Origin of the sequence: Peloplasma aerotolerans (assembly GCF_030012175.1) — a bacterium.
GTDB lineage: Bacteria > Bacillota_I > Bacilli_A > Acholeplasmatales > Acholeplasmataceae > Peloplasma > Peloplasma aerotolerans.
The window spans coordinates 1-56,777 of record NZ_JASCXW010000010.1 but is presented as its reverse complement, the minus strand read 5'-3'; the positions used below and the strand labels follow the sequence as shown (position 1 = coordinate 56,777).

42 protein-coding genes and 1 riboswitch are annotated in these 56,777 nt (G+C 32.8%); of the genes, 2 read left to right on the top strand and 40 right to left on the bottom strand.

The genetic code is table 11. The features are described from left to right. Positions 1–35: 35 nt before the first annotated feature. The 4 genes from QJ521_RS04375 to QJ521_RS04360 all read right to left on the bottom strand — a co-directional run bounded on the left by QJ521_RS04375 (position 36) and on the right by QJ521_RS04360 (position 5,112). A complete protein-coding gene (locus tag QJ521_RS04375) occupies positions 36–413 on the bottom strand; it encodes a RidA family protein (protein WP_282839216.1) in 378 nt (125 codons plus the stop codon). After that, the gene (locus QJ521_RS04370; RefSeq protein ID WP_282839215.1) at positions 410–934 is read right to left on the bottom strand and encodes a GNAT family N-acetyltransferase; all 525 of its coding nucleotides are present in this window, start codon (positions 932–934) and stop codon (positions 410–412) included. Before QJ521_RS04370 ends, QJ521_RS04375 begins: the two co-directional genes overlap by 4 nt. Continuing rightward, the gene (gene htpG, locus QJ521_RS04365; protein ID WP_282839214.1) at positions 931–2,805 is read right to left on the bottom strand and encodes a molecular chaperone HtpG; all 1,875 of its coding nucleotides are present in this window, start codon (positions 2,803–2,805) and stop codon (positions 931–933) included. Before htpG ends, QJ521_RS04370 begins: the two co-directional genes overlap by 4 nt. Before the next feature lie 120 nt (positions 2,806–2,925). Further along, positions 2,926–5,112, bottom strand: coding sequence for an adenosylcobalamin-dependent ribonucleoside-diphosphate reductase (locus QJ521_RS04360; RefSeq protein ID WP_282839213.1), 2,187 nt, complete (start codon positions 5,110–5,112; stop codon positions 2,926–2,928). Positions 5,113–5,412: 300 nt separating this feature from the next. Here QJ521_RS04360 and QJ521_RS04355 point away from each other — a divergent pair, with 300 nt between their 5' ends. Beyond that, positions 5,413–7,749 (top strand): helicase C-terminal domain-containing protein, encoded by a 2,337-nt coding sequence (locus tag QJ521_RS04355; protein ID WP_282839212.1) that lies wholly within the window; start codon positions 5,413–5,415, stop codon positions 7,747–7,749. Positions 7,750–7,783: 34 nt separating this feature from the next. Here the strand turns inward: QJ521_RS04355 and QJ521_RS04350 are convergent, their stop codons facing one another. The 10 genes from QJ521_RS04350 to QJ521_RS04305 form a co-directional block, all read right to left on the bottom strand. Then, positions 7,784–8,575, bottom strand: a complete 792-nt coding sequence (locus QJ521_RS04350) for a class I SAM-dependent methyltransferase (protein ID WP_282839211.1) — start codon at positions 8,573–8,575, stop codon at positions 7,784–7,786. A 52-nt stretch (positions 8,576–8,627) separates the two neighbouring features. Next, entirely contained in the window at positions 8,628–9,869 is a 1,242-nt protein-coding gene (locus QJ521_RS04345) for a sensor histidine kinase (protein WP_282839210.1), read from the bottom strand. Continuing rightward, positions 9,862–10,545: a response regulator transcription factor gene (locus QJ521_RS04340; RefSeq protein WP_282839209.1), complete on the bottom strand. Its 684-nt coding sequence runs from the start codon at positions 10,543–10,545 to the stop codon at positions 9,862–9,864. Before QJ521_RS04340 ends, QJ521_RS04345 begins: the two co-directional genes overlap by 8 nt. Positions 10,546–10,628: 83 nt before the next feature. Next, on the bottom strand, positions 10,629–10,862 hold the full coding sequence (locus tag QJ521_RS04335) for a heavy-metal-associated domain-containing protein (RefSeq protein ID WP_282839208.1): 234 nt from the start codon (positions 10,860–10,862) through the stop codon (positions 10,629–10,631). 1 nt (position 10,863) lies between these two features. Next, positions 10,864–11,409 (bottom strand): CueP family metal-binding protein, encoded by a 546-nt coding sequence (locus QJ521_RS04330; protein WP_282839207.1) that lies wholly within the window; start codon positions 11,407–11,409, stop codon positions 10,864–10,866. A 4-nt stretch (positions 11,410–11,413) separates the two neighbouring features. Beyond that, entirely contained in the window at positions 11,414–11,737 is a 324-nt protein-coding gene (locus tag QJ521_RS04325) for an SHOCT domain-containing protein (protein ID WP_282839206.1), read from the bottom strand. Between the two features lie 161 nt (positions 11,738–11,898). Further along, positions 11,899–12,486: a TetR/AcrR family transcriptional regulator gene (locus QJ521_RS04320; protein ID WP_282839205.1), complete on the bottom strand. Its 588-nt coding sequence runs from the start codon at positions 12,484–12,486 to the stop codon at positions 11,899–11,901. Continuing rightward, positions 12,473–15,856, bottom strand: coding sequence for an efflux RND transporter permease subunit (locus tag QJ521_RS04315; RefSeq protein WP_282839204.1), 3,384 nt, complete (start codon positions 15,854–15,856; stop codon positions 12,473–12,475). The genes QJ521_RS04320 and QJ521_RS04315 overlap by 14 nt, the downstream gene beginning before the upstream one ends. A 147-nt stretch (positions 15,857–16,003) precedes the next feature. Continuing rightward, the gene (locus QJ521_RS04310; RefSeq protein WP_282839203.1) at positions 16,004–17,449 is read right to left on the bottom strand and encodes a DEAD/DEAH box helicase; all 1,446 of its coding nucleotides are present in this window, start codon (positions 17,447–17,449) and stop codon (positions 16,004–16,006) included. 263 nt (positions 17,450–17,712) lie between these two features. Continuing rightward, entirely contained in the window at positions 17,713–18,147 is a 435-nt protein-coding gene (locus QJ521_RS04305; protein WP_282839202.1) for a GtrA family protein, read from the bottom strand. Between the two features lie 147 nt (positions 18,148–18,294). Here QJ521_RS04305 and QJ521_RS04300 point away from each other — a divergent pair, with 147 nt between their 5' ends. After that, positions 18,295–18,948 carry a rhomboid family intramembrane serine protease gene (locus QJ521_RS04300; protein ID WP_282839201.1) on the top strand — a complete coding sequence of 218 codons (654 nt, stop codon included), beginning with the start codon at positions 18,295–18,297 and terminating at the stop codon, positions 18,946–18,948. A gap of 42 nt (positions 18,949–18,990) precedes the next feature. On the opposite strand, the gene QJ521_RS04295 is transcribed toward QJ521_RS04300, so the two are convergent. The 26 genes from QJ521_RS04295 to QJ521_RS04170 form a co-directional block, all read right to left on the bottom strand. Then, complete coding sequence (locus QJ521_RS04295) at positions 18,991–20,403, bottom strand: sodium/glutamate symporter (RefSeq protein WP_282839200.1); 1,413 nt, start codon at positions 20,401–20,403, stop codon at positions 18,991–18,993. Positions 20,404–20,471: 68 nt separating this feature from the next. Beyond that, a complete protein-coding gene (locus tag QJ521_RS04290; protein ID WP_282839199.1) occupies positions 20,472–21,638 on the bottom strand; it encodes a GLUG motif-containing protein in 1,167 nt (388 codons plus the stop codon). Positions 21,639–21,694: 56 nt separating this feature from the next. After that, positions 21,695–21,768: riboswitch (cyclic di-GMP riboswitch) on the bottom strand. Positions 21,769–21,838: 70 nt separating this feature from the next. Further along, positions 21,839–22,684, bottom strand: coding sequence for a class I SAM-dependent methyltransferase (locus tag QJ521_RS04285; protein WP_282839198.1), 846 nt, complete (start codon positions 22,682–22,684; stop codon positions 21,839–21,841). Between the two features lie 334 nt (positions 22,685–23,018). Continuing rightward, entirely contained in the window at positions 23,019–23,975 is a 957-nt protein-coding gene (locus tag QJ521_RS04280; RefSeq protein ID WP_282839197.1) for a DUF4097 family beta strand repeat-containing protein, read from the bottom strand. Then, on the bottom strand, positions 23,920–24,294 hold the full coding sequence (locus QJ521_RS04275; RefSeq protein ID WP_282839196.1) for a PadR family transcriptional regulator: 375 nt from the start codon (positions 24,292–24,294) through the stop codon (positions 23,920–23,922). The genes QJ521_RS04280 and QJ521_RS04275 overlap by 56 nt, the downstream gene beginning before the upstream one ends. Before the next feature lie 148 nt (positions 24,295–24,442). Continuing rightward, positions 24,443–28,999 (bottom strand): DUF5011 domain-containing protein, encoded by a 4,557-nt coding sequence (locus tag QJ521_RS04270; protein WP_282839195.1) that lies wholly within the window; start codon positions 28,997–28,999, stop codon positions 24,443–24,445. A 39-nt stretch (positions 29,000–29,038) separates the two neighbouring features. Further along, entirely contained in the window at positions 29,039–29,968 is a 930-nt protein-coding gene (locus QJ521_RS04265) for a carbohydrate ABC transporter permease (RefSeq protein ID WP_282839194.1), read from the bottom strand. Positions 29,969–29,981: 13 nt separating this feature from the next. Beyond that, positions 29,982–31,004: a carbohydrate ABC transporter permease gene (locus tag QJ521_RS04260; protein WP_282839193.1), complete on the bottom strand. Its 1,023-nt coding sequence runs from the start codon at positions 31,002–31,004 to the stop codon at positions 29,982–29,984. After that, positions 31,001–33,286: a DUF5696 domain-containing protein gene (locus tag QJ521_RS04255; protein WP_282839192.1), complete on the bottom strand. Its 2,286-nt coding sequence runs from the start codon at positions 33,284–33,286 to the stop codon at positions 31,001–31,003. The genes QJ521_RS04260 and QJ521_RS04255 overlap by 4 nt, the downstream gene beginning before the upstream one ends. Then, complete coding sequence (locus QJ521_RS04250) at positions 33,279–35,354, bottom strand: YIP1 family protein (protein WP_282839191.1); 2,076 nt, start codon at positions 35,352–35,354, stop codon at positions 33,279–33,281. Before QJ521_RS04250 ends, QJ521_RS04255 begins: the two co-directional genes overlap by 8 nt. After that, positions 35,354–36,205 carry a carbohydrate ABC transporter permease gene (locus tag QJ521_RS04245; protein ID WP_347568078.1) on the bottom strand — a complete coding sequence of 284 codons (852 nt, stop codon included), beginning with the start codon at positions 36,203–36,205 and terminating at the stop codon, positions 35,354–35,356. Before QJ521_RS04245 ends, QJ521_RS04250 begins: the two co-directional genes overlap by 1 nt. 32 nt (positions 36,206–36,237) lie before the next feature. Further along, a complete protein-coding gene (locus QJ521_RS04240) occupies positions 36,238–37,170 on the bottom strand; it encodes a carbohydrate ABC transporter permease (protein ID WP_282839189.1) in 933 nt (310 codons plus the stop codon). After that, positions 37,121–40,045, bottom strand: coding sequence for an extracellular solute-binding protein (locus QJ521_RS04235; protein ID WP_282839188.1), 2,925 nt, complete (start codon positions 40,043–40,045; stop codon positions 37,121–37,123). Before QJ521_RS04235 ends, QJ521_RS04240 begins: the two co-directional genes overlap by 50 nt. Before the next feature lie 21 nt (positions 40,046–40,066). Beyond that, complete coding sequence (locus QJ521_RS04230) at positions 40,067–41,539, bottom strand: ABC transporter substrate-binding protein (protein WP_282839187.1); 1,473 nt, start codon at positions 41,537–41,539, stop codon at positions 40,067–40,069. 20 nt (positions 41,540–41,559) lie between these two features. Further along, positions 41,560–42,570 (bottom strand): glycoside hydrolase family 130 protein, encoded by a 1,011-nt coding sequence (locus tag QJ521_RS04225; RefSeq protein ID WP_282839186.1) that lies wholly within the window; start codon positions 42,568–42,570, stop codon positions 41,560–41,562. Continuing rightward, on the bottom strand, positions 42,567–44,465 hold the full coding sequence (locus QJ521_RS04220) for a glycoside hydrolase 5 family protein (protein ID WP_282839185.1): 1,899 nt from the start codon (positions 44,463–44,465) through the stop codon (positions 42,567–42,569). Before QJ521_RS04220 ends, QJ521_RS04225 begins: the two co-directional genes overlap by 4 nt. Continuing rightward, on the bottom strand, positions 44,446–45,459 hold the full coding sequence (locus QJ521_RS04215) for a glycoside hydrolase family 130 protein (RefSeq protein WP_282839184.1): 1,014 nt from the start codon (positions 45,457–45,459) through the stop codon (positions 44,446–44,448). Before QJ521_RS04215 ends, QJ521_RS04220 begins: the two co-directional genes overlap by 20 nt. Next, complete coding sequence (locus QJ521_RS04210; RefSeq protein WP_282839183.1) at positions 45,452–46,624, bottom strand: glycoside hydrolase family 130 protein; 1,173 nt, start codon at positions 46,622–46,624, stop codon at positions 45,452–45,454. The genes QJ521_RS04215 and QJ521_RS04210 overlap by 8 nt, the downstream gene beginning before the upstream one ends. Further along, positions 46,624–47,781: an AGE family epimerase/isomerase gene (locus QJ521_RS04205; RefSeq protein ID WP_282839182.1), complete on the bottom strand. Its 1,158-nt coding sequence runs from the start codon at positions 47,779–47,781 to the stop codon at positions 46,624–46,626. The genes QJ521_RS04210 and QJ521_RS04205 overlap by 1 nt, the downstream gene beginning before the upstream one ends. A 12-nt stretch (positions 47,782–47,793) precedes the next feature. After that, the gene (locus QJ521_RS04200; protein ID WP_282839181.1) at positions 47,794–48,798 is read right to left on the bottom strand and encodes a LacI family DNA-binding transcriptional regulator; all 1,005 of its coding nucleotides are present in this window, start codon (positions 48,796–48,798) and stop codon (positions 47,794–47,796) included. Between the two features lie 14 nt (positions 48,799–48,812). Further along, positions 48,813–51,227, bottom strand: a complete 2,415-nt coding sequence (locus QJ521_RS04195) for a beta-mannosidase (protein ID WP_282839180.1) — start codon at positions 51,225–51,227, stop codon at positions 48,813–48,815. Positions 51,228–51,231: 4 nt separating this feature from the next. Further along, a complete protein-coding gene (locus tag QJ521_RS04190; RefSeq protein WP_282839179.1) occupies positions 51,232–52,260 on the bottom strand; it encodes an SGNH/GDSL hydrolase family protein in 1,029 nt (342 codons plus the stop codon). 11 nt (positions 52,261–52,271) lie between these two features. Then, a complete protein-coding gene (locus QJ521_RS04185) occupies positions 52,272–53,702 on the bottom strand; it encodes an SGNH/GDSL hydrolase family protein (RefSeq protein ID WP_282839178.1) in 1,431 nt (476 codons plus the stop codon). 211 nt (positions 53,703–53,913) lie between these two features. Then, complete coding sequence (locus tag QJ521_RS04180; protein ID WP_282839177.1) at positions 53,914–54,705, bottom strand: DUF2785 domain-containing protein; 792 nt, start codon at positions 54,703–54,705, stop codon at positions 53,914–53,916. A 23-nt stretch (positions 54,706–54,728) separates the two neighbouring features. Further along, the gene (locus QJ521_RS04175; RefSeq protein WP_282839176.1) at positions 54,729–55,739 is read right to left on the bottom strand and encodes a CorA family divalent cation transporter; all 1,011 of its coding nucleotides are present in this window, start codon (positions 55,737–55,739) and stop codon (positions 54,729–54,731) included. A gap of 20 nt (positions 55,740–55,759) precedes the next feature. After that, entirely contained in the window at positions 55,760–56,761 is a 1,002-nt protein-coding gene (locus tag QJ521_RS04170) for a sensor domain-containing diguanylate cyclase (RefSeq protein ID WP_282839175.1), read from the bottom strand. Between the last annotated feature and the right edge of the window lie 16 nt (positions 56,762–56,777).

Genomic DNA, 56,777 nt, shown 5'->3' with positions numbered 1-56,777 from the left:
ACAGTGCTCATCTTCCGAGCACTGTTAAAAATATTTTAATATTTAATTGCGATAGCATCTATTTCTATTTGAACATCTTTTGGTAATCGACGTACTTCTACCGCAGCTCTAGCTGGTTTATGATCACCAAAGAAACTTGCATAAACTTCATTCATTTTTTGAAAATCTCCTAAGTCAGTCATAAAAACACCACAACGTACGATGTTTTCTTTTTTCAAACCCGCAGCTTCAACAATACCTAAAATATTATCTAAAGATTGTCTTGTTTGCTCTTTAATATCGTTAGATACAAGTTCCATGGTATCTGGTACAAATGGTATTTGTCCAGATACATAAAGTGTTTCATTAACCAATACACCTTGACTGTAAGCACCAACTGCGCGTGGTGCTTTATTTGTTTCTATTTTTTTCATTTGTTCTCCTTCGTTAGATCAATCCAATATCGCAAAATATAACCATCTGTCTTAAAGATTTTATTTTCTAACACGCCATGATTCGCTTCAATCGTTTTTCTTGAAGCTATATTTTCCTCATTGCAGGTGATTAAGACTTTATGTAACCCAAGTTCTTTAGCTTTTTCTAAACCAAGCTTAAGTATAAGTTTTCCATAACTTTGTAGACGTTTTGATGGTTTTATTCCATAACCTATATTCCCATTATACAACAAAAGGTCATCATTAAGTCTATGTCTAATATTAATGAAACCATATATTTCATTAGATTGATCAATAAGCATATACGTAGACGCTGGAACACGAGTTTTTGGATCGATTAAATTAAGTTCATCTAATTCTAATCTTTTTAATAGCTCTTGATATGAGTTTTTCCCATAACTTGATGCTGTAGGGTAGATAAACTCATCCTTCCATTCTTTTAGATAAACATAATAGTTTTCTTCGTCTTCGATTGAAGGTTTTTTTAAATATAAGTTCATGATTTTGAAGATTCAATCATTAGTTTTACGAGGTTATTTGAGAACTCTGTTGGATCCTCTATAGGTAAACCTTCGATTAGCAATGCTTGATGGTAAAGAATTGATGCATAACCATCTATTTTTTTTGCATCTACTTCATATATCTTTTGAAGTGCTTTAAAAAGATCATGATCTGGATTGATTTCTAGTATACGGTCAGCTTTAAGATCTGTCTGGTTAGGCATTTGTTTTAGTATTTTTTCCATTTCCAAGCTTAAACCTTCTCCTGAAACTAGGCAAACTGCTGATTCTTTAAGCCTTGCAGATAACTTAACATCCTTTACTTTTTCCTTTAGAGCTTTCTTAATAGCCTTTAAAATATCTTTGTTTTCTTTTTCTTTTTCCTTTAGATCTTCTTTTTTAGTATCATCGATCAAATCAGATTCACCTTGCTGAACTGATTTAAATGGGACATCTTGATAATTTTGTAGTACTTGAATCATAAATTCATCAATATCTTCAGTAAATAGTAAAACTTCATATCCGTTTTCTTTCATGATATCCATTTGAGGTAATGAAAGAATGCTTTGCTTCGTTTTACCTGTAGCATAATATATAGCTTTTTGTTCTTCGGGTTTTCTTTCTATATAATCTTTAAAAGAAATATAGTCATCACTCTTGTTTGTTTGAAACATAATGAGGTCTTGTAATTTTTCTTTGTTTAAACCATATTGATCATAGATGCCATATTTTAGGGTTGTTTTATATGCTTCATAAAACTCAATGTATTGATCTCGATCATGCAACATCATGTTTTCAAGTTCACTTTTGATTTTCTTTTCCAAATGTGAAGCAATTTTTTTGAGTTGACGATCGTGTTGTAACATCTCTCTTGAGATGTTTAACGATAGATCTGCTGAATCCACTAAACCTTTAACAAATTTAAAATAATCGGGAATGAGTTCTTTATTTTTGTCTTGAATAAACACACCTTTTGTATAAAGTTGAAGGCCTTTTTCGTAATGCTCACTATAAAAGTCAAATGCTGGTTTTTTAGGTATAAATAACAAAGCAGTATATGTTAACATACCTTCAACATTAGTATGAATGACTTTTAATGGATCTTCAAAATCATTAAATTGATGTTTATAAAACTGATTCATATCCTCTGGCTTAATATCTTGCTTTGAACGTTTCCAGATTGGTGTCATTTGATTGAGTGTTTCTTTGACTTGTGTTGATTTTTCCTTTTCTTTCTTTTCAATCATCATATTAATTGGATAACGAACATAATCACTATATTTTTTAACTAAACTTTTAAGTGTGTACTCACTCGTGAACTTTGTGAAATCTTCTTCATTTTCTTCGTCATCATCTCTGAGTTGCAAAATAATAGTTGTTCCTATTTCTTCTCTTTCAATTTCTTCAATCGTGTAACTAGATTCACCTTTTGATGACCAACGATATCCGGTATTTGAGTATGGTGACTTTGTTTCAACAATGACTTTATCTGAAACCATAAAAGCACTGTAAAAGCCAACACCAAATTGTCCAATTATATCGACATCTTTTTGTTCGATTTTTTCAAGAAATGATTTTGAGCCACTTTGTGCAATGGTTCCAAGATTTTCGATCAATTCTTTTTCAGTAAATCCAATACCATTATCTGCAACAACTAAAGTGCGATCTTTCGCATTTGGTGTCAACCAAATTTCATAAGTATCTGTTGGAATTGATGAATCTGTTAGTGATAGGTAATGACGTTTATCAATCGCATCACTCGCATTGGAGATTAATTCTCTTAAAAAAATTTCTTTTTGTGTGTAGATTGAATGTGTCATTAAATGTAATAATTTTTGAGATTCTGTTTTAAATTGTTTTGTTTTTGCCATGTTATCGCCTCCATGAAAATTTTAGTAAAATTTTTGTGAATTGTCAAGTAATCTATTAACACTTGAAAACATAATGGGCTGAAAATATCAGCCCATTTTATCTTTAGTTTTGAATAGGTTTTAAATTGCGCATTTTTCGTAATCGCAGTCATTATTATTACATTGAATGCAACCTTGCTTTTTAACGAGTACATCACCACATAAAGGACATAATTCTTTTTCTATTTTTTCTGGTGTATGTCCATTTTGACTCACTGCAATATGGGTTATATATTCTTTAACTGTATTTGTTTTTTTGTCAGTCCATTTTTCTTCAAGATGAACAGTTGGAGGTGTTGCTGGATTTAGATCTTCTGTGTTTTCATTGATGCCAGCCAAGATACCTATCTTCGCACATCGATCTCTAAATACTGTTGCACCTTTAAATCCCTTTTCCCATGCTGTTTGATAAATACTCATCACATCAGCAACTGATGCACTGTTTGGCAAGTTGAATGTAGAACTAATTGCTGTATCAACATACTTTTGAATCGTAGCTTGAACTTCAGCACGCTCCATAAAATCGATGTTTTGAGAAGTGATTAATGCCCAATCAGGAAGTTCAGCTGGACTAATGCCCATCGCTTTTGCTAATGCAAGTGGTGTCTTTTCCCAAATAGTAATTGTCTTTTCTTCTTCAAACATACTAACAATTCTTCTTGTATAATTAATTTGGAAGAATGGCTCAACACCGCCACTCACACCGAGTATATTGCTAATAGAACCTGTTGGTGCAATACTTAATAATCTACTGTTTCTTAAACCATATTGCTTGATTAGTTCATCTGTATCTTTATCAATACCTGTTTGATAAAATTTAGATTTTGAAACTTTCTCATAATCAAATCTTGGGAATGTCCCTAATTCTTTAGCTCTTAGAGCTGATGCCTTAGCTGCTGTATTCAGCATTCTTCTCATCAACTGATCTAAAAACTCAATAAATTCTTTACTACCATAAGGCAATCTCATACTTAGTGCAACATCAGCTAACCCCATCACTCCAAGTCCAACTTCACGATATAACTTCACGTGTTCTCTTTGTTCTGGTAGCGCATGGCGATCACCTAACATTGTTAGCAGATCATCTAGAGAATAAATCATTTCTGTAACAACAAAATCAAATCGATCCCAATCATAAGTTGCATTTTCAGTAAATGGATTTTTGATAAATGCATTTAAATTAATGCTACCTAAATTACATGAACCGTGCGGCATTAATGGTTGTTCACCACATGGGTTTGTTGCAGTAAATTTAACATCGTCATATTCGCTTAGGAAATGATATCCATTCATATGATCGATAAAGATAACACCCGGATCTCCCATGGTATGCGCAGAGTATCCAACGAGTTTCAATAGGTCTCTAGCTTTGATTTTCTTTTCAATCTTTTCATATGGGGTTTCAAAACGCATTACCCATACTTCATCATTTCTCGCAGCTTCCATAAATTCATCAGTAATTGCAATACTAATATTTGCACCATTGACTTTACTTAAGTCAAGTTTAGTCGTTATAAAATCAATAATATCTGGATGATCAATGTTTAAAACCAACATCAATGCTCCACGTCTATTATCTTGTTGCGTGTTTAAAGTTGTATGTGAATATTTTTCAGCGAACACCATAACACCAGGTGTCGTGTTACTACTGTTGTTTACTTTCGCACCTTTTGGACGAATCTTTGATAAGTTCATCCCTTGTCCACCACCATAGCTATATGTTCTAGCAATTTGGTAATCAACTTTATAAATACTTTCCAAACTATCTTCAGGATCTTGTGTTACATAACAGTTACTACCTGTTATGTTACCATCTCTACCAATTGCGTAAAGATTTCTTCCTCCAAAAATAGCTTCTTTTCTTCTTAATATTTTTTCAAGAGCAGAACGACCGAATGCAATTCGTTTAAGAAATTCTTTTTTTCCTTCTCCTGGAATCAGGTACTTATTTAAAATTAAATCTTGTCTTTCATCATTATCTGCCCATGGATTATCACGATCAGTTTTTTGTTTTTCACGATACTTGATATAAGATTTAGCAGCTTCATAATGCTTCTTCTTCATTAAATACAATTCAACATCATCTTGAATTGTTTCAATGCTAACTTCTTGATTCTTTGAATACGCTTTAGTGATTTCAGTTGCTTGTTTAAGGCAATCTTCATCAGAAAAGACAATACCTACACTTTTATATGCTTTTTGCATTGCATTAGCAATTTTGTTTAAATCAAACGGTTCTTGAGCCCCATTACGTTTTACTACATACATCTTTTTCCACCTCTTTAATTTTCTAATCCCCTTATCGTACCTGATAAAATACCATATTGGTTTAAAAGTATTATAACCTTTATTGGTGCTGATTTCAATAAAAGAGTTTCATATATTTCATTCTTTTTTTGTCACTTCTTAAATAGGGTTAATGAAGCATTTATTTCATTCAAAATAAAATGGCTTAATAAAGGTAAACGCTCAAAATATTGTGTTTATTAATACCTATATTTTTATCACGTTTGTTAAATTAAATTATCAAACTCATAGTGTATAATAGACTTAAACAACGAGGTGTTTATGAAAGTATTTAAGTCTGGCGTTGGCGAACTTGTATCCTTTCTTTATTCAAGTGGAGATTTATCTAGTGAAACTTTTCAAAACGTTTCTTTACTTGATGGAACAAGAGCTCATCAACATTTACAAAGTAAATATAGCTTAACCGATCAGGCTGAAGTCCCAATTCATTTTGAGTGGCATAATGATGATTACATGATTTTGCTATCTGGTCGTATTGATGGCCTTCTTTTAAAAGATGAGATTTTAATAATAGAGGAAATCAAATCAACTAGGCTTCTCATTTTTTCTGATGATTTTAGTTTCAATAACGAACATCTTGCACAACTCAAGATGTATTGCTATATGTATATGAGAAATAACAACTTAACCGATATATCAGCACGAGTTACATATATTCAGTTATCAGATTATCAAACAAGATATTTTGAGTTTATCTTTGATGTTGATTTGTTAGAAACTTTTTTTAATGAATCTATCGCTTTATATATGGAATGGATGTTACGTCTTGAGGCTCATCAAGAAAAGAAAAAATCATCTTTAGAAAGTCTTTATTTTCCATTTGACCAATATAGAAGGGGTCAACGTGAAATGATGAGTGCAGTCTATCAAACGATGATGGAAGACGATATCCTTTACGCAATCGCACCAACAGGTATTGGTAAAACCATGGCTTCATTGTTTTCAACATTAAAGTCACTACATGAGGATAACCAAAAAATATTTTACTTAACTGCAAAAACTGCTGGTAAACAAATCGCTTTGCAAACAATGGATATGCTTCATGAAGCCGGACTTCATACAAAAACATTGGAGATCACATCAAAGGATGCTATATGTTTTTTGGATAAAAGAGAATGTGCTCCTGAAAAATGTCCTTTTGCAAAAGGTTTTTTTGATCGCTTACAAGAAGCTACTAAAGATATTTTCGATAATGAAACTTTGCTAGATAGAAAAACGGTTGAAAGATATGCTAGAAAACATATGGTTTGCCCATTTGAGTTTGGTTTATATGTATCTTATTATGTTGATGTAATTATTTGTGACTACAACTATGTTTTCGATCCTAGAACTCATTTGATTCGATATTTTGATGAAGATCAATATAAACCACTTTTACTCATAGATGAAGCACATAACATGGTTTCAAGATCTAGAGATATGTATTCTTCAACATTATATAAGTCAGATTTTATTAAGCTAAGACGCTTAGCTTCTAAACTAAAACCTAGCATTAAGAATGCTGTTAGAAAAGTATTAGACGCGTTTGATATTTATGAAGAAAAATTGGGTGATACCTTATTTTACTCACATCAAGTGCTTGATGAAGATTTTTTGGATGCTGTAAGAAACTTATTAAGAAAAATAGAAAACAGTTTAAAAGAAAATCCGAAATACCCTAAAAAGACTGATGTATTAGAAGGTTATTTTAACTTATTAGGATTTTCAAGAATATATGAATTTTATAATGATGCTTATTTAACTAATGTTGAAAGACTAGATGATGATATTCAAATCACAATTCAGTGCTTAGATGCAAGTTCTTTTATATTAGACACCTTAAAAAACAAAACCTATGGAGCTGTATTCTTTAGTGCAACCCTATATCCTATCGAGTACTACATGAAACTTCTATCAAAAGGCCAAGGAGAAACTTTAAAAATTCAATCACCTTTTGATTCTAGTCATTTAAGAATCGTTTTAATGAATCAAATCTCAACCAGATATCAAGATAGAAAACAATCTATTCATCAAGTCGTGGATACCATTCAAACCGTTGTTAACTCTAAAAAGGGTAATTATATTGCATTCTTCCCATCTTATCAATATATGAACCAAGTCATTGATCAACTTCCAAATGATTTAAATGCAGACTTAATTATTCAAGAAAAAGAAATGGACCAGGCATTAAGAGTCTTAACTGTAGATCGCTTCAAAAGTATAAACCACTTATCACAACTCGCTTTCTTCGTTATGGGTGGTATGTTTGCTGAAGGCATTGACTATATAGGTGATATGCTTAATGGTGTTATTATTGTCGGTGTTGGCTTACCTATGCTCAATGAAACCAATAATCAACTCAAAAAATACTATCAAGATCAATTCTCACAAGGTTTTGATTATGCCTACACTTATCCAGGGATGAATAAAGTTGTCCAAGCAGTTGGTCGCGTGATTCGAAGCGATGATGACTATGGTGTAGCTATCCTTATAGATGATAGATTCAGTCAAGCTAAATATAAAAAACTCTTTCCAATGGAATGGAAAAAGCAAAGTGTTATCAAAAATATTGTCCAACTTGAAAAAGAACTTACAACTTTTTGGGGTAAGATGAAATAAAAATGAAGATATCAATCTGATACCTTCATTTTTTCTATTTTCTCGCTCTTAATGAATAGGAAAACGGAAGTTTTCCAGCAAAATCTTCATACCGGAATAAACCTTTTTTAACTTCTTTCATATTTCCATTATCCCAACATAATAAATCATATTCATGCAAATATTCAATTCTTAATCCTGCGTCTGCGAGGGCTGTGATAATATCTGAAAATTTATGTGACCAAAAGTAATTGGTCGCTTGTTTTTGTTCTGATGCATAACCACCTATTGTATCACTGACGTCATATGTGTTAGAAAAGTATGGGTATTTAACTTCAAGTACCCTTGATTCAGCAAGTTTTTCTTCATCTAAAGTCATAAATACAGGATGTGCATCATGGATATACAAATACCCTCCAGCTTTTAACAAACCATAAACAACTTTTGCCCATTGCTTAATATCAGGTATCCAGCCTAACACACCTTCACTAGTGAAGACCATGTCATATGTATCATGGTGAATCTTAGGCAAATCAAGCACATCTGATTCGATAAATTCTACTTCTTTGACTTTAAAATCATTTTTTAGCTGATTCGCATATAAAATGTTTTGGTCAGAGAAATCAACTCCAACAACCTTTTTAGCACCTTGACGGGCTAAAAGGATCGTATCATAACCTGTATTACATTGAAGGTGGATGATATTTTGATTTTTAATATTGCCTAACTCCGATAAAATAATTTCACTTAATGTTTGATACGGATCTCCAAGTTTTTTCTTGAATGTCTCATAATGATCTTTTGCGAGCATGTTCCATGCTTTTTTGTTTTCTAATATTTCTTTCATAATTCACCTCATATAGTACTTTACTATATTAGTATAACATTTCTTTAATTAATTAATGGTTGGAAAATGTGATTGTCACTTTTGTTCCTTTGCTTTCCTCACTATCAATTTTGATCATAGCTCCAATTTTTTTAACTATGTTAAATACGATTTGTAACCCAACACCGCTGCCTGTTTGGTGATACTGTTTAGCTTTTGAATCTCGATATGGTCCGTTATAAATATGCTTAAGTGTCTCTTCAGACATTCCTATCCCAAAATCTTCAACAATAAGCTGTGAAGTCTTCTTGTCCAAAGAAATATTAATTTCACCACCAAAATCACTATAATAGAATGCATTAAATACCAGATGTTCTAACAATCTCACGATATCAATAGTTGAAATCTGAATAATAAATGATTCAATATTCTGTTTTACTTTTATACCTTTAGTATTGAATACATCTTCTAGTTTGCTTAATGTAGCTTTAATTGGAATAGCAATATCTTGCTCAACCGAAACTTGTTTCAAGCTCGTCACCATAAGTTGAGGAATAAGCTTTTCGATTACTTTGACTTCATTCAACATATCTTGATTTATGCGAGAGTCAAATTGTATTCTCTTTGATTGAATTCCATCTAAATATGCTTTAATTACAGTTAGTGGTGTCTTGACATCATGGGCTAAGACTTTAACATAATGCTCTTGGATATTTTTGATTTCCTTTTCCGACTCTAAAGCTTCTATATAGCGATCATGAATGTTTTCAATATCACTAAACTTGAAAACTGAATTGCCTTTTCCTATATTATTCATATCATCAACTATAAACTTGTATTGACTATTTATGTATTTATACAAAATAATGATTCCAATCAAAAAAATGATAAGCGAAAAAAGATTGAATGAAACTAATCCAACCGTTAGTTCTTTTCCAACCACTGATTTTTGATAATCCAACACGACTTCACCTAAAATGTTGTCTGATGAATCTTTTATTTGTAAACGATTTAAGTGATTTGGAATCTGTTCACTTTGATATAACACTTGATTGTCCGTATTATAATAAATAACACTAACGCCATGTGTATGATCATAGTGTTCAACATAAGTAATAGATGCATCGATGCTTTCTAAAACAATTAAATGTCCCATCATTTCAATAAAAGAATCTTCTTGACGTTCTATTTGCCTATTATATTGAATGATTGAGAAAACAAAAAATCCAACATTAAAGATAATGAGTAAAGATGAAAAAACAATAATGAAAAATCTTGTCATCTTTTGTTTGAAAAAAGTATTAAAACTAATCATCAGAATCACCTATAAATTGGTACCCAATACCGTAAAAAGTTTTGATAAATTGAGGATTCGAAGGGTTATCGTTTAGTTTTTTCCTAATATTTTTAATATACGCATCAATAACACGATCATATGCATCACTATCTGTAAAACATGCAGTCATCAATTCATTTCTACTAAAAACCTTGTTTGGATGATTAACCAAATAGAATAAAACGTCATATTCATATTTTGTTAAAGATATAAGTTTATTGTTATAATATACCTCTCTCAATAAAGGTTTGATAACCAAACACTTTTGGTTGTAAGATTGTACAGATGGCTTCATCAGTACTTGTCTTTTTGAAATATTTTTAAGTTTCATCATGACTTCGTCAACTGAAAAAGGTTTTGTAATATAGTCATCAGCACCAATTGATAAAACATCAAGCTTGTTATCAATATCGGTTTTTGCTGAGATAACAATAATATAAATATCGCTGGTATTTCTTATATTTTGAATTAACGTTTCACCTTGCATACCCGGTAACATCAAATCTGTAATTACAATGTCAAAAGCCTGATTTGCTAGTAAATCTAAGGCATCTTCTGCATTATAAGTTTGCAAAACTTCATGGCCATCTTGCTTTGCAAACAAAGCTAATAAATCATTTATTTTTTTGTGATCTTCGACGACAAGTATCCGCATAAACATGCACCTGCTTTCATATCCATTATACTTCACAAATCAAAAAGCATGGTCCATTAAGAGCATGCTTTGTTTAATGTTTACTAATCTACTTCCATTAAAATTAGATATTCACTAGGATATCCCATATGATTGACAGCTTCAAAGTAAGTTGTACCATCTTCTTTTTTTCCTTCATAAAATATCTTTGCAATCTTTGTTGAAATATCGATATCAACTTGTTCTGCACCCATTGCTGTCAAAGTTTGAGTAATTCGATTCATACATCCAACACAGGTAATACTCTCTATTCGAATAATCAACTGGTAATTTTTCATGTTACGTCAACCTCATTGTTGTTAAACATGTATCTGAATCTATTGATGTGCTTATTTCATAGGATGATAACATACCTTGGTAATTCACTTCGATGGTTCCTTCAATATTTCTTGGTAACCATATACCCATAAATCCATTATCGTTTGTTGTTATATTCTCATGCAATATAATTAAACCAGATTGTGTTACAACTCTTACTTCAAATGTCTCATTTGCTAATTCACCTCTACATGTCGTCAAATTGTGAGTACCACAAGGATGTGTATTGTTAATATATGGTGCAACCGATAGATAAAATAATGTGTTAGGTACTTGATATGTGTAAACCTGATTTGGTGTAGTTAATGTTAAAGTAGTTGCTGAAATGCTCGCAATAAGAGCTTCTGGATTAATCGTTTGTTTCTCTAAACTTTCAACCATTTTTTGTGTTGATAGATTATTGATTCCATAAGTCTTTAGTAATTTTGACTCTTGATTAGGTGATGCAATAACTATCAATGCAATAACACCAATAACAATTGATAATATTATAATGTACTTTTTCATTTATTTAGTCCTTTAGCCTTTTATATATTGTCTCGTATTCTTGTATGCTAATTTCACCTTTAGATAACCTTTCTTTTAAGAGCTCAAGTGCATTGTCTTTTTTAGAATTTTCTCTGTCTTCAAAAAATGTAATGACCACAAAAGCAATGAAAATCCAAAATAAAACCATACCAATCATTCCAAAAGGCATCATCCATCCGGAATACATGTGACCATAATACTCTCTTTCTGGAAACCAGTCAAAATAATAAAATCCAATAGTAGTCAAAATGACTCCGACAATCAACAATATAGATAATATATATACAAGTGCTTTTATTTTTTTCATATATTTCACCTCAGCTACATTATACTCATTAAATGTGAATACATAATGAATGCTCAACAATTATCTATTAAACTTATTAAAAATGATGTATACTTGTTTCTAGGTTGTTCCCATATAACGATAAAAAATCTCTATTTCAAACGAAACAGAGATTTCTTTTATTAATTGTTTTTAATGAACAATAAAACTTGATGATAGATCAACTCAAATAACTCATCTTCTTCAATATACATTTCTAAATTAACGTATTGATAAAGCAAACCTGATATAACTGCTTGAATCACGTTTTTAACATAAGGTTTTGGTTCTTTATACTCAATGACACCTTCGATTAAGCCTAATTTAATAATACTTTCAAAGCGCTCTTCCATTTTCTTTTGAATGCCATGAATACACACCTCAATATTTTTCCCAAAACCAATAAAAGATCCTTGTTGATGATTCATAATTGCATCCATAATCGATCGTGCATCCTTCATAACAACTAAAATCTTTTTAATCTGCTCAATAAAGGCACCTTTAAAATCCATCTGCTCAATATCACTTGTTAAAATGGATTCATAATGCTTAAGCAAATACATATATGTTTCTGAAATTAATTCTTCCTTACTATTAAAATATTCATAAACCGTACTTTTTCCGATTTCTGCTTCTGACGCAATCTTAGCAAGAGATACGTTTATTAAATTTGAACCATCCTTGATGTGTGATATGACGATGCTCAATATTTTATCTTTAGTTGTTTGCATCTTTTGCCTCCGCTTTGATTCTTCTATAGTTGAATAATGCATAAATCGTTGGTACTACAACTAATGTTAATACAGTAGCATAAATCAGTCCACCGATTGCTGTGATTGCCATAGGTTGTAACAACTCAGAACCTTCACCGAATCCGATTGCCATCGTCGTTAAGGCTAATATCGTTGTTAATGCCGTCATAAAGATTGGTCTTAATCTTGTTTGTCCTGCTTCAACAATAGCATCCATAACTGTTTTACCTTGTTCTCTTAACTTATTAATATAATCAATTAATACAATACCATTATTAACAACAATACCAATCAATATGATTAGACCCATAATAGAAATTAAACTTAAATATGAGTTTGTTATTAACAGTGCCATCATACCACCTGTGAAGGCTAGAGGAATTGTTCCTAAAATAATTAATGGATATAGTAGAGATTGAAATTGAATTGCCATGACCATATAGACTAATAAGATTGCTACAAGAGCTGCTAATGCTAACTCTGATACAGCATCCAAAATTTCTTCATTTTCACCTGCAAATGATACATGGTAGCCTAAACCATGTTGTGTGAAGTTTGAACTACTTAAATATTCATTTACTCTTCGTGTTACTTCTTGACTAACAATTGTCACATTTTGTCCTTCTGCTACTTGTGCAGAGACATTTAAATAACGGTTCGACCCATCAGTGTTAATTGTTGCAAATCCAGTTATTAAATCTATAGAAGTGACATTGTTTTCAGAATTCGCATCATATAATGGTGCAACACTTAATGATGTTAAAGTAGGATCTGCACTCATTGGATTCATTTCAATTGTATTGGTTCCAGTCACTTTTAAATAAGGATTTACAACAAACTGAATTGGGTCACCTTCTGTATATGTTGGTAACATGATGTTAGGTACATATATACCTTGTCCGGTATTTTCTATATATGTATTTATCATGGCTTGTGTTGCTGAATCAAAAAGCTTAATCTCACCCAAGAAGGTTAAATAATCACCAAACAAATCAAATGATATTCCACCACCAAATGTTTCAACAGGTAAATCCAATGTATACTCTATACCTTCAATAGTTACCGTTAATGATTGGGTTTGCCCTAATCCTTCAAGATTGGTATATAAGTATCCAACATTATTCATAACATCTTGGCTGGTTAAACCATATGTCATAGCTTGATCACGATCAACAGTAATTTTTACATTATTTTGTCCTTGAATAACACCATTATCTGCTTTAATCACATGTTCAATATCATTTAAGATATCAGTAAGATCGTTAGCAATTATTTCTAGAGTCTCTAAATTATATCCACTTACCTTGATTCGAATACCTTGAGTCCCACCTAATGCACCTGTGCTATTTTGAGCAGAAACATTAATTTCAAGAATTTGATCTTGATTCATACCTTCAATCTCATCTAAATCGACATTCTGAATTAAAGCTTCAATATATGTATCATAAAATTGTGTGGTTCTAGTTCTGTTATCAACAAGATTGATTGTAAAATTGATTGATGTGTTTGACCCACCACCCATCATACTCATAAATCCAAAACCTCCACTACCACCAATTGTTGTTGACACAGTTTCAATATCATCAATTTGCATCAATTGATTCGTAACATAGTCGGCATAATTTGCTTTTGCTACAAATGTTGTTTGACTTGTTGTTGATATTGAAACATTGATTGTTCCTTCATCGGAAGTCGGCAACATAATAAATCCTTTTGATATAACTAAAAACAAAGAACCTGCTAATAGAACAATAACTGTAAGCAGTGTTAATGCTTTATGTTTAATTGTAAACAAAACCGATGACTTATACCATTTCTTTAACCCTAAAATTGTTTTTCCTTCTTTTTGTACTTTTTGGTCATCAAGCATTCTCGATGCCATACTTGGAACAAGTGTTAATGCAATAATCAAACTTGCACCTAAAGAATACGCAATCGTTAACGCCATACTCATAAAGACATCAGCAACCATACCTTCAATAAATGCAATTGGAAGGAACACAGCAATCGTTGTAAAAGTTGAAGCAGTGATCGCTCCTGCTACTTGTTTTGATCCTTGAATGGCAGCTTCAGATCTTGTCTTACCTTCACCGATCATTCGATATATATTTTCAATAACAACAACTGCATTGTCGACAAGCATCCCAATGCCTAATGCTAAACCTCCCATGGAGACAAGGTTTAATGTTACATTCGTAAAATACATTAACATAAATGCAGCAATCACAGAGATAGGAATTGCTAAACCTACAATTAATGTTGGTTTAACATTTCTTAAAAACACAAATAAGACGATGATGGCTAATACACCACCGATAATAATATTTTGTAAAACTGATCCAACAGCTTGATTGATGTACTCACCTTGGTCCAAAAGGATTGTATAATGTGCATCTCCATCATCTTCATTTATGATTAAATTTAAACGATTTATTATATTTTCTGTGACCTCAGTAATTCCATAATCTGATTGTTTTTGAAATGATACTTGAATGCCTTGTATACCGTTGATTTTCGAGTACGTCTCTGTATTTGCATTAATATAGCGAATACCATTTTCAACTGTTAAATCGCTCAAATAAACGATATTACCACTATCATTTAAAATAGGTAATGATTCTATATCTGATAATAAACTAGGACGATCACCTAAATAAAGCATTCTTAATTCTCCCGAATCAAGTGCTACTCCTATAAGACCTCCAACGTTTTGATCTTCAATAATTGATAATACTTCATCATGCGTTATGCTATAACTGTCAAGGATGTTTTGGTCTAAGTTTACTTGAAGCACAATATCTGCAGCTCCAGATACATTAACATCGGCAACACCTGGGATACTCATTAGATCTAAAAGAACTTCTCTATTAATCCACTCTGTATTTCTAATTAAAGCTTCATCATCGGTTAACTCATCATCGTATGTTCTAAATAATGTAACCGTCATGACAGGAAGCATATCAGGACTAATTCTTAAAATTCTTGTGTTACCCACACCATCAGCAAAACTAATGTTGTTTAATAATTCCCTTAACTCAATAACAACACTATCCATATTGGATGATTCAGCAAACGTCACAATTGAAATCCCGAAGTGTTCGTTCGACATGGATTGTACTTCTTGAAAATTCCCAATCGTAGCAACCGTTGACTCAATCCTTCTTGAAACTTCAAACTCAACCTCTTCTGGGGTTGCTCCTTCATATGGCGTAATCGTTACGACAAATGGTAAGTTAATATCAGGGAACAATGTTAATGGTAATCTTGATACTGAAAAAATACCTAATACGATAATGATTAGGATTCCCATTAAAACTGTTATCGGTCTTTTAACACTGTATGCACTCATTTTTTATAATCTCCTTGTTGTTCATTCAACTAATCCGACCGAACGGTCGGTCGGTATGGGATGATTATAGCATCTACTCTATAAGGTGTCAATGAAAAAGCGTTTTGAACTAAAAAAATAACCCTCTAAAAAATAGAGGACTATATATTATTTATATTTTGATTTTCTTTTGTTTCCAGAAAAAGTCTTTGTTTCTCCGGTTCTATCGTTATCTGATTGATTTTTGTCTCTTTTTTGTTGACCATATTTGTTATAACGACTTCTTTTGCTTGGACTATCAGAAAATGATTGTGCAAAAGCATTTTTCTTTTGACTATTTCTTTTTTCATTAGCTTTAGCATTTGGATCTTCATCTAGCATTCTAGGTTTCGATAAACCTTTTTTCTTGCCAGGTTGTGTGCTTTTTCTAGTTTGTGGCTTTGTTTTACTCGGTTTTGTTAAGATAAGTCCTGTAAAATTGGTTGTATATTGATGATGTTGAATTAGAGGAATACTCATTTTGTTATGTTTTTCGATTGCCTTTAGCAAATGTCCTTCTTCAGCACTACAAAATGTGAATGCTTCTCCTGATAAACCAGCACGTCCTGTTCTACCCATTCTATGGATATACGTTTCAGGAGATTCTGGTAGATCATAATTGATAACATGTGATAACTCGTCAATATCAATACCTCTAGCTGCGATATCTGTTGCTACTAAAACTCTAATTTTACCTTTTTTAAAGTCTTGCAAAGCTTGTTGTCTTTTGTTTTGAGATTTATTGCCATGTATAGCATCTGCTTTAACACCATAAGCTATTAACTCTTTAACCAATTTATTAGCTCCATGTTTTGTTCTTGTAAAAATTAGGACAGAAACAACTTTTGGATCAACTAATAAATCTAATAGTAAATTAGTTTTATCTTTTTTAGCAACATGGTATAAAGATTGCTTAATCATCTCTAGCATCGTTTCTGGAGGTGTTATTTCAATTCTTACTGGATCTTTTAATAATGAGTTTGCTAACTTTGTTATTTCTTTAGGCACAGTAGCCGAAAACAACATCGTTTGTCTATCCTTAGGAATTTTATCAACGATTCTATTAACATCGATAATAAATCCCATATCAAGCATACGATCTGCTTCATCTAAAACAAAGTATCTAATATGTCTGATATCAACAATACCTTGATTCATTAAATCTAGTAGACGACCAGGTGTTGCAATTAACACATCAAGACCTTTTTTAATGGACACAACTTGGCTTTTTTGGTTTACACCACCATAGACAACATCGGAGCGAATACCTAATGCTTTTCCATATGCTCTAAAACTATCCTTAATTTGTTCAGCTAGTTCTCTTGTTGGTGCTAAAACCAAAGCTTTGATTTGTTTGGGTCCTTGGCTATATTTCTTGTCCTCGTAAATGCCTTGTAAAATTGGTACTGCGAAAGCTGCAGTCTTTCCTGTACCCGTTTGAGCACTTCCTAAAACATCTCTTCCCTCTAGTAATACTGGAATAGATTGTTCTTGTATTGGTGTAGGGATTGTATACCCTTCATTTTTGATCGCATCCAATATTGGTGCGATAATATTGAGATCTTCAAATTTCATATTTTTTCTCCTTTGATTTGTTTTCTCGTTTAATCACTGTATGATGAATTTTTAGCATAATAAAAAACGCTGTAGGTGAAAGCCACACAACGCTTTAAATTATTAATAGTATTGATTTTGATTTTTTCAAAACATATATTATTATAAATTCGTCATATCTATATCAGATAGGCAGTTGCATTAAACTTGTCTTCTTACTCACAAATCCATCAAGAAGTACACTTCATAGTAACATAAACATCTTAGATTAGCAATTGAAAACGTTATCTCACATATTTGATTGCAGTGTAAATACTGTTTTTATAAACATAATATTTGGTATAAAGAAACTCTGTTAATAAGTTTGATATCATCGTTATAAACAATACAAAATATTCATTCCATCCAATTTCGGTCAATGCATGTCCCCACCATGTTGATAGTGGTGTAAAGATTGAATAAAACAATGTAACTTTTAGCATCGCAATTGGTATATTATTCGCTGATTTAAAGGTGAATTTTCTGTTTAGTGTAAAATTCCATAAAACAGATAGTGTTAGTGCTATCAAGTATGCTGGCCAATAAGGAAAATGAGTTAATTCAAATAATAGGGTAAATGTAATAACTTGAATTATGCCAGCTGATATTGAAAAACCTACAAATTTAACCAGTTGGATGAGATTTTGATTGTTTCCCTTAGTAAATATAGATTTTTCCATTTTCACTCCCACAAGAAATTTAATGTTGATTTGAACTGATTATACACCTATTGCAGTTATATGTCTTATAAGTGATACAAATAATATACTTGAATGTGTTTCCTTATCCATGTATAATGATTGCGTATCAAGAAATGTGGTGTCTCTATGAATCTTATTAAAAAATTACAAATCTATTATAGATTACATCCGGTTACAAGTTTGATTTTATTGATCAATCTCATGATGGTTATTGTATTACTTCTAACGAATGGATTTACAGTTCAAAACTTAATTCACTATGGAGCACTTGTGCCATCACTAGTTATACAAGAAGGTGAGTATTATAGAATATTAACAGCTATGATTTTACACGGTAGCATCTTACACTTTTTGATGAACTCATTTGTTTTATATTACCTTGGTGGCCATATGGAACGACTCATAGGACCCATTAAGTATTTTATTGTTTATTTATTATCAGGAATTGTATCTAGTTTATTTGTTGTTTTCTTTGGTCCAAATGCAGCAACAATTGGTGCAAGCGGAGCAATCTTTGGTGTAATGGGTGGTCTATTGACGCTGACCTTCATTAGGAAACAATGGTTGAATCCTCAAGCAATTCGATCCATTCGTCAACTGATGCTTATCAATTTAGTTATTACATTTGTAATTCCTGGCATTAGTAGAGCAGGTCATATAGGAGGACTTGTTGTTGGGCTCATATTATTCTTCTTTATAACACCTGAATACCCATATTATTATGTACAGCAAGTTAAAATGATGAATGAAAATAAAAATAGTGATGAAAACTTTATGTAATCATAAGTTCATCACTTTTTTTATGTTCTACTCTTATTTATTTTATATAACTTCTTCGGGATCCATTTTACCAAAATAGAATAATCCTAAAATGAACCAAAATGTCATAACAATCAAACTAATAATCAAAACTGTAACTATTCCAAAATTGAATATTAAAGGAACACTAATCGCTGTCATAATTCCCCCACCTACAATTGGTTCGAACAAAAGTTGTTTATACCCAAAAGCAGCAAGAGCATTTGATTTGTTATCTGTATCCACAATTCTAATTAACATTAAACCTATTGCTGTCATTCCCATAGATTGACCAAAATCACCAATTCCTCTTTCAAACCAATATTTTGGAATCATTCGTCTTGCGACAAATACAAACATGAGTATATTCCAAGTGATACCAACAAATGCCAATGTCAAGAATACTATTAAGTTTTCACCAATAACAGAAAGCGAGAGACTAGCTATTGCACTTACAATCAGTAAATCTAGTGAAAGTCCTTGAAGTCTAACAATCATCTGTCTACTGATCATATGATGCTTGTCAAATTTTGTTAGCAAAAGTTGCACAATAACTCCACCTAACATGGCTAGAGGAAACAAAGGTATATATCTCATAATGAGAAACCCTTCTGCTCTTCCCCATGTCATATTTTCAAGTAATATCAATCCTTCAAGCATTAATTTCCCAAATACAACTGCTAAAGCAACAATACCTAAATGAAGTGCTAAAGGTTCAATGGATTCAGGTGACACTGTCAAAGATGATGTTGGTTTTCTATCTTCTATAGGAATAATACCAGTAATTTCTCCTTGATCCATGCCATCTTTTGATTTTAAGTGAACTGTATGAGATTTCCTGACCGCCCAATTGATGAGAATAACTCCGGAAATCACTCCAAAGACAACACCAACTGTTGCTAATCCCATTGCTAAATCACGACCTTCTGGAAAACCTAACTCATCAAAGGTATCAGCGAGTCCAGCAGCGGTACCATGGCCTCCTTCAAATGCAATTTCTATTAACGCCCCAACCATGGGATTCGCACCTAAAACAGGGACTAAGAAAAGCATTGTTACTAGCGCACCAACAACATATTGCCCCCAAGCTACTGTTTGACCAAAAGAAACTTGTGGACCTGCAGTCAACCAAATGTTTTTTATACTTGGAATCTTTTTTCCTATAAAAAGACTTGCAAATATTATGGTGATTAACAAGCCTGGAAGAGAGCCAAATACAATGAGGATATCCTCATTAAATAGACCATATGAAAACTGCTCGCCTAAAGGTATTTTGCCTAATACCTCCGGTCCTAATAATAACAATAAAAACCCAGCAATAACCGAACTAGGTAAAAAGAATGTTGAAAATATTTTAAAGTTTACTCGAATGAGTTTTGCTATTAAAAGGCTAACTGCTAAAATAATGATGCTTGCACCGATCATATTTGCGCTCATCAACTCACCCCTCTTAAGTATGATTATAACATAAAGGACAAGCGGATATAACCGTTTGTCCTTAAAGTTTAGTTATACAAATTTGATTTTAGTCTTGGATAAAGTGATGTTTGAAATAACCAATTGTCAGTACTCCATCCTAAATTTGCTGTAACAAATGATTCTGATTGAAGATTTGTGGCAGTTGTTGAAATACCTGTAGTGTTTATCGTACCACCAGTAATAGATTGAGTGTTCAATCGATAACTAGTTGTTGAACTACCTTGACCTATCAAACCACCAGCGTAACTTATTTGGGTGTTGGTTGAAGTTGCTACTGACGTTATATTCCCAATCGCAAAACTATGGGAAACAGATGCTGTGTTTATGTTTTCTCCAACTAATCCACCTGCATAACTATAAGCGTTTGATGTTGAATTACCATTACTTCGAATACCGGTTGCACTTGCGTTAATGGATCCAGTTGCATAGCTTATGGTAATACTTCCTGTAGAAGCGTTTCGTCCGACTAAACCACCAGCATATGTATTTGCAGTTACAATACTTCTTGGACTTGCTGCAGAAGCTGTAGAATCAGCAATAATAGACATACTAGAATGTGTGTGATGAATTGTTCCTGAATTCAGACCTGCAATACCACCAACAAATAGTTGTTGAGTCATTGTTTCATTATTTACAGTCGTTGATTTGATTGAATCAACATCTATACTTCCAGTTGAATAAACAAAGCTAATTGTTCCCATATTGTTTCCAACAACACCACCAACAGTTAAATCATTTGTCGTACTTGAAGATATATTGATATTTTGAAAACCTACTTGTGTAATTAAGCCACTATTTTGTGCAAAGATACCTATAACGCTAGCAGTACTAGAGACTGTTAAATTAGAGATGACAAACCCGTCACCATGAAATTGACCACTAAAATTTGCTATAGGTGTAAAGCTATTATTCAAGTAGTTTATATTTTCCACAAGCTTATAATTTCCTGATGCTGGATACTCTGGAGTTCCTATTTGATCAAGGGTTATAAAGTTGCCATTACCATTTTGACTAACCCCAACGAATCCAGGAGGTAGGAATTGCCATGAACCAATGGATACATTAGCATTTGCTTGATTAATATCTCCTTGAATAGAGGATGCCCAAAAAGCATACGTGATACCGAAATTAAACAATAAAAGAACTGTTCCTAAGAAAGCAATAATTGATTTTTTATTCAACTTACATTTCATTTCAGCACCTCCTTTTTGGCAATAAAAAAAGTCAAAAAAATTACTTAAGTAACTTTCATGACAACTGGCAACCCTTCAAGGCCCTATAGTTTTGCGTCGCTAGATTTCTCTAGGTTTGCCTTTTACATTGATTTAATTCAAAATGATTATAGCATGAATCACTTTAGAAACAAAGTAATAAACAATAAGAAAATAATTAACTATATTTTGCTCATTGAGTAAAAGATAATTTCTGAATCCTCGACAACATTTTCATAAGCTTTTATGCTAGAAAATCCAAAAGGTAGGAAGTATTGGTTAACATCTTTTATGCTCATATACTGATTATAAAAGCGATATACTTTTGGATCTCCCTCATCAGTTAAAACAATATGTTGATCAAGAATAACTTTATTTTCTTGATAGTAAAAACTTTGATTTAAACATAAATATGGGGCATGATTCCAGAACCCAGATTGTTCATATTCAAAGTCTTGCATAAAAGATTTAGATTTAATCATGGATTCGTTATATGCATCAAAAACAAATATCCCTCCAGGTTTTAATGCGTTATAAATATGGGTTACCAATATCTTTCTTTCAGCAAATGAAAGCACACCAAAGTCACAGAAAATCATGTAGATTAAATCATACTTTTCTTTAAATTCATAACTTAGGTAATTATTGTTATGATAAGTTATATTCAGATTGCTTTTAGTTGCTTGTTCTATAGCATAATCAATCGAAGATTTTGAAAAATCAACACCTGTCACTCGATATCCTTTTTTAGCTAACCCTTGTGTGTATAATCCTGGGCCACAACCTAAGTCTATGATATTCGCATCATCTGTTTCCAGCAAACCTGATAACCAATCAACTGTTTTATCAATCTTTTTATATGTTCTACTTGCTGCATCAACATCTTGATTGAGATGTGCGCTTAGTAAATGTTTACTGATATAAGGATCTGTCCACATCTCAGCATTTCCCTTTGAGTATATCATTGGTTTTTTTAAATATTTTTCTAGATTTTTTATGTTCATTTTTTTGTTTATTGATTTAGTCATCAATTAAATGCTAAATGCAATTTCCTTTCTTTTTTTTGCGTGTATTATGATTTCATTTTTAATCTTTTATGCCTATTTTGATAATTCATAACAGTTGGTATATCAGTTCATATAGCGATTTCGAGTAATTATCTTCTTTATATTCAAAAATGAAGTAATTATAATAAAAACAATAAATTTAATAAAGCAATTTGTACAAATACGGATCTAGAAACATTCATATTAACTTATAAAAAATGATTAATAATGGGACTCATATATTTATTTTAACATATTGCATAAATAAAGAAAAAGGCAAGCTGCCTTTTTCAGTGTATAACTTATTTTATTGTGTTTAATCTTTAATACTAATCTTACCTGAAACAGAAGATTTTCTAATAACTTTAATATCAGTTACTTCTTTGTTAGAAATCTTGATATCTCCGCTTACAGATTTTAGCATGACTGCCTTTGGATAAAATTCTCTACCTTTTAGGTCTCCACTGACTGAGCTATAATCACATGTCTCGCATGTCGTATCCTCAGCATCAACATCCCCACTCACTGTGTTGAGTTTAATGTCACCTGTAAACTTCACTTGATGAAGTGCTAAATCTCCACTGACTTGTGATGAGTTTAAAATATCTATTACAGCGTTTTTAACTTGAATATCTCCGCTAACTGTATTCCATTTTGTCTGTCCAAATTTTGCACCTTCAACTTCGATATCTCCACTTGTAGAACTTAACTCAAATGATTTCACATTGAGGTCTTTAACCTTAACATCAGAGCTTACTGATTTATGTCTTAATTGGATGAAGTCTAATGTCTTAGGAACTTCAACAATTAGACTTGCATCTGATGAAGATGTTCTCATAAAGAAGAACCCTACTTGTTTTGGAGCTTCAATGATTAGTTCACTGTTTTCATACTTAATCTCATAATCATCTAGATTTTTTGTGCCCTTATATAACACGTTGATTTTTTCATTACTTGAAGGTTGATAGACAACATCTTCTGAAACAAGTTTGACAAAAACACTGATTGACTCTCCAGAAGGATCAAAAGATTTATATACTTCATAATCTTTAACTTCTGTCTTTATTGTCTCTTCTGTATTTTCAGTTCCAACCAAATCATCTGCCAATTTTTTAGGATCACCAAATTGTGTTTTTAAAGCTTCTTCATCGATACCTTTAGCAAGTGCTGATTCAATCATTTCTTCATGATCTCTTAGGATCTCATCAATTTCATCACTACTCATGTTTCTTTTCATTAATTCTTGCTTTAAATCTTCTAAATATTTCTTCATTTTTTTTACCTCCTTGGTTTATGATGTGGTATACACCACCAATAAATTCGTCCCATTCTTCTCTTAATGTTAAATAATAAATAAATCCTTTTTCTGTCATCGAGTAATATTTCCTCGGTGCACCTTCATTTGATTCTTGTAAATATGTTTTAAAGTAATCTTCACTTGTAAGTCTTCTTAATATTGGGTAAATCGTGTTTTCGCTAACATCGATGTGTTGTGATAACTTACTAATAATTTCATACCCGTAATTGTCTTCTTCTACTAAGATAGATAAGACACATAATTCAATGATACCTCTCTTAAACTGTGCATTCATACAATACCTCCTACACACTGATTATAACACAGTACTATTTGTAACACAATACCAAAAATACACTTTTTTAATTATTGTTGATTATAAAAAAAACATTCCTAATGGAATGCCCAATTAGGAATGTTCTTATTAAAATTTATAAATAGTATTATTCTACGTCAAATACACTTGGATTTTCAATAAACATAAAATCATCTATGTAAACAACTGTAGGTGATGCTGGAACTGTAGCATAATTAAATGCGACACCAAAATTTGTAATTTGAGTAGCTGTTTTGCTCCAGTTTGATAAAGCAATGTATACATATCCTCCATCAACAGGAACTCCAGATACATCTATTGTTTTTGAGTCTTGGCTACCTGACCAATATAACCAAACATAAATCGACGTTACAATACCATCGCCTTTAAACCAAAATGCAAAATACTCATAATCATCAGTTAAACCGGTATTGTCAAAACCATTTTCAGTTCTGAATATATCCCAACCAGTTACCCCATGATCCCCTGCTGTAAACTTAACACCTTTTGATCCTTCTGAACCGAAATCACCTAGAAGTATATGTTCATCATCATGGTTTGCACCTGCACTTGGTACACGATGAGTATAGATTGCATTCATCGCTGTTTGATCTGCATAACCTTCAAAATCATCAATAACAAACACTAGTGCTTCTGGTTCTGATATAGGTTCAAGTAGTTCAAACGCACCAGGCCCTGTAATAAACATGATTTGATCTATATAAACAGTTCCTGTAGTCGAAGGGTTATCATATCCAAATGCATATTGTGTGATATCAGTTGCCGTTTTTCCCCATTCTGAAAGTGCAATATAAACATATCCACCTTCTGCAGGAACATCTGATACATTAACTAGTTTCGAGTTTTGACTTCCACTCCAATATAGCCATACATATATATTGGTAACAACTCCATCGCCTTTAAACCAAAATGCGAAGTACAAATGGTCATTTGTTAAGCCCGTATTATCAATGTTGCTCTTTGTTCTTAATAAGTCCCATCCGGTAACAGAATGAGCTCCATATGTAAATGCAACACCTTGTGTTCCATAAGCTCCAGAAGTTGGACTTAATAAAACATGCTCATCATTATGGTTTGCACCAGCATTAGGTACTCTATGTGTGTAGACCAATTCTAAAGCTGCTTGATCTGCATATCCTTCAAAATCATCTAGCATATAATAAGATTCAATAGGAACAACATCCGTTTTTTCTGGAACTAACAAGAATTGAGTGAATGTCATCACGTTTGCATCTGATGCATTTGTTAAAAAGCCTTCCCAACCAAATTGTAACTGAATGTTATAGGTATCCGTTGAAGGAGCTACAAATGTAACTTCTAATAGATTGAAATCAGTTCCCAAACTTACAACAAGTCTTCCATCAAACTCTGGAACTGCAACCCCTGAACCATCAACGAAACGTATGAGCATATCACGAGCTGTTTCTGCTTTCCCTTCTAGAATCAGTTTGTAATGTAATCCTTCTGTCAATGATTGATAGTATGTAATCTTAGAATATGATGCATACCATCCTTGAACACCATTATAAGTAACGGTTAATGATCCATCAACGTTATATTCTCCAACTGATTCAATATTACCACCATCATTGCCAACTGCATTTTCGAGAGCTAGTAGATCTGCTGCATTGTCCATATCATACTCGATAACTTTTTCTGGTACTAATTTAAACTGTGTAAATGTCATTACATTAGCATCGCTTGCATTGTTTAAATTGCCTTCCCATCCAAATTGCAGTTGAACATTATATGGTCCTGTTTGGTCTAGTGAGAAAATCAACTCATAAATTGCTGAAGTTTCACCAATTGGTACTACTAAACGACCCGTGAATGCTTGAACAGCAGTCCCATTTTCACCAACAAATCGAACCAATACATCTCTTGCTGATTCTGCTTCTGCTTCAATAACTAGTTTGTACATACGATCTTCAAGTAAAGTAACACCTGAGTAGGTAATCTTAGAGTATGAACCATACCAGCCTTTAACACCATTATATGTAACTGTCAATGATCCGTCTGGATTGTATACACCGACAGACTCAATCGTTCCACCGTCATTTTGAACTGGTATTTGAAGTGCTAATAAGTCAGTTTCAAGTGTTTCATCAAACTCAATTTGTAATACTGTAATGGTTATCACTAATTCTGTTTCATTCCCTAATGCATCAGCAACTAGGTATGTAACCTCAAACTCACCAACTGCGTTAGCAACAAACGACTCATCAACAAATAATTCATAACCAGCTACATTTGATAATTCTAGAACAATTGCTCCATCAACATTATCAGTAACAGTTACACCATCTAGAGGATTAAACATCTCACCAATAGTAATAGTTTTATCTGCTGCTCCACTTATGACTGGTCCTTCCTTATCAACAACCGTAAATTCAATTGTTTCAGTTGCTATATTTCCAGAAGAATCTTGAACTGTGTAAACAACTTGATAAGTACCAGCAATATTGATATTAAATCCATCATTTTCAATCATTGCTGAAGTAATTATGATTTCACCATCGATATCATCAACTGCAGTTATATAAGCCTTTAAGTCAACTGTTATATCAGCAAACTGATCAAAAGTAGTTTCTAGTGCATCATTAATAGTTAAGACCGGTGGTGTAACATCTGCTTCAGCTAATACATTGATTTGAATTGTATAGCTAACCGTATTACCACCTGAATCTGTTACTGTAAACACAACATCATATGTTCCTACAGCATCCATATCGACATCTGAATCATCGACCATTGCTGCAGTAACTGGAATACTTCCATCTTCTGTGTCAAAAATTGTTACATATTCAGTCCAATCTGGTGCAGTATCTCCAACAGCAAAAGTCAATTGTTTATCTGCAACAGGACTGATTACAGGATCATCATCTTCCATCGTCAATAAATAGAATTGTGCATTATCTATAGAAATCTTATTATTTGATTCTTCTGATCCCCAAGTTATCGTTCCAAGTTTGATTTCAAACTTAACAACATTTGATCCCGCTGCTGACAATGCTTGATCAATATAGAAAACATAATAAATCGTTGTCCATTCTGTTGTTATTTGGTATTGTAAGTTTTTCACTGCGCCATCTTGGAAATCTTCAATCCAAGGATCTGACCATAACTCTAACCCTGAACGAATTCTCATTTGACGAGCTTTTTCAGCTTTAACATCAAATTGGAACATGTAGTAATTTTCTGGTAATAATTGATTTGTTGTTACATTTCTCAAATATGGACTGGTTGCAGAATCCCATCCACCTGGACTAACAACATCAACAATAAGTGAACCATTTGAAGTGTACATAGTAACTTGTTCACCACCGCCAGATAATCCCCATTGCGTGCTATCTAATTCATCATCAAATGTTGGGTCTTTAATTACATTTGTATCAAAAGGAATATTTAGGTGAACTGTTCTTTCGACAACTGTTTCGTTGCCTGCATTATCTCTTGCAACTATTGGAATCTCAACAGTTCCAGGTACTGTAATATCAATACCATCAAGATCTAGTGTCAATTTAGAAGTTATATTGCCATCAATATTATCAATAGCAGTTACTCCTCTTAATACAAGTGATCTTAATGCACTCATATTGTCAATTGGAGCAAATACATCTGTTTGAGGAACATTTAAAACAGGTGCTTCATCATCTGATGGAATACCAAAGAATAACTCGATTGATTGAATATCAACAACACCAGTAGCACTTCCTAAATCTAACTCAAACGTTGCAAGATCTAACGGTTCAGTCATTCTAAAGTATTGTACATATTCTGCCATAGTTGTTGTTAATGATATTGGATCTGCAGTAGTTGATGCTTGTTCAATAGATGCATGAATATCACGATTAGCATTAGCTTTTGCGGTTAATACTAGTTTAACTAAAGTAAAGTTAGCAACATCAAGATTAATGACACCACCTGATAAATCAGACTGTGATAATGTTGCTGCAGATGTTATATCTAGACTAAGAATTCCATCTGTTACTGAACTTGTTGCACCTACAATATCCCACTCACTATCGTCAACAGTAAACTCACCATTCATAAGTGCATTATCATCAGAAAATGCGAAGTAACCAAGACTTACCGTTACTTTACGAACTCTAGATGCTTGATTCCCAGCAGCATCAGATACTGTATATGTGATGTTATATTCACCTGGTGTCCAGACATCGACAACTCCAGTATACTCAACTTCATCAGTTAATGTACCATCAACTGTATCTTCAGCTGTCACACCGTTCATAACATTGAATGACATGTCTCCAACGAAAATAGTAATGTCTCCAGCACCAGAAATCAGTGGTTCTTCAGTATCAACCAAAACAACTGTAACAGTTATTGTGACTGACGTTGTATTTCCATCTGAATCAGTAACTGTGTAAGTTGCTTGATAAACACCAACAACATTTGGATTCACATTACCCGAATAAACGATATCTCCTGTTAAATCTCCATCTTCAACGTCGGATGCTGTGATTCCTTGAAGAGGAACAAATGTTGAACCTCTTTCAATCGTTTTATCAACAGCACCAGAGATAACAGGCACATTATCTGTAGGTGTAGGATCTGATGGTGTAGGATCTTCTGGTTTACACGCTACAACAACAAGTAACAAAGCAAAGATGATTAATAACAACTTAAATTTTTGTTTCATTTTTTTCTCCCTTTCGTAATTCTTTTTTATTTTCATTTCTTAATTTCCTGCAATACCTGAGCGATCAACACCTTCAATAAACCATTTCTGGGCAATAAAGTATACAATTAATAAAGGTAAAATCGAAAGTATTGTCCCTGCAAATTGAACACCTTGATTGAATGTCTCACTTGCACCTTCTAAACCTATGGTTCCCGAAGGATACAAATTCTCATAAAGTGTTCTAAACCCTATAACTGCCATTGGTAATGTACTATATTTGTTTGGAAAATATAGCAGTGCTAGGCTTGTTTCATTCCAATACCATACAAAAGCATACAATGATGTAATAAGAAAAGCTGGTAATGCAAGTGGTATTGCAATTTGTATAAATACTTTAACTGCACTAGCTCCGTCAACCTCTGCTGCTTCTTTCAACTCTTTTGGAATCATTTTGAAGAATTGGTAGAAGATAAGAATGAATATGGTTTGTCTAAATCCAAATCCAGTCATCGCAGGATATATAAATGCTTTGAGCGAGTCAAGTATTTGAAGTTCACGATAAATGACATAAGTTGGAATTGCCATTAAAATTGTTGGTATCAAGAAAATCATTAACAATATAGACATCATCAATTTTTTTAATGGGAAATCGTAAGAAGCAAACCCATATCCAATCATCGCAGAACTTATTACAATAAATATTGTAGGTAATATAGATACAACTATTGAATCTATTAAGGCTTTTGAAGCATTGAGTGCTTCAATGGCTCGAATATAGTTTCTAAAAGTGAAGTTTTTCGGTATCCATATTGTCGTTGGATCTACCAAATCAATTAACGGCATAAAGCTAGTGACAAGCATTTGCATTAATGGATAGAGAAAGATAAATCCAATACCTATAAAGAGAATATATAAAATAATTTTGTTTAGCAAACCATCATTTCCATACATTCCAAAGAGGCGTTTTTTCCATTTAATTTGATTCAATGTTAATCACCTCCTATTCATATCGTCGATTCGACAGTTTAATCATCAATGTGTATATACCAATGATTAAAAGTTGAATCACGAATAAAACCCAAGATAGTGCTGATGAATATGCTCTACCAAATCTAACATCAACTAAGGTTTGATTGATTAATCCAATCAAGGCATTGTTGGAAAGATTAGCATAAATGACTGTCGTATAAATGATATTAATAATCATCAAGCTGTGAAGTCCAGGTAATGTTATTTTCCAGAAACTATCCCAAACAGATGCCCCATCTATGGCTGCTGCTTCATAGATTGCTCGATCGTTTTTCTGCAAGCCTGCTAAGAAGATTAACATTTGAACACCACTGAGCCATAAAATTAAAACAATTCTTTCAAATACACCAGTTATAAGTATTGAAAATTGCCTTGGAAGATATGCATTAATGCCTTGAGCAATTGCTCCACTTTGAATCGCTGGTACAGATAGAAGGTTATACTGATTAAAATAAGACAGCATATTTCCACTTAACAAAATAACTGGTATGAAGAATATGACTCTAAAAATACCTTTACCTTTTAATGGTTGATTCAACATCAATGCCAGCAATAAAGCGAATATCATGACCAATGGAACGATTAATGCTATATCGAGAAAAACGTTAATGACTGTTCCAACATGCTCCGGTTGATTTTGAATCAAGGAGGTGAAATGTCTAATGGTCCATCCTCTTACAATAAAATCTACAGTTTGTGTTTCACTATTGATGACATAAAGTGCTGAATCAGCAAAACTCATTCTCAGTGAAGAAGCAAATGGACGAAGTCCAAAAAGATATAAGCCTAATAACCATGGTGAGATGAACAATATACCTGTTATTGCATTTCTTGTCGCATGTTTTAGTGATTGATACTTCTTTAGTAGCCAGTTTAATCCTAGATATTTAGCTAAAAACAACATAGATTTGTTTATAACTGGTTTAATTTTAACTTTATATACTAAACTTATTTTTTTATATATAGTCTTAAACCATACTTTTATATGACTCATGAACCCACCTCCGTATAAGTTGCACTCAGTGGTTCAATCGTAAGATCGTTGATTAAAACTATCTGGTCTGAATAATTAACATATATTGTGACACCATTACTATAAGTAATTTCTACAACTTTCTCATCGATGAATCGATGGTTTATTATATTTTCGCCAACAACATGATTTAATATAGAACCTACATAATGACTTGTGTCAATTATCTTATCTTTCCACAACTCATATTGTGTTGTATAAAGATATTCATAATTCGTATATCGTAGTTTATAACTTTCCTCATACGTAATCATGAAAGATGGACTTAAGCCATACTCAATCATCCGTAACTTCATCATTTCTAAATCATTGACATAGTTCAAATGTGACGTATAGAGTTCAACATGCCCACTCAAAACCATGCTCACAAAGGGAATTGAATCAGTCATGAAACTATACAAATTCGACTGATGAAACATATCATAATATCGACTTATATAATTAAATGTATAATCTGCAGGTTGATATAATCCAATTTGATAATCTGTTAATTTTTCTAATTCTGCCATAATCTCATCAATCATTTGCTCACGATATGTTGTTTTTCTGCCTAACTGATATGAGAACTGCAAGTGTCCAACAGACTCTATGGATAAATTTGTTATTAAATGACTTTGATATTTTTTCTCATTTGTTAGTAATCTGTTCGATAAACCTTCAATTGATCGATAATATCCTCGTTCAATTCTTGAACTATCAATTGGAGCATAAAACATATCCAATGTTGTTCTTCTTAGTACTGTTTGGAATGCTTTTTGTGATGGAGCAACCAATGGATCATGATATAACGATAATTCAACGTCCTCTTTACTATTCAAAACGCTCATTAAATGATTAAACTGTTTTTTTCCACCTAGTTGAGATGATGGATTGAACTTATTAGGTTTTGATCCAAAGAAACCACCTTGATTCCAGCTTCGATATGAGATTAATAAATCATTTTGTCCCAACATACCTAAATCCTCAACTATGTAAGCTAATTCTGAATAAGTTGTTAACTTCACATTTGACTTCCCAAGCAACGACGGTTTATCATCAATTCCTATAACTTCAAGATGTACAGATATAGATTGATTCTCTTCAATATAATCAAGATTTAAGTTTTCTCTATATCGATTTGCCATACCAGAATAACTGGCTTGCTCTTGACTTAAAAATGAATATAACATCTCAAAATCAAAGGGATATGGATCTTTATTGATGAGCGGAATTGTCGATGTATCACCACCTGATAAGCGAATAATTGATCGATCTCGAGTTCTATACACAAAGAATGTCGTATTAATATCAACATTATTATATCGATATGGATAACTATGGAGTTCAACAGCTCCATAACCACTTTTAACTTCAGCTATAAACGCTGATTGTTGATATCCGTGATTAATACCAAAAATTGGTAAGGTAATCGGTGCTTCAGTTTTTAAATGTGCTAATGTAGTTACAGCTGATTGAAACCCTAAATCTCTCCCATATATTCTTCTGATGTATGCTGAATTGTACGGTGTATCTGTATATCTAATCAATGCTCCAGATCCATCCGGAACAAATGCATAACCATTTATTTCATAATTTTGTGAACCAAAATAAGGGAATACATAAACAGAATGTAGTTTATATTCTCGAGGAAAACGCATAGCTGCAGTTTGATAAGGAACTTCGACAATGCTATCATGAGGTATTTTTACATTCAATTGGTCCGCTGAAATACTAACCTCTACGGCAAATGAAATACCGATTCTAACAATATCAAGGTTTGCCCTAATTCCATTAGAAATGTTTTCATAAGTGATGACAGTTCCGGAATCAGGATTACTAATTGACATTCTAGCTTCATTAAGCGTAGAAGCGTCGTAATAAGCTACAGTAACTCCTGATTCGATCAATTGATTGACACTATTCGTATAACCTTTATTTTTATATTCTGGATAATATCCATACCATACATAATTGGTTGAGTGATCAACAATTGCTATATTAAATATTTGCCGATTAAGGTACATTGAGATTTCTTCGGTACTTGAAATCAACTCAAAATTCCGATCAATTAAGTCTTGCTCATCGTAGTTTTCATAAACTTGCCTTGTATCTTCAACAACACCTAAGGATCTTGAATTGCCTTCGAAACTAGATGTATAGACTTCAAATGTACTTGTACGTTTTTGCCCTATTGAATATACTGTAACAAGTCCAATCATCATAGAGATAATTAGCATCACGATTAATACTTTAAATTTACGCATTGATAATTACCTCCTTAAATAAATCAGCAACAAACTCAACAACTTGCATCATCATCATATAGACCATAATGACAAGAATAATCATCACAACCATCATCAGTATAGTCATAATTAAATTGTAGATGGTTTCCTTAATTGTGTAATTATGTGTATCTTTAATGATAAAGAAAACAAGAACAGCTGACCAACCTATCATAATTGTCAAACCAAATTGGTAAATAAATTGCTCATTATAGGTTAAGACATTAGATAATATGATTAAAATAGGTAGTATCAAGTAGACTGGAATTAGAGCGCCACACGTGTTAATGAAAATCGCTTTAAATGTTCCTTCTCCTTCCATAAGAGAAGATATAAGATAATTTGCAAAAACAAATGTTATAAATGGTGCTAATATTTTCAATAACTCCTCAAGAAAGTCCGCTCTCTCTAGGATAATTGGGGTAAATAAAAATCCAGTAAATAGTAAATGTAGAATGTATAAAACGACTAAGCCAAGTGCATAGATTAGACCTGAATAAAACGAGACTCTTTTATGTGTTTTAACCTCATAAACTGCATCTGCTGGATTTTTAATAAAATGAGTCATAAAAGATATTTCTTGGACAAATCTATATTTGCCCATATGATTTATCAATTTTTTAGTCGGTTTAAACACAACATCATTTGTGTCAACCTTTTTAATAACAACTAATCCTAAATACAAAATAATGATGCCTACCATATAGAAGCCAGCATTACTCATCAACCAATCGTTTCTGACTTCCCAATAAGCTAGAGAGTATTCCTCTTGAGCATTTGCTATTTCAAACTTGTTTAGAGCTTCTTTATATTGACCTTGCATCAAATATGATAAGCCAATGCCTTCGTGGGCTAAGTCAAACAATGCATTATATCTAAGAACTTCTTCCCATAAGGATTGACTTTCTACATATTTTCCCTGATTGTATAACCCTAGTGCTTCATGGACAACATTTGCAAACGCTGTAGGCTTAAATATATGAATATTATTGCTTACTTCGTCAGCCACGATAATATAATTTTGACTATTAACCGCTATCGCAGATGCATTTTGAAATAGACCAATACGATCTTGCCCTTGGCTACTACCCGCAAAGACAAACATCAAGTTTCCTTCTCGGTCGTATTCGTATATGAAACCAGATCGAGTAATAGCATATACATTATCTACTTGACCGACAGCAATTGATGTGAAATCACTAGCAGTAAACATGTTGTCGGGGAAAAAGTTTAATCCACCATTGTTAACCTTTTTTAATGTATCTCCTCTTGAGCCAGTAATTGTAGTTTGAGTAACTGTAAAAACGTAACCAGAATCATCTAGAAAAACATTGGATGGTGCTGGTGGTATTTTTTTTGTGAGTTGTGCTCTTTCATTGTTTCCGTAAAGGACTTGAATAACTCGATCCAATAAAGTTCCTTGAACTCTATTAGGTGCAAAGAAACTTAAAAATCTGTTTTCAGAGTTAATCATTAATATACCATTATATGAGCCTTCTGATACTACATACATTGTTTCATTATAATCGACGGCAATTTTTTGTGGCCGATAAATGAATTGGTTAATCTCGAGAACAGGGCTTGCAGGTCTTTGGAAAGAATCTAAAAGATTGACCTGATTGAGTTCTCGATTAAAAAGATATATATGTATTCGTCCGCTTGTAACATCTTCTGGAGTACCATAATCGGCAATATATATTTTGTTGTTTCTAACGAAAATACCAGTTGGACGTACTAGCAAATCAGCACCAAAGTGAGTTAAATATAAGTGATTTTCGTCAAATATTACAACTCTTCTATTTCCTGAATCTAAAACATATAAATAATCGAGATGATCAACAAATATATCCCTTGGGTTAGAGAATGTTAACTGATTTTCAAATGAACGTATATCTTGTATTGGTTCGTATGCATCTTGTGTAACGACAAACTCACCATATCTATTTGGCGATTGTGTAATATAAGGTGCTTGAGCTAGTATTGAAAATTGCGGCAAAGCAAATAGCAACAAGATTATAATGAGTAGTGTTATTAATATCTTCTTCATTATTTCAACCCCGAATGTGCCATTGTGTTCATAACATTTTTCTGTAAGATAATAAACAAGATGATATTAGGGAGGAAGATAATCAAGGAGGCTGCCGCAGCCATTCCTTGAGCAGCTATTCCGCTCGTTCCTAATGTTAATGTACTAAAATAGTATGGCAATGTTTTTAATGCTTCATCAGAAATGAAGAGCTGTGAAGTTTCAACGTTATTCCAAGCACTTTGGAATGCTAAAATTGCAATCGTTGCAAGTGCAGGTTTAACGAGTGGTAAAACAATCATTCGATATATTTGGAATCGATTAGCACCATCAATTTTTGCTGCATCATGCAGTTCTCGTGGTATTTGATCCATAAACTGCTTTAGTAGGAATACCCCAACTGGCATCGCAATCAATGGAACAATATGTGCAGCAAATGAATTCGTAACACCTAAAACATTCATGACAATGTATCTTGGAACCGCAACTGCGATTGCCACAAACATAATTGCAACTTGGTTAGCAGCAAACAACCATTTTTTTCCCTTAAAGTCTAAGAAAGAGAATGCAAATGCTGCTAGTGATGAAAGTAATAAACTCAAGAAAATGACGATTGATGCTGACATTAAACTGTTAAACAAATAGCGTCCAAAAGGTATACCAGATTGCTGTGAAGCATTCATAAGTTGTCTAAAGTTATCAAATGTGACTCTTGAAGCGAAAAATCTTGGTGGATAAGCATATAGCTCATCTAGAGGTTTAAATGCATGCGAGATAATGAAAATAATTGGTAATACCATTAAAAGTAATATGGGGATTAAAATCATATAAAACTTTATTTGACTTCGGTGAAAATTTGTAGGATTAATCATTGCACCAAAGTAACTAGACTTTTTACGCTTTTTCAATCGCGTTCACCTCCAAAGAGTTTGTGTGCGACTCGACTGAAAAATAGTACAAGCAATAAAAGCATTACGGAAACTGCGCTTGCATAACCCATTTCAAATCTTGCGAATCCGTAATCATTCATATGATCAACAATTAACCAGCCAGCCATCTGAGGAGGCGGGAAGGACATCGTCAATGCTGTGGCTATACCTGCAGCATTAAAAGTTGATACGATTGCCATGACTGCACCAAACAACATTTGAGGTTTCATTGATGGTATCGTTATATAAAATATTTCTTGCCACCTATTTTTTAATCCATCAATATAAGCTGCTTCATATATTTCTCTATTTATATTTAGAATCCCAGACAACATTGCTAAAAATCCAATGCCCATGCTTGACCATAATCCAACAAAAAGCATGATGATCATAATTGCACTCGGGTCTTGTAACCATTGAACAGGCGTATTGATTACACCATAGTTTATGAGCATATTATTGAGATATCCTCTATTATCTCCTGAAAACAAGACACGCCAAACAACAGTCATTAGAACACCACTTGTCAACGCTGGTGAATAAATGATAATTGCACTAAATGTTCTTGCACGATGTGGTATTTGTGCTAAAATCCAAGCTAGCATAAATGATAAAGCATATCCACCAGGACCAATGATTAATGCGTAACGAATCGTTGTTGGTAAAGCAAATTGCATAAAATCAGTATCTTGGGTAAAAAGATTAATATAGTTTCTCATACCTACAAAAGATGGGAAATTGACAGTATCATAGTATGTAAATGATAATAGTATTGCAATAACGATTAATACAACAACAAAAAGAATGAAAAATGTAGCATAAGGAAGAATGAATAAGTATGAGGTATTGAACTTGTTCTTATGGGATCCAGTTTTGGATGTTGTCGTTTCTCGGAACGATGTATTCACGAACAGTCACACCTCCTTTATAATATCCAAATTCTTCGTATTTTCTCATTAACTCACGATTAATTCTTGGTATCGATTGATCGATAGCTACTCTTGGATTCATTTGATCGATTACGATTTTGTTCCAAATATTAGTTAGTTCTCTTTCAACGATATAGCTACCTGGTGTAACTGCAGGGATTCTTGACCACTGTGCTTGTAATAACGATTGTACTTTGACTTCGTCGTCCCAAATTGATTGTTCCAAAGCATCAAGATTTGCAGGTAAAAACAAATAGCGTTCACCTAAAACCATTTTTACTGTTTCTAGTAAGGTCAATTGTGTTTCTACTTTATTCCACCACTGAATGAGTTGAAAACCTTCGTCTTTCATATTAGATTTTTCGAATAGAATACTTGCTTTACCATAAGTAGGTGCCCATCTTGCAACTTCTCCTAAAGTATCATCATAGACTCCTGGGATTGGCAAAACACCCCATTGCCCTGCAAGTTCTGGTGCTGCATACTTGAGTTGAAGATATAGATCAACAGATGCCACACCAATTGGTAATGATCCCGATCTAAAATGCTCAAAAAAGTTAGGGACTTGTTGTGGTAAATTATAAATGTTAAATATGTCTGTCATAAAAGTAATTGCTTCAATATTCTTAGCTTCATTAAACGTCGTTGACATACCATTTTCTGTATATATATCACCGCCAAATTGATAGATAAATGGTGCTGTTAAGCCAAATCCCTTATATGCACCTTCGCCACCAAGTGGATGATAAAAATTCATTTGGTAACTTTGAAGGATTGGCAAAATACCTAAAACATCATCCCATGTATCGGGTGGTTCAATGCCTAAAAAGTTCAAGATATCTTTTCGGTAGAACATCAGAGAAACTCCTTGTGTCTCTGGAACTCCGTATACACCATCTTCAAAGATCATAGGTGTGAAATTGTTTGGGTGATAAGGTTGAACGAGTTCAGCAAATCCATCAAATTGCCTTAAATCAGCTAACATTCCTCGAAGTGCATACGCATAGGGTTCCCAACTATCTATGCTTAAAACAACATCAGGGTTCGTTCCTGTTGCATTATTTAAAATGATGCGTTGTGTATTAGGTAATACACTTAATCTAACAGGTATTCCAGTTTCTTTTGTAAACCCATCATCTATCATATTTTGCATAATATCTAGATATAAACTAGATTGTCCGATCCATACTTCTAATACGTCATCGTTAGGATTAGATGTAAGACGGTACCGTTGATCAAAAAATGAATATACAAATGATTGCACTGAGAATATAACTCTTTGCCATATATTAGGATGTGCTTTGTCTAATTCTATATCATTACCAAATAAATGTATTTGATCGATATGAAGGGGTTGCACATTCATTTGATTGATTGCGATACCAATTAATTGATAACTTGATCCACTTCCAACATTAAGTTCAGATATCTTATTAGGAATACGATTGGGATTTTGAGCTAAACGTCTTAATTGCTTGCTCGCAATTTGTAAAGTAGAAACGCCAGTTGCTCTTGAACTTGATGGTGTAATTTGATTTATCTCATCATAAATCATATCAAGTGTATCCGCATAAGATAACAAATCTTCTTTTATAGTTGGTAAGTATCTTAAAATGTCCCAGTCAATTAATACATCTGTTGAATTACCGGTAATTTGTGAAACTGCTAAACCTAAACTATTAATCTGATCCATAACATTGTGCAATGTGTCAATATAGTTTATGAGATGAGCTGTTGTTACTTCTAGCGAAATTGTATGCTCTCCCGATTCGAAATAAAACCAGAATTCACCATCGTCGCTACCAAGAGTATGATTTGTCCAATTTTTAACATATGGAAATAGATACGTATCTAGTTCTTGAAATGGCACTTCATCATTTATGCGTATGCGTCTTGCACTACTCATGCCAACCATATCTCTTTGTAAATACTTAAAGTTGATTCGATAAAGACCACTGGTTTCAATATTAAACTCGTAATCTACTGTCATTCCAGAACGTACCATAGATTGCCCATCTAAAATATTCAAGATGTTTATCTTATAAGATGTTGGAGACATGTTTGGCCCTTTAAAATAGCCTGCTTTGATTTCAATATCATTTTTCGAAGTAAAAGATTGCCCTTCTAATGTCAATATTGAACTCACATGTTCATGATGACTGACCATATCAAAATAATCTTGATAGCTCACCATTGGTTTTGCACCATGCAGTGTCATATCTCCAAAACTGAGATTCTGATTGACTGGTTCAATTGATATTTTGTTTATTCCTTCATTAAATTGAAACCAAAAGCTATCATTAAATCTTCCATTTGTATCAGATAGTGTTTGTCTATACCATCCTTTTACAGGTACTGTACGAGGAAGTAGTTCATTGCCAAATCTATTATATCTTTCATGTTCTTCTCTACTTTCCATCTCCCATTTGACATCTAAAGCAAAACCCGACATCTCATTAAAGGGTATATCATCGTTGATGTTTATATGAACCGTAGGTGAAGTAGAGAAGTTGTTATCAATATAGAAACTTAATTCAAGTTGATAAAGACCTGTGTGGGGGGCTTGAACATAATAAACAAGTTGATCGTATCTTTGAACTGAAACAATACCATCTTCAAACATTAGGTGATTATTGTATATTTCTTGATCGTTAATACTAAATGTGAGTGGTTCATCTTCATATTTGTTATATGTTTCTATCCAACGATTCAGTGTGCGATAGTATGTATTTTCTCTAAACTGTCCCAAGTCAAAAACCCAGTCTTGGTTATTTGCCATAACTGGTGGTGTTAACTTAAGTATGTATAATCCAATACACATGGTTAACAATATAAAGATAATACCTTTCTTCATTGAATCACCCCTTAATGAATTCTAAAAACCAATCATATCCTTCATTGCTTGTTGTGCCTCATTTAAGGCTGCATTTGCAGCAGCTTGAATCATATCTTTAAGTGCTGCATAGGTATTTGTTCCATTCATGATTTCAACAAAATATGGTCCTGTAGCTGAGTCAACAGCATCCCAACCAATCACTTCTTTGTTTGCCCAAAAAGCACCATTTCTTAATCCTTCAACAAACTCTGGTGACACAAATCCAGGAGCGACACCTCCATAAGGGATTGCTTCCCATACTTTATTAACACCTTGTCCATCAATTCCATAATCTATAATTGGATAGGGAAAATTATTACCTTGTTGGAATAGTTCTTGACCAACATCAGCATATATTTCAAATCTCTTTAGCAAACCATCTTCACCAAAACTCATCCATTTCAGTAGTTGATATGCAGCTTGTTTGTGTTGAGATAAGCTTGACACACCGCCAATATCGGTATTACCACCTGTGACACCACCAGGACCAGGATATACATCCCAATTAAATGTAAATGAATCAAAATAATCTTTTGCAGACCAAGTTGCTTCTGGCCAGATTGCCACTTTTCCACCATAGGTTGGTACGAATGTAGGATCAGCATACCATTCTTCTAATTCCTCAGGTGAGAACCCTGGTTTACAATAACCTTGTTGAATGGATTCACTATATTTATTCGCTCCAGTTTGCATAACAGGGTCATCAAAATTAAATCTTTCTCCATCATAACCAAATGCATACCATGTGCGTCCGGTTACTAAATCTTCTTGCATTTTCAATACTTTTGGATAAACACGGCTGTAAAAGTTGCATCCGGATAACCCAAATTCATGACTTGTTAAATTTGTCGTTGATCTTGCTATGCTTTCCATTTGTGCATAAGTCCAGTCATAACCTGGTTTATTTATACTTGCTTTATCTAATAAATCTAGGTTAACAAACCATGCTGTTGGATAGATAAATGTTGGTACAGCAAATCTTTTTCCACCATAAGTTCCAAGTCCAGATACAGATTCAAAAATATGTTGTGTTGATGGATCATTTTCATACATTTCACTAATGTCTGCTAACATATTAAATGGTAGGAATGAACCTAAACGTTGAATCAAAAATACGTCGGGTAAATCATTAGCTTCAAGTAAACCTAAGAATGCAGTGTCCCAATCATACCATTCAGCAACAACTTTCATTTCAACATTGATATTCGGATACTTTTCAGCAAACGCTTCTATCATCAATAGGTCAATGGTGACCATATCTGGTTGAGTATATTGCCAAGTTGCATATGTTAATGTAATTTCTTCTTCTTGCCAATCAGGTATTCCATTTCCATTTTGATCCCAATACTCATCTGTTGGATCCGTAGGATTTCCAGTATCTGTTGGAATCGTTGGAACTGTTGGATCACCTTTACATGCCGCTAAAAAGAGTAGCACCATAACTATCAATCCAATACTCATCACTTTTTTCATTTTTATACCTCTTTCTAATTTTATTGTTTTTGCTCTAGTAAAAATTCTAATAGTTCATTGATATCACATGTTGCAACACAAACAAACTTGTCAGCACCACCATAGTAAACATAAAGTGTGTCATCTACAATAACGTTTCCAGTTGGGAATACACATCCTGTATAATATCCATCTGTTTCGTATGAATATTCGGGTTCCATAATATAGCTTGAGCTTCTTGCAATAATTTTTTTAGGGTCATTTAAATCAAGTAACATTGCCCCAACTCGATACTGTTCATCTTGTTGGCTTACACCATGATAGATGACTAGCCAACCATGTTTTGTTTTCAAAGGAGGTGTGGATCCTCCAATTTTTTTAAGTTCCCAATCAAAAGTTGGAGTTGCTAATAAATAATCATTTTTCCAACGCATTAAATCATCAGAGTATGCTAACCAAATAGATGGAACATCACATCCATAATCCTTTCCAACCCATTCGACAGGTCGATGAAGCATAACGTATTCTCCATTTATTTTTTCTGGAAAAAGGATGACATCGCGATTATCGATATCGTGTGGAGTAATTCTTCCAAGTTTTTTAAATGTTTTTAAATCTTTTGATATCGCTAGTCCAGTATTTGTCGTATTGTATAATAAACCTTTTGGCGATGATTGACCTAATGGCCAACCATGATCATATGATTTTTTTAACCAATACTGTCCTGGGGGGAATGGACGATATGCATAGGTAACATAAAACAGGTCATCAAATTTAACAATTCTTGGATCTTCAACACAACCTGCATCATATCCATTTGGTGTAGGTGACATAACTGGTTGATCTGATACACGCTGAAAGTTGATACCATCAGTACTAGTTGCTAAACCTAAGTGAATAAGATGTTCTTCATCATTACCTGCACCACGATATAATAAATAGAATACGCCATGCTCGTACCAAGCACCTGGGTTACATACGACCATGCTTTCCCATGTGTTATTTGGTTCTGGTTTTATAATCGGATTTTCTTTAGCTTTAGTTAATTTCATTGATTATCCTCCACAATAATAAAAGCAATATCTTCAGTAAATGTTAAATCAAACTCTAGAAAATCATTAAACGTTGAAATCGTTCTTGTTTCGATGATTTCTCCACTATCTGTGTTATATATGGATAACGAGTATGCACCTGTAGTTATAGGTATTCTATAGGTTACGTTTTTTTGATTAATAGTTGTATAATTATGTCTCCAATTATTATCAAATGCATAACCATAAACTCTATTGTCTATACGATATCCTAATAAACCTGTTTGACTATTTGACACATGAACACCTGGTAATGCAGGGAGTCGATCATAATAATCGCCAACCATGTCCATTTGTTGAGCGTATTTTCCTACACCAATAAATCGATAATATAGATTGTTTGGATGTACCCAACTATCCCACCACCAATTCATTGCTGCACCTGCTCCACCACCCATGATACCTGCCCATTGCGCTTGTTTAAGACTGATGCCCGTTGGATCTGCTGCAGTTGTATCTGTTCCATTTCTCCAATTAATTCCAATTTCAGATTGAAGAATTGGTTTATTATATTGTGTGAATAAATTATTCAATACCGGAGGTAGATGAACCATAATATTTTTTGAGGTGTAATCATAACTGTGTGGGTTTGCGAAATCAATCCAAGGAGATTGATATGCACCACCTGTATGACCCTTATAGCTCGTTGTAACCATTCTATTATATGGATCATTTTCTTTAATGAACTGGGACATTTCTGAATGCCACATATAAACGATTGCGCTATTAAAGTTATCTGTCCAATCAACTTCATTAAATAGTTCCCATGCCATGACTTGTGTCGAATATCCATAACGACCTAATATATAGAGAAGTTGTTGTTTGTATGTTTCTTTCGCTCCTAAATGAGAAAAGAACTGTGATGGGTATGATAGAGGTCCTCCATTTGCTTCATTCCAAGGATTTGAAGCCCATTGAGGATTGACAATTGCAGAAAACTGACCATGATTCAGCAATGCAAGCATGAAGTAAATATCATACTCAGCTGCTAGATCAAAAACTTTATCAAGTCTTGCAGCTTGATTGAGTCTTGATGTGAAATCATCATGAGCATTACCCCAATGTAATGCAAACGACCAAGTCCCCATCCAAATTCTCGTAAAATTAGCAAAATTGTCATGCATTAACTCAAACCAAACACGATAATCTTCTGTTTGTCTTGTTGAAGAGGTATACCAAGCATTATTTTGTCCAACTGGCATAAATGTTGAACCATCCTCAAAGACAAAATTTCTTTTATGTGTTTCTTCAACTTTAATAACACCTTTATAATCTTTAGTACCTTCATCTATAGTTACTGAAGTTTGAAGTATCTGAACAATAACTCCCTCTTTCTTAACTTCTAAATGCAATGTGTGAAGTCCAGCTTCCTCTGGTAAGTAACGTAAGCGGTAATGAGGGTCTCCTATATAATTAACCATTTCTAAACCTTGTGGCTCATCAGGATTTGTACTAGCTCTTCCAGAAATTCCATTTGGTGGTGCTGTCCATGATGTGTTTAAAACGATTTCATAATCTTGATACCAAAATGCTGGTATAGCATATACTTCTCCTGAAGGACTTGTAAAAACACCTTGAATATGAACATCTCGATAATCAAATGGGTTTGTTTCTAATGATTTAAATGTTTCTGTATCAGTCAGCTCAAACTCAATTTTTTCATATGCTTTTGGATGTTCAGTTACTAAGTTGATTTGTGAAATTAGATTCATAGGTGTCACCTCGGTTGGTATTATGGTTTCTGTTGGATCTGTCACTTCTGTTTCACTAGGCTTACATGAGGATAAAAACAGAAGAAAACTTATTGAAAGTATAATTAAATAGATTCTTTTATATTTAGCGTCCAATTGCATCATCATCCCCTACTTTTTCATGATTGTCTTTTGCGAATTGAATCAGTTCATCTACGGTTGTAAATGCTAAGGCAACATAGGAGTCTGCAGCACCATAATAGATTGCGATACGTCCTGTTTTTGAATCATGAAGTGTTGCACATGGAAACACTACATTCGGGACAAATCCAACTTCCTCATAAGGCATTTCTGGTGTTAAAACATAGTGCCCAGCTCTATATAATACTTTTGATGGCTCGTCAATATCTAGCAAAGCAATACCCATACTGTAAACATATCCATTGCATGTATTGCATACACCATGATAAAGCATCAACCAACCTTCATCCGTCTCAATGGGTGCAGGTCCACCACCTATTTTTAATCCTTGCCACCATCCTGAGCCACCTCTTGCCATAACATGACGATGTTTACCCCAATGAACCAAATTAAAGCTTTCTGATAAAAAGATGTCTCCAAATGGCGTATGTCCATTATCCGATGCTCTACTTAATATCTTGAAAGCTCCATCAATCTTTCTCGGGAATAGAACACCATTTCTGTTATATGGTATAAATGGATTTTCCAAACGTATAAAAGTTTTAAAGTCAGTTGTTTTGGCTAAACCAATCGTTGGTCCATGAAAATCAGTACACCAAACGATATAGTAAATGCCTTCTATTTCAATTAATCTAGGATCATATGCGTAATATGGCTGCCATGGATTCCCTTTCTCATCTACAAATTGAATAGGGTGTTGTTCGATATTCCATTGAATGCCATCATCACTATAACCCAATCTCAAATGTGGTAAGGTTGCTGTTGTTTCAGCTCTAAATACCCCAACGAACTTGTTCTTATAAGCTACAATTGCACTATTAAATATTCTTGAAACACCTGGTGCGGGATTTCTATGAATGATTGGGTTTTTAGTATATCTCCATACGGGTCCATGAGTATCTTTAGGTTTATCTTGCCATGGTATGTTTGCCAATGGACTTCCAATAATCTTAGCCATGAGTTTTCTCCTTAATTTTTTTATTGTTATCAATTAATTGTTGCCTTTGAACTGTACTGTCGTTTGAACGATAAACCTCTTGTGGTGTATTGAAGACATAATCTATAAGTTTATCGATTGTTGTTGTAGCAACATGAATTCTCGTATCTGATGAAGCATAGTATATAAATACTTGGTTATTTTTTTCTGTCCATCCATTTGAGAATACAACATTTGACACATCACCAATACGTTCATCATCAAATGGTGCAATAAAATATCCACTTGGCTTAGCAATCACTTGTGTTAAATGAGTTAAATCTGTTGCAAACATGTATAATACATATCTTAACCCTGCGGCCGTTTGTCTTACTCCATGCGCTAAATGAATCCAACCTTTTGATGTCTTTATTGGTGCAGGTCCTTGTCCATTTTTATATTCATAAATTGTATGGTACTTTTTACCTGCAATTATTTTTTCCTCATGTATTTCCGCTTTTTCAATGTTATCAGCACATCCGAAATAGATACCACCACCATCTCCAACATCTATAAATCCATCTTGTGGTCTAGTATAAAATGCATATTTACCTGAAACAAACTCTGGATGTAAGACAACATTTCGTTGTTGACTAGCTTTTGTCAATAGATTTGGTAGTTTCTCCCATGTCATTAAGTCTTTTGTTCGAACAATACCAACATCAGCCACAGCACTTGATGTATCATTATGTAATAAATCCTTCTTCTCGGCACAATATGTCCCATAGATATACCCATCTTCGTGCTTCACCAATCTCATGTCGTATCGATTGGTTTCTTGCTTATCGAAATCATCCCAATGTATCAATCTTTCAAACTCAAATCCATCAACTCCAGTTCGACTAGACGCTAGTGCAAATATTGATTTTCTATCAGCACCTTCAAGTCGAACAACTAGATAATGTTTTCCTTCATGATATATAGCACCTGAATTAAAAGTTGCATTGACCATTAACCTTTCCATGAAATATGGATTTTTGCTTTGATTCAAATCAAATCTCCATTCAATTGGAACATGATGTCTAGTTATGACAGGGTATAAGTATCTATCATAAATACCATTATAAAACCTAAGGTCCACTTCATTTTTTCTATTTAAAAGGTCTTTTTGCTTAATCTTAAGTTCATCATACTTTGGATGAATCATTATGACAACCCCCTTTTTAAGAGTTCTATGATAGCTCTACCATTGTGATAAGCTGCTTTCCAACCTTCAGCAATACCCCGATATTTAAGTGGTTCTAGATTTTCATCCACCCCCCACAACCATTCACTATTTGGTCTATCATCAACTATATATGTTTTAATAAACTCATAGATACTTATCGTAGCTTGTGCATACCGATTATCTTTATATTTTTGATAATGATTATAAAAACCAACAAGTGCTTCAGCTTGAATCCACCATATTCTGTCTTTGCAAATTCTTCCATGAATACTTTCACTGTATAAGCCATTTTTTGTAAAAGCTCTTTCATATACTTTTTCAGCAACATTTTTTGTCATTTGTTCAATATCAGATCTATGATAATCAATTGCTAGACATGCATCATCAATCAACCAGCATGTTTCAATGTCATGACCAAATGATTGACCAACTCTTCTGACTTGTTTATTATGATCTAGGTACATGTGGAACAGTATTTCTTTATCATCATACAATGTTTTTGTAAAGCCGTTTATTAACTCAATTAGTCTTGCTTTAACAACTGTGTTTTTACTAGCTCGGTATAGATTTGTATAGGCTTCTAATAAATGTAATAATGTGTTCGTGGTATAGGGTAAATTAGCTCCATGTTCAGAAAGCAACTCATTGTCCTTCATTAACCATTTATTTGTGAACTCTTCGTGATATGAGAACTCACCTAAATGAGCTTTTTGTTCAATAAGTTCGAAAATACTTAATGCTTCTTCAAGTGATTTTTTATTGTCTGTAATTTTTGCGTATTCTGATAGCGCATATATTGCAAATGCATGCCCGTATACATGTTTAGTAACATCACTAGGGAGACCATCATAAGTTACTTGCCAATAGTATCCACCATGTATTTCATCTCTAAGATGTTCAATTAAAAACTGATACGCATGACTCGCATCCTCTAATAAATCATCTTCCTTAAAGTATCCATACCATAGGCTAAAAGCATATAAGTATCTAGAAATAGAAATTAAGGTCTTATCTGAGTTTTTATGTGTTTTCAATTGATAATCGACTTTTCCAAAAAAACCTCCATTTTCCATGTCCTTTAGATTCTTCCAAAATGGAATTATAATGGTTTTAAGGTGTGCTTCTAAACCTATCATGTGAAACTCCTTTTATATGTTTTGGCTACTTTCTCTCTTAATAACTTTCCCTTTTATTAATACTCTTCCATATGTTCTAATTGGATTATTGATCTTCTTAATCATAATTCTAGTTGCTGTTGTTACCATGTCTTCAACATTGTTATCTACTGTCGTAATTTGAGGTTGTGCAATTGTTGAATAAATCGTATTATCAAAACTTACAACTGAAACATCTTTTGGAACTTCGTAACCTTCTTTTTTTAATGTGTTAATGAGTTTATATGCAACTTGATCACAGTTTGCTACAAAAGCTGTTGGCATTTTTCTAGGAAGTTTTAAATCAATCAGTTTCCCTAACCCATCACGATCACTGACAATATATTCATTATCAATATCCATTTGATGCTCTAGTAAAGCTTTATAATATCCTAAGTAACGATCCTGAATACTACTAGTTGAATGAATATTCCCAACAAATCCTATTTGTTTATGCCCTTTTTCTATAAGTGAATCAGTGATTTGATAACTTGAGAAAAAGTTGTCAGATATAATACTATCTATATTCGAATAATTGACATAGAAGTCAAAATAAATCATTGGAATATCTATCGTTTCAAGGTGTCTTAAATATGCTTCTTCAAGCTGACCTAATACGATGATACCATCGACTTTACTCTCTAAAAACATCCTTGGCATCTTATTATCACGTTCATCGTCAGGTTGAAGAATTTCCATGATTCCAGAATACTCAAGTGCTGTTAGTTTTTTGATCAACTCACCACAAACACTAAAGTAGTATGCCTCTTGTGAATCGACATATCGATTAGCAATCAGAATACCAACATTGTATACTTTTTGAGTCTTTAGACTCTTTGCTGCGTGGTTGGGTCTATATCCAAGATCTTCTGCTGTTTTTTTAATTTTTTCTCTAAGTTCATCACTGACACCATCTTTATCATTTAAAGCTTTAGAAACAGTCACAATGCTGACATTAAACATTTCAGCAATTTTACCCATATTCACTTTTTCTTTCATACTTTCACACCCTTTTAATATGTATCTATTAAACTTTTGACTATGATGTCATTATAAATATCTGATATTTTTTCATCACTACTAATCATTGTTACAACTTTTGCTTTATTTGGCAAAAGATGGAAAAAATTATCACTAAAAATCATATCTTTATACTTTAACTGAACAAATCTCTTCAAAGTAGGAGATACGAGTGTAATCTCTACTTGATCATTATTTTGATGAACTTCAATGTTAATATAATCTTTGACAAGCGTTAAATCTTTATCTTGAACAAACGTCACCATATTATCGGTTATTAACTGATTACTCTTATCTACCAATTTTGCATAGAATACAACTTGGTTTTTAAGATTTCTATATTGATTTAATTCCTTTTTATATATTAAGGACGCCTCTTGAGGATTAATAGATACTTGCTTTTTTCCAGATTCAATCAGTTTTCCATCAATTTGGATAACTTCCCAAACGATATGTCCTTCAAATCCTTCAAGTAAATCATTAGTTATAACAATCGATGCTGTCATCTTTCTTTTGTTTTCCTCAATTGAAAGCAATATAGGTTGATAGAACTTTTTACTATGGTAATGTAGTGCTTTCCATCTACCTTCATAATCTATACTTGACCATGAAGCGACTGGCCAACAATCATTGAGTTGCCAATAAATGCTCCCCATACACCTACCGTAATTTCTCCTAAAGTGTTCGACGCCATAACGCACACCTTCTGCTTGAATTAATTGTGATACATATAAAATATCTTCAAATTTCTTAGGATATTTAAACATTTTTCTCATATATGCAATAATTTTTTTATTTGCTGTCTTATTCTTTTGGTGACTCTTCATCACTTTCGAATATATGTGAAAATCTTGTGGTTCAGCAAATGTTTTTACAGTGTCTATATCTGGGAATGACTGTATACCAAACTCACTCATAAATCTAGGAAACACTTTTCTATAATATTCAATCGGTTCATTTCCATGCCAAACACCCCAATAATGCATATCACCTTTACCATCAAAGTTTGGTCGATCAAACCCACCACCTGATGACGGTGATGATGGCCAATATGGGATTTTATTATCTAGTTCACCAAGCCACTTAGGGATTAAGTTTTCATACAATTCTAGATACATTTTCTTGGAAACTTCTAAAGATGGCACATTCCAATCAACAATAGCAGTTTCATTTTCATTATTGCCACATAGAATACTTAAAGAAGGATGATTTGATAGACGTTTAACATTATCTTTGATTTCCTGTTCAACAGTTTCTAGCCACTGATTATCTTCTAAATTGTAAAAAGCACAAGCAAACATGAAATCTTGCCATACGATTAACCCTAGTTCATCACACATTGCATAAAAGTCATTTGAGGGGTACAAACCGCCTCCCCATATACGTATAGCATTATGATTAGCTTGAACAGCATGCTCAAGTAATAATCTTGTTTTTTCTATGCTAGTTCTTCCAATGATATTATCCTCAATGATATAATTAGCACCTTTTAAGAACATCTCTACCCCGTTATGAACGTAAGTAAAAGATGAACCATATTGATCATTTTCGATTTTAATCCGGCTTGTTTTTAAACCAAATTTTTCATTTTTTTGGTCATTACTGTGATGACCGATTAGTTCAATTTCTATTTGGTATAAATCTTGATTACCTAGTCCAATTGGCCACCATAATTTGGGTTTATTAATAATGAACTCATTCTCAAGTTGATTTGATTGATGAATGACTTGTCCATCAGGATTCATTATTTTTACATTTATCTTGGGTTGATCAGAATCTTTGATGTGAATTTTATAATTTAAAGTAACTTGATTAGTTTTGTGAACCTGTTTTAATTGAATATAGTCAATATAACCATTACTAGATTCATGTAAGTAAATATCTCTCCATAACCCAGCATCAGGTAGTTGTGGTCCCCAATCCCATCCAAACATAGAGTGTCCTTTTCTAAGATGTATAAAACCTCTCATTGCATCGCCTGCTTGATAAAAGTTATATGGGCATGCCTCTTCTTTCATCTCAATAAATGTTATTGGTGATAATAATCGAATTTCAATTGTATTTTCTCCATCATTTAAAAAACTGTTGACAAGGAAACGGTAACAACGATGCATGTTGTTCGTTGATCCTATATGATGTTGATTTATATATATTTCCGATAACGTATCGATACCTTCACAAACCAAATAAATATCATAATCTGACTTTTGCTTTATGAATGTTCTCTTATAGACATAATCATGACGCATCCATTCTCTAACTTCATACTCATTCATTCTATAAAAAGGATTTGGTATTACTTGCTCATTTAATAGATCGTTATAAACTGATCCAGGAACAGTGCCTGGTATTTCCATATCTAAATGAGGTATGTATAGTATCCAATTACCATTCAATGTTGTTTTCATATATTTATACCTCATAATTCAATATCTGTTTTATTTTGACTGCCACTTCTTGACCCCAACGTTGATGCGTTTTTATCGTTGGGTGAAATTGTCCACCAATACCATCTTCTGTCATTACTTTTGAAACGCGTAAATGGTGGAGTTTATGATGACTCATTTCTAGATAAACTTGCTCAATAACATGATCAACAAGGTGATGTCTTTCACCTTGTGATATCAGTAATATTTGTGCACCAAAATGATTAATAAAGATATCGTTAATAAATGATTTGTATACGTCTTTAAAAGTACGTTGTTCGTGAGCAAGAGACTGATGTTCTAAAAACTTCATATAACTATGATCATTTGTACCTAAGTTGATAACTATCAAATCTGGATTGTATGAAAAATCATAATGGATATTTTTGTGAATATCAATTTGACAATAGATTTTTGGTAATGTTATTTGAGCATAAAAACTTTTATAAAGTCCAATACCGCTAACTGCAACAATTTGATAATTAGCATCCAAGATATTCGATGCTATGGACGCGAACGTCTGTAGACCATCTTCACTTTCAGTTGTAAAAGGTTCATCAATAGAAGTTGAAAGATTCCCATAGCCACAAGTTGATGAATCTCCAATCCATTCAATCTTTAGCTGATCATTTACAGATGTTGGATATAAAAATGTTCCATCAGTAGAAATCTCATTCAAAATTGTTTTTGACATTAATGATTCACTGCGTTTTCTAACTTCAACTTCATATGTATCATAAGGCAAGTTTAGACATTCGATTGTTTGTTTTCCCTGTTTTAAATCCATAACATAGGTATGCTTATGATTTACACTTTTAACATCTATGACAATAAATGGTCTTTTGTTAAATTCTTCAAATGATGATTCAAAGGTTGCAACAATTTTTGAACCGGTAAATTTAAAACTAAAACCACTTGCAGTATAAAAGAAGTGAATGCCTTTTTCATCTTCCATTTTTCTGCCATGCCATATGATATAGTCACTTTTAAGTAGTTCTTGTGTTGTAATGGTCACAAATTTACCTCTTATTCAATATTATCGTTTACGATATCCCAGTTCATCCACTCACTGATTGCCTCTACTAAAACATCAGCAGCCTTAATATGTGTAGCAACACTTGGGTGATAACTACTTCCAATACCATCTATTGAGTTCACACCTGGTAGTTGAATACTATGTATACCTACCAACGGTAGTTCATCTTGTGCATCTTGTACAGCATTTAAGGTTGAATTATATATATTTGTTTCGTTCATCAATCCATAAGCAATAACAATAACTGCATCTGGATGCAATTGATTAATTTTTTTAATAAAATCTACAAAAGCAATTTCAAAGTTTTCTAATGCTTGTATTTTATCGTATGCGGATAAAGATGAAATATATGACCAATCATTCGTTCCTAAGTTGATAATGACGACATCAGGTGAGTAATTGTTATGAGACCAAACGATATTGCTGTTAACATTGACATAATCGTAAGCTGTTGGTATATTATTGTTTCCTGTCCATGGTCCTTTTAATAAAGGCCATCCACTCGCAGAAAAAATATTGAGTTCTGCATCAAACATATGTGCTGTTAAATATGCATATGCTCTTAAACCATCAGAATTTTGAGTAGATTTTGGTTCATTAGTATTAGATGCTAAATTGCCAAATCCTGCTGATGAAGATGCTGCAATAACTTCAATTTTACGGTTTCTTAATTGATCTGCTTGTAGGAAGTGACCATCTGTTGTTAGTTTAGATAACCCAGTAAGCGAGTCAATTGACTCACTACGTTTTACAACGCGTACAGTATGTTCACCTTCTGCTAACTCAGCCGCAATCGTATAAGTCTTTTTGCCCGAATCAAGAATTATTGTTGTTCCACTTGAAGGATTCGTTTCACCATCGATAAATACAACTAGATGTGGTTCTTTACCAAGTGGATTAGTTCCAGTAACAAACTCCGCTTCAAGAGATGTACCATAAAATTTAACTTCAAATCCACTCGCTGTAAAGTAGAAATAATTCGTTTTAACAGTTTCATTATAATGTGTTCGTCCTAGCCATCTAATGGTGATATCATCTGCTAAGAAGTCTTCAGATATGCTATTGACTAAAAAAGGGTCAATTTGTGTGTATTGGATAGACGCACTATAATCTGAGTCTAAATAAAGATCCCCATCCCCTATGGCTTGTATTTTGATATTATAGTTACCCGGTATAAAATAAAGATCATTAATATCTTGATTTTTAGTAATATAATATCTTTTTATCGACTGATTTGAGAGATTAGTAGCTTCTATTCGATAACGAACAGCATGTTCAACATCATCAAAGGTAATTATTGTTTCAGTTATAGAAAAATTGCTTGGAAAATCTAAAGTCACTTTATTTATAGTTTCTTCAGGCGTACACGCTGACAATAGAATTAAAAATCCAAACATTAATATGGATAAAAGTTTTTTCATTTTTTCCTCCAAAGAATCATATTTACTTTTTTTACTTTATCGTTTACCTAAATTATATCACAACATTTTCACAAGTCAAGAAACCGTTTACATTTTTACTCTTTTTTTTCATCCTCACTTGTGTACGTCTTTTTTTGTGTTGTGTTTGAACATAAAAAAACACTTAAAAATATTCCTAAGTGTCATGATATATTAACTTTCGTATATTAACTTATCCTAAAACTAAAACTTCGTTGATTTCATGGCATAAATCAACAATTTCTTGATCATGCTTCATATAGACACTCAATGCAGTTACAAAATTTCTAGCATTGCTTTTTGAAATAACCATAGAGATGCCATGACCATCAATCCTTCTAAATGTATTTATCCATGTCGTTATTTTTTTTCTATTAAGCCTTTTATGCTTAAGTATTTCAGATACTGCTCTAGCCATTCGTTTATCTTCTCCTAAGTTAAATGTGAACTGCTCTTTACACAGTTTAGCGTAAACAATATCAAGCATTTGAAATAAATCGCTTACTATAATACTTTCTAGTTTTGATATTGCTAAAAATAGGTCTGCTCCATGTGCACCTGCATGTGCCCATCCCTTATGTTCAACGTACCCTCTCATATCTTTTTCTAATGAAAATGATTCGATACTTTCATAAATCAACTTTTGTTGTAAATCATAACTCATCCAAGGTTTAATTGTGTGCCTTTTGATTAAAGCGACAAGCGCAAGCATCGAAAAAGTTCTTTTAAATACCAAATCACTTATCTCATATATTCCTACATATAGATTTGATATCAACTCGAGTGTTATTTCATTTAATTCTTGAGTGTCTAAATCTGCTTCAATGAATAACTTAAACAAATACTCGAGTATTAAATCGTCTCTAAGTTCTGAATCTATATCTCCTATATGTTCTAATGCCTCTTTTAATAAATATTTATGTTGATTAATATCTTGATCTTTTAATGCTTCTCTAAACTTGTTTTTCAATATACTCTCAGTCATGTTGTTTACCCCCTAGTAAATGTTTATAACCATTTCTTCTTCTTAAATATATAAAACATCGCACCGGCAATGATTGCACAAACAGCAACAAAGAAAATTAAAGCATGTTCATATGTTAACACTTCAAAATACACAAAGTTCATTCCAAAAAATCCGGTTAGAAAAGATAAGGGTATGAAGATTGCTGAAAACAGAGTTAACGTAGCCATGATTTGATTCATCTTATTTGATTGATTATTGATATGCAAATCAAGCAAATGATTTGTTGTCTCTTTACTTTGAATTAATCGTAACTCTAGTCTTTGAAGATGGTCCTTTAAATCATCATAATATGGGATATTGTCATTATTAAAAAGCAACTCCTTCTTTAACATGATTTTCTCCAATTGTTCATATACCGGTGAAACATTATTTCTCAGTTTCAATAATTGTTTTCTAATTAAATAAAACGCTTCTTGTTCAATATTCTTTGTCTCTAGGATTTCTTCTTCAAACTGATTAACCATATAATCTAAGTGATCATAAACATCTAAATGCCCGTCTGTAATAATATCAAGAATTTCATATAGCAAGAAATCAATATTTTTTTCTTTAAGTTCTTTATATTCTGTAAATAGCTGTTCTAAAGGTGCTAAGTAAACTGGTGTTGTTTCATGAAAAGAAATAATGATGTCGTTAAACATGATTAAACTTAGATAATCATTTTTAATCTGCTTGTTTTCAAGATAGGATATGTTAAACGTTCCAAAAAGATACTGGTTCGTCAACTCGATTTTATTTCTTTGATTTACATTAAGTACATCTTCAAAAACAAGATGATCAATTTGATAAAATTCTCTAATCTTTTTTAGCTGATCAACATCAGATAACCCAACAACTTGAATATAGTGCTTTGCTTGTCTTGTTGGTTCATACTCTTTAATAATATCCAATAATTCTACACCGTACTGATAATGAGTTATCTCGGTTTTAACATTATCATGCTTCCCAGTATACATCATTGTTTTTGGTCTTAAATATGACGATAAACCCATAAATTCACCTCCTGATTAGTTCAGTTCTTTAACGCTTGTTTGCTCTTTAATAGCTGATCATCTGCACTTTTTATAATTTCCTTAACACTTTGCGTACTTGACTTAACCTCAGCAAGTCCATAAGATATCGAGACTTTGTATTTTTTAAGCACTTTGTTCCGCTTAATGTTTTGATGAATTTTTTGGGTGAGCAATTCAACTTGATCTGAATCAACATCCATAAAAATCACTAAAAACTCATCGCCACCTAATCTTCCAATATAATCAGTATCTCTAACACTTTGCCTTAACACTTGACTAAATGAAACCAATACATTATCTCCAACTTCATGTCCATATGAATCATTAACCTGTTTAAACTCATTCAAATCAATCATCATACACATAAATTTAATACTGTTTTGTTGGTATTGATCAAGTACAAATTCTAATTTTGCTAAAACACTTCTTCTATTTTCTATTTTTGTTAACTCGTCAATCGTTGATATCTTTTGTAAATGATCGATGAGATGTAAATTATGTAAATCTGACTCGATTGCTTCTTTGAATAGATTCAATAATTGTTGATGCTTTTTTGAATATTTATGTTCTTGGTTGTTTAAAACACATATCGTTCCAAAAACTTCACCATCATGCCATTTAATTGGCAATCCAAAATATGAAATCATATTCAATGCAACATCAGGATTGTCCTTCCATTGTTTATGATTCAATGCATTTTCAACAATAAGCTGTTGATCGGTTCCAATCACTGTTTCACAATATAGACCATGTCCTAATTGATCTTTTCCATCTGCTGGATAAGGATTTTCTAGATTTGAGCTCTTAATAAAAACTTCCATATCCGTTTTTGTAATCTTCATAATTAAACCTGCGGGTACATTCAAAATATCAGCAATAACATTCATAATGTTTTGCCATTTAGATTGAATTTCATCAGTTATTTTTGGTTTTAAGTCATCAGTTATTTCTACATTCTTCTGTTCATTAAACTCTCTTAAGTATACATATGTTTTATTCATTATCCTCACCTGATAG

What these genes read in the sequence shown, in the direction of transcription:
- QJ521_RS04290 (WP_282839199.1), bottom strand. Translation starts at nt 21,638, where the DNA reads ATGAAATGTAAGTTGAATAAAAAATCAATTATTGCTTTCTTAGGAACA.
- QJ521_RS04275 (WP_282839196.1), bottom strand. Translation starts at nt 24,294, where the DNA reads ATGAATGCACAGTTTAAGAGAGGTATCATTGAATTATGTGTCTTATCT.
- QJ521_RS04170 (WP_282839175.1), bottom strand. Translation starts at nt 56,761, where the DNA reads ATGAATAAAACATATGTATACTTAAGAGAGTTTAATGAACAGAAGAAT.
- QJ521_RS04340 (WP_282839209.1), bottom strand. Translation starts at nt 10,545, where the DNA reads ATGCGGATACTTGTCGTCGAAGATCACAAAAAAATAAATGATTTATTA.
- QJ521_RS04345 (WP_282839210.1), bottom strand. Translation starts at nt 9,869, where the DNA reads ATGATTAGTTTTAATACTTTTTTCAAACAAAAGATGACAAGATTTTTC.
- QJ521_RS04350 (WP_282839211.1), bottom strand. Translation starts at nt 8,575, where the DNA reads ATGAAAGAAATATTAGAAAACAAAAAAGCATGGAACATGCTCGCAAAA.
- QJ521_RS04305 (WP_282839202.1), bottom strand. Translation starts at nt 18,147, where the DNA reads ATGGAAAAATCTATATTTACTAAGGGAAACAATCAAAATCTCATCCAA.
- QJ521_RS04220 (WP_282839185.1), bottom strand. Translation starts at nt 44,465, where the DNA reads ATGATGCAATTGGACGCTAAATATAAAAGAATCTATTTAATTATACTT.
- QJ521_RS04230 (WP_282839187.1), bottom strand. Translation starts at nt 41,539, where the DNA reads ATGAAAAAAGTGATGAGTATTGGATTGATAGTTATGGTGCTACTCTTT.
- QJ521_RS04250 (WP_282839191.1), bottom strand. Translation starts at nt 35,354, where the DNA reads ATGAAGAAGATATTAATAACACTACTCATTATAATCTTGTTGCTATTT.
- QJ521_RS04200 (WP_282839181.1), bottom strand. Translation starts at nt 48,798, where the DNA reads ATGAAAGAAAAAGTGAATATGGGTAAAATTGCTGAAATGTTTAATGTC.
- QJ521_RS04335 (WP_282839208.1), bottom strand. Translation starts at nt 10,862, where the DNA reads ATGAAAAATTACCAGTTGATTATTCGAATAGAGAGTATTACCTGTGTT.
- QJ521_RS04270 (WP_282839195.1), bottom strand. Translation starts at nt 28,999, where the DNA reads ATGAAACAAAAATTTAAGTTGTTATTAATCATCTTTGCTTTGTTACTT.
- QJ521_RS04205 (WP_282839182.1), bottom strand. Translation starts at nt 47,781, where the DNA reads ATGATAGGTTTAGAAGCACACCTTAAAACCATTATAATTCCATTTTGG.
- QJ521_RS04255 (WP_282839192.1), bottom strand. Translation starts at nt 33,286, where the DNA reads ATGCGTAAATTTAAAGTATTAATCGTGATGCTAATTATCTCTATGATG.
- QJ521_RS04320 (WP_282839205.1), bottom strand. Translation starts at nt 12,486, where the DNA reads ATGCAAACAACTAAAGATAAAATATTGAGCATCGTCATATCACACATC.
- QJ521_RS04310 (WP_282839203.1), bottom strand. Translation starts at nt 17,449, where the DNA reads ATGAAATTTGAAGATCTCAATATTATCGCACCAATATTGGATGCGATC.
- QJ521_RS04295 (WP_282839200.1), bottom strand. Translation starts at nt 20,403, where the DNA reads ATGAGCGCAAATATGATCGGTGCAAGCATCATTATTTTAGCAGTTAGC.
- QJ521_RS04195 (WP_282839180.1), bottom strand. Translation starts at nt 51,227, where the DNA reads ATGAAAACAACATTGAATGGTAATTGGATACTATACATACCTCATTTA.
- QJ521_RS04280 (WP_282839197.1), bottom strand. Translation starts at nt 23,975, where the DNA reads ATGAAGAAATATTTAGAAGATTTAAAGCAAGAATTAATGAAAAGAAAC.
- QJ521_RS04315 (WP_282839204.1), bottom strand. Translation starts at nt 15,856, where the DNA reads ATGAGTGCATACAGTGTTAAAAGACCGATAACAGTTTTAATGGGAATC.
- QJ521_RS04330 (WP_282839207.1), bottom strand. Translation starts at nt 11,409, where the DNA reads ATGAAAAAGTACATTATAATATTATCAATTGTTATTGGTGTTATTGCA.
- QJ521_RS04360 (WP_282839213.1), bottom strand. Translation starts at nt 5,112, where the DNA reads ATGTATGTAGTAAAACGTAATGGGGCTCAAGAACCGTTTGATTTAAAC.
- QJ521_RS04260 (WP_282839193.1), bottom strand. Translation starts at nt 31,004, where the DNA reads ATGAGTCATATAAAAGTATGGTTTAAGACTATATATAAAAAAATAAGT.
- QJ521_RS04375 (WP_282839216.1), bottom strand. Translation starts at nt 413, where the DNA reads ATGAAAAAAATAGAAACAAATAAAGCACCACGCGCAGTTGGTGCTTAC.
- QJ521_RS04215 (WP_282839184.1), bottom strand. Translation starts at nt 45,459, where the DNA reads ATGGCTAAGATTATTGGAAGTCCATTGGCAAACATACCATGGCAAGAT.
- QJ521_RS04300 (WP_282839201.1), top strand. Translation starts at nt 18,295, where the DNA reads ATGAATCTTATTAAAAAATTACAAATCTATTATAGATTACATCCGGTT.
- QJ521_RS04285 (WP_282839198.1), bottom strand. Translation starts at nt 22,684, where the DNA reads ATGACTAAATCAATAAACAAAAAAATGAACATAAAAAATCTAGAAAAA.
- QJ521_RS04225 (WP_282839186.1), bottom strand. Translation starts at nt 42,570, where the DNA reads ATGAAATTAACTAAAGCTAAAGAAAATCCGATTATAAAACCAGAACCA.
- QJ521_RS04235 (WP_282839188.1), bottom strand. Translation starts at nt 40,045, where the DNA reads ATGAAGAAAGGTATTATCTTTATATTGTTAACCATGTGTATTGGATTA.
- QJ521_RS04355 (WP_282839212.1), top strand. Translation starts at nt 5,413, where the DNA reads ATGAAAGTATTTAAGTCTGGCGTTGGCGAACTTGTATCCTTTCTTTAT.
- htpG (WP_282839214.1), bottom strand. Translation starts at nt 2,805, where the DNA reads ATGGCAAAAACAAAACAATTTAAAACAGAATCTCAAAAATTATTACAT.
- QJ521_RS04210 (WP_282839183.1), bottom strand. Translation starts at nt 46,624, where the DNA reads ATGATTCATCCAAAGTATGATGAACTTAAGATTAAGCAAAAAGACCTT.
- QJ521_RS04325 (WP_282839206.1), bottom strand. Translation starts at nt 11,737, where the DNA reads ATGAAAAAAATAAAAGCACTTGTATATATATTATCTATATTGTTGATT.
- QJ521_RS04245 (WP_347568078.1), bottom strand. Translation starts at nt 36,205, where the DNA reads ATGATTAATCCTACAAATTTTCACCGAAGTCAAATAAAGTTTTATATG.
- QJ521_RS04180 (WP_282839177.1), bottom strand. Translation starts at nt 54,705, where the DNA reads ATGACTGAGAGTATATTGAAAAACAAGTTTAGAGAAGCATTAAAAGAT.
- QJ521_RS04370 (WP_282839215.1), bottom strand. Translation starts at nt 934, where the DNA reads ATGAACTTATATTTAAAAAAACCTTCAATCGAAGACGAAGAAAACTAT.
- QJ521_RS04185 (WP_282839178.1), bottom strand. Translation starts at nt 53,702, where the DNA reads ATGAAAAAACTTTTATCCATATTAATGTTTGGATTTTTAATTCTATTG.
- QJ521_RS04175 (WP_282839176.1), bottom strand. Translation starts at nt 55,739, where the DNA reads ATGGGTTTATCGTCATATTTAAGACCAAAAACAATGATGTATACTGGG.